This window comes from Flavobacterium sp. UBA2787, from assembly GCA_002352205.1.
GTDB lineage: Bacteria > Bacteroidota > Bacteroidia > Flavobacteriales > Flavobacteriaceae > Flavobacterium.
Window position 1 is genome coordinate 1 of sequence record DEHZ01000003.1, and the last position, 57,671, is coordinate 57,671.

Genomic DNA, 57,671 nt, shown 5'->3' on the forward strand with positions numbered 1-57,671 from the left:
ACTTATATGGTAAAAAAATAAAAAAGCAAAAGTATTCACAACTTCCAATCCGTTTAATCAGTAAAATCCGTGGCAAAAAAACCAAGGAGTGAAACGACTTAAAACTTACATTACTTATATGATAAAAAAATAAAAAAGCAAAAGTATTCATACCTTCCAATCCGTTTAATCAGTAAAATCCGTGGCAAAAAAACAAAGGTTTGAAACGACTTAAAACTTACATTACTTATATGGTAAAAAATAAAAAAGCAAAAGTATTCACACCTTCCAATCCGTTTAATCAGCTAAATCCTTGGCAAAAAACAAAGGAGTAAAACGACTTAAAATTATTATTCAAAATAAATTATCATCATTCAATATAATGAAAAAACACCTACTCTTATTTCTAAGTTCCCTTTTCCTTTTTTCTTGTGGCAAAGAAGTAATCAATTCCAATCGCACAAAAACCAACTTTGGTTCAGATTGGACATTTACAAAAGATTCCACCTCATTAAATTGGGAAAAAGTAACCATTCCACACACCGCACAAATTGAACCTTTGGTGGTCAACAACCAATGGCAAGGCAATTGTTGGTATCAAAAAAAGTTTGATGTAGAGAAAACAGAAAACGAAAAAGTATTCCTCTATTTCGAAGGTGTCATGCACGAAGCATGGGTGTGGATAAACGGAAAACTCATCACCCATCACCAAGGCGGCTACTTACCCTTTACAGTGGATGCAACCGATTTTGTTCAAGAAAAAAACAACACCATAATTGTCAAAGTCAACAACGAAGACAATCCACAAATCCCACCCGGAAAAACCTTAAAAACATTAGATTTCAATTATTATGGTGGAATCTACCGCAATGTCTATTTGCTAAAAACAAATTCGGTTTACATTACCGATGCGGTGCATGCCAATCAAATCAACGGCGGTGGAATTTTGGTTCATTTTGATAAAATCTCCAAAGAAAAAGCAAGCGGAATTGTCAAAGTACATATAAAAAACGAAACAGATGAACCTAAAAAAATTAAGTTAGGAATTACCTTTTCATCTAAAAATAAAAAAACAGAATTCACCACTAAAGAAGTAATGATTGCTTCCAAAACAGATGAATCCATCATCCAAAACATTGAAATTTCAAATCCATCGTTATGGGGAATTGAACAACCTGATTTGTATGAAGTGGTTGTCAATGTAATTTCTGAAAATAATACAGTCGACAGCCAAATCATCAAAACCGGAATCCGAAAAGCAGAATTAAAAGCAGATGGTTTCTATTTGAATCATAAAAAATTATTCATCAACGGAACCAATCGCCACCAGGAATATCCGTACATTGGTTATGCTCTTTCAGACGAAGCCAATTACCGTGATGCTGTTAAAATCAAAAATGCAGGATTCGATTTTGTTCGTTTGTCGCATTATCCGCAATCCGAAGCGTTCTTAAATGCGTGTGACGAAGTAGGACTACTAGTAATGAATTGCATCTCCGGTTGGCAATTTGTGGGTGATGAAAAATTCATTGAAAACTCCTATCAAGAAATCCGTGATTTTTCGAGAAGAGACCGAAATCATCCCAGTATCATTTTTTGGGAAGTTTCGCTGAACGAAAGCGACATCAAAGAACCGTACATGAAAAAAGCCAATGAAATTTTAAAAGCGGAATTGCCTTATGCTCATGTTTACACAGCTGGTTGGATAGACAATCCGAATTACGACATTTACATTCCGGCCCGCCAACACGGGAAAGCTCCCGACTATTGGAACAACTACGAAAAAGGAAACCGCAAAATATTTATTGCCGAATATGGTGATTGGGAATATTATGCTCAAAATGCCGGTTTCAACCAAACGGCCTATTCAAATTTAAAAGAAGACGAACGCACGAGTCGTCAATTGCGTGGTTTTGGCGAAAAACGATTGTTGCAACAAGCCTTCAATTACCAAGAAGCCTTCAATTCAAATTTAAAAGGAAAACACACCATTGGTCAAGCCAATTGGCTAATGTTTGATTATAACCGTGGTTATGCCGATGATATTGAAAGTTCAGGCATCAGCGATATTTTCAGAATACCAAAATTTGCTCATTATTTCTACCAAAGCCAACGTTCGCCAACGGTAAAATTAAACGAAGATTTAGTTTCGGGTCCGATGGTTTACATTGCTAATTATTGGAATGAAAAATCAAGTTTAGATGTCACTGTGTTTAGTAATTGCGATGAAGTGGCGTTGTATTTAAATGATGAATTAGTTGGGAAACAAAAACCATCATTAACAGCATTTTCAGAAGAATTACCACATCCACCTTTTGTGTTTAAAATTCCATTATTTCAAAAAGGAACGTTACGGGCAGAAGGATTTTTAGAGGGTAAAAAAGTTTCGGAACATGTTGTAAAATCTGCTGAAGAAGCAAGTTCAATTCAGTTGACTTTTGATGAATCGAATGTAAAAATCAATCCGGAATTTCCTGATGTTGTATTTATTTATGCTTCAATTATGGATGCAAACGGAACCATTGTTTCGGATGCAACTAATTCAGTAGAATTTTCAATTGAAGGAGAAAATGCCGAGTTAATCGGACAGAATCCAATTGCTGCCGAAGCGGGTATTGCTACGATTTTACTTCGCACAAAAAACTTAAAAAAATCAATTAAAATCAAAGCTAAATCAGCCAACCTGAAAGAAGCTACACTTGAACTGAAATAAGATGAAGAAGAAATTAATTTCCGCTACGACGGAACATTTTAAAACAATTTTCCAACACGAACCTCAAGCTGTTTTTCTTTCCCCGGGAAGAATCAATATTATCGGTGAACACGTTGATTATAATGATGGCTTTGTGTTACCGGCCGCCATCAACAAATACATTTGCTTTGCAGTTTCAGTTTCTAAAACAGATGAATGTACGTTGGTCGCCAAAGATTTGAATGAATCCTATCAATTCAACTGGAAAGAAGAAGTAAAACCCGTTGACAAAATGTGGGTCAACTACATGTTAGGTGTTTTGCATCAACTCAAAGAACGTAACTTTTCATTAAAAGGAATTAACATTGTGTTTAGCAGCACCATTCCCATGGGAGCAGGACTTTCATCCTCCGCAGCATTAGAATGCGGATTTGGCTATGCCTTGAATAAACTATTCAAATTAGATTTATCTCGAGAAGAAATTGCTTTGATGGGTCAAAAATCCGAACACACTTTTGTAGGTGTAAAATGTGGCATTATGGATCAATTTGCCAGTGTATTTGGTAAAAAAAACAAAGTAATCAAGTTAGATTGCACTTCATTAGAACATGAATACCATACTGCCGATTTTAAAAAATATTCCTTACTTTTAATCGACAGTAACGTAAAACACACTCACCTTACCTCCGGCTACAACACCAGAAGAGAAGAAGTGGAAAAAGGGTTAGCGATTATAAAAAATCGATTCCCACTCGTAAAAACATTCAGAGATTGCACAGAAACTCAATTGAATGAATTGAAAAATGAATTAAGCGAAACGATTTATAAGCGTTGCCATTTTGTGATAAATGAAATCCGAAGAGTCAATGAAGCGGTGTATACCTTAGACCGAAATAATTTTGAAGAACTGGGTAAATTGATGTTTGAAACCCACGAAGGTTTATCAAAAGAATACGAAGTAAGTTGCGAAGAAGTCGATTTTTTAGTTGATTTTGTTAAAAACGAAAAGCAAGTAATCGGTTCACGAATGATGGGAGGCGGTTTTGGCGGTTGTTCCATCAACTTAGTTGAAAAAGGTAGCGAAGAAACACTATTTGAAAAAATTTCAGAAGCGTATCTGCAGAAATTCGGCATTCAGTTGAATCATTACAAAGTAAAAATTGCCAAAGGAACGTCAAAAATTAAAAACAAAAACAAAGCCAACTAAACCTATGCAATCTTTTAATACCAACGAACATCCACACCGCCGTTATAACCCACTTTTGGATGAATGGATTTTGGTTTCCCCCCATCGTACCAAACGTCCGTGGCAAGGGCAAAAAGAAAGTAATTCAACCGAATCCCTTCCCGAATATGACCCAACGTGTTATTTATGTCCCGGAAACGAACGTTCAAATGGAACAAAAAATCCGGATTATACCGATTGCTATGTGTTTGAAAACGATTTTTCAGCTTTATTAAATGAGGAAGTCGAACAAAATACCGCATCTACTTCTCCCCTTTTTAAACTCAAACCGGAACGAGGCATCAACAGAGTGGTTTGTTTTTCACCAAAGCACCATTTAACCATTCCTGAAATGGAAATCAGTGAGATTGAAAAAGTCATTCAAACGTGGAAAGAACAATACATCGAGTTAGGCAATTACGATTTCATCAACCATGTGCAAATTTTTGAAAACAAAGGAGCGGTGATGGGTTGCAGTAATCCGCATCCGCACGGACAAATTTGGGCACAATCGTCCTTACCAACCCAAGTGGAAAAAACACAAAAAAATCTTGAGAAATATTACGAGCAACATAAAGTCAGCCTTTTAAAAGAGTATTTGGACGAAGAATTAAAATCAAAAGAACGTTTGGTTTGGGAAAATAATCATTTTGCTGTCGTTGTTCCGTTTTGGGCAACATGGCCGTATGAAACAATGATTATCAGCAAAAGACATTTCGGAACCATCATCGCCATGACAAAAGAAGAAACAGTGGCATTTGCTGAAATTTTAAAAACGATAACCGTTAAATATGACAATCTTTTTGAAACCTCTTTCCCCTACTCATCCGGTATTCATCAAGCACCAACTGACCGCTTAGCTCATCCGGAATGGCATTTTCACATGCATTTTTATCCGCCTTTATTACGAAGTGCGACTGTAAAAAAATTTATGGTGGGCTATGAAATGTTAGGCGAAGCTCAACGAGACATTTCACCCGAAAAAAGTGCCGCTGTTTTAAGAGAATTACCTACATTGCATTATAAATTAAAATAATAAACTAACCCTTTTCCTATGAATACAGGTTTTGAAACTTTAGATTACGTTGTTTTTATTTGCTATGCTATCTTAATATTAGGTGTCGGACTTTGGATGTCTCGTGATAAAAAAGGGCATCAAAAAAATGCAGAAGATTATTTCTTAGCCAGTAAATCATTACCGTGGTGGGCAATTGGTACTTCGCTAATAGCAGCTAATATTTCTGCTGAACAATTCATTGGAATGTCGGGTTCCGGATTTGCAGTGGGTTTAGCGATTTCGTCGTATGAATGGATGGCGGCCATTACGTTAATTATTGTTGGGAAATATTTTCTTCCCATTTTTATAGAAAAAGGAATTTATACCATTCCTGAATTTGTTGAAAAAAGATTTTCTACCAATTTAAAAACAATTTTAGCTGTATTTTGGGTGGCGTTGTATGTGTTTGTCAACATCACTTCTGTACTGTATTTAGGTGCTTTGGCGATGAATACCGTGATGGGTGTTGATATGATGTGGGCGATTATCGGATTATCATTATTTGCTGCCGCTTATTCATTGTATGGTGGATTAGCTTCGATTGCTTGGACCGATTCCATTCAAGTTGTTTTCTTAGTTTTTGGTGGATTAGCCACAACTTATTTAGCTTTAAACACGGTATCAAACGGAGAAGGAATGGTGGAAGGATTAGGAATTATTTATGATAAAGCACCGTCAAAATTTTCTATGATTTTAGATGAATCCAATCCGGAATATTTGAATTTACCCGGAATTGGCGTTTTGATTGGCGGACTTTGGGTGGCGAATTTATATTATTGGGGATTCAATCAATATATAATTCAACGTGCATTAGCAGCAAAATCACTAAAAGAAGCTCAAAAAGGAATTTTATTAGCAGCTTTTCTAAAATTATTAATCCCTTTTATCGTTGTAATTCCGGGAATTGCTGCATACGTAATTGTAAATGATCCTGAAATGTTAGCTCGTTTAGGTGCTAATGGTTTAATCAATATTCCGAGTGATGGTGCTGCGGACAAAGCCTATCCTTGGCTAATTCAGTTTTTACCAACAGGACTAAAAGGATTAGCTTTTGTTGCTTTAACAGCGGCAATTGTTTCGTCATTAGCTTCAATGCTGAATTCTACTTCGACCATTTTTACGATGGATATTTACAAACAATACATCAATAAAAATTCAGATGATAAAAATACGGTAAAAGTAGGCAGAATTACGGCTGCTGTTGCTTTGACGATAGGTGCAATTGTTGCTCCTTTATTAGGAGGAATTAACCAAGCTTTTCAATTCATACAAGAATATACCGGTGTGGTGAGTCCGGGTATTTTAGCCATTTTTGTACTAGGACTTTTCTGGAAAAAAACCACAAACAAAGCAGCGATTTGGGGAGCATTATTGTCTATTCCGATCGCTATGTTCTTTAAAATCGGTCCGAAAGGATGGGCAGCCGGAACTTCACTGGAAGGTATTTTCCCAAGCGTTCCGTTCTTAGATCAAATGGGCTATACAACCTTACTAACAATGGCCATTATCGCCTTAATCAGCTGGTTTCAAAACAAAGGTGTTGATGACAGCAAAGGATTTGAATTACGAAGAGAAACATTCAAAACAACTTCAACTTTCAACATTAGTGCTTTCGCGGTCATGATTGTGTTGGTATTTTTGTATGCGTTCTTTTGGAAATAAAATCGAATTTATTTATCTTTTTTATCTATGAAAAATAAAATTATTCACCAAGGCAAATCTGAATTTGAAAAGATTATAGATTATATAAGAGTAAGATATACTGTTAGAAAAAATACTGCTGAAAAATATGCTGATTTAATTAAAAGTGAAAAAAATTATTTCAAAAAATGTAAACTCATAGTCAAAAAGTATCTTGAAATAAGAAAGGAACTAAGAAAAATTGACACAGAGTATTCTCTTTTTTAACGTCAATAGTAAAACTCGCTATACCTGAAGTATAGATAGTATATGAAAAGAGTATAAAAAGTAGCGTATTTTATTCAAATACTGTTTTGCATTTCTCCATTTTCCCATATTGACAAATTGCCACATCAACTAATTGACAAATTGCCACATTATCTCATTATCACATAATAAAAAAACTTGCTATTTGGGGATAGCAAGTTTTTTAGTGGGGTTGGTATTTGTATTTTGGAAAATTAATCCGGAGTACCTACTACTCCAGTATTGTCAGTAAGCAACGGTAAACGTACCGCAACTCCTTTATCGTTTAACATAGTCATTTGGAAAGTATCTTTCTTCGCCAAAGCATACGAAATCAATCCATTGAACTTATTGTATGATATATTCATTTCTTTTAAGTTGTCTAATTTCTCTATTTCAAAAGGAACTTGTCCAACAAAGTTGTTTTCAAATAAACTTAAGTTTTCAAGAGATTTTAAATTCTCAATTTCATAACTCAATTTACCTGAAAAATTATTACTGTTTAACATCAAAACTTTTAAGTTTTTTAAGCTGTATAATGAACTTGGTAATTCTCCTTGCAATGAATTATTAAATAGAGAAAGGTTTTCTAATTGTGTTAATTGTCCTATTTCTTGAGGCAATGAACCGGTTAGCGAATTCATGTATAATTCAATCACTTTCAATGAAGTTGCTTTTCCTATTGAAGCAGGAATAGAACCTGTTAATTTATTGAACGAAACATTCAGTGTTTGAAGGCTTTTTAAATCACCTATCGAAGCAGGCAAATTACCAGAAAGATTATTTTTAAATAAATTGATAGTTTCCAAATACTGCAATTTAGAAATTTCAGTTGGAATTTGACCATCTAGGTTGTTGTTTGGTAAAGCTAAACCAACCACTTTATTGTCTTTAATCTTAACACCATACCAAGTTGAAGTAGCTGCAGTTAAATCCCATTTGATTTTCCATTGGCTTCCATTGGTGGATTGATTAAGTTTGATTAAAGCTTCTCTTTCAGAAGTAGATACCTCTGCAAAAGCTGATAAAGTAAAAAAGAAAACGAATAATATAGATGTAATAGTTTTCATGTATCAATTAAATTTGGGGTTTGATGAAGTAAATATAATAACTTATTTCGATTAAATGCAAATATTATCGATGAAATACATCTTTTTCGACATATATTTATACTTTTCTTACAATAAAGCTATTAAATTTTAAGAATTGAACTCATCAAATTAACTTATCCAAACATTTGTTAATTATCAATAAAATATGTTAAATAAAGATTAACCACAAAAACATTTTATTTTATATAAAGTAAATTTGTCCGATACCATAATTAACCCAGTACCTATTTGACTTCACTATGAAAATAAAAAATATTGTGTTAATTCTACTTGTTGTAGGATTACTTTCGTTGATTGTTTACAGGATTTTTAGTAACAAAGAAAAAGACAATTCAAACAATAAAAGTGGAGCTACAAAAGCAATAGTTACTACAAATGGTTTAATTATTGAACCAAAAAAATTTTCCAATCAACTTACCCTTTCCGGAAGTATCGATGCTAATGAGCAAATTGAATTGCGAAGTGAAGTTTCTGGCGTTGTTCAAGGAATTTACTTTAAAGAAGGAAGCATTGTTAATAAAGGTCAACAATTAATTAAAGTTAACGATATCGAATTAAGAGCTCAATTATCGCAAGCCAAAACAATGCAATCATTAGCTTCAGAAAATGAAAGAAGAGCTAAATTACTTCTGGAAAAAGAAGCAATAAGTCAAGAAGAATATGAAATTTCCTCTGCAGAATTTCAATCAGCCAAAGCACAGTCACAATTAATTCAGGCACAAATTGCTCGAACATCTATTGTTGCTCCTTTTTCAGGTCGAATAGGTTTACGTTCAATTTCTCCAGGAACATATGTTACACCAACTACATTAATTGCCAAATTGGTCAATACTACACAAGTAAAAATCACCTTTTCAATTCCTGAAAAATATGCTTCTTTAATGAAGATAAATTCCGAATTAACCTTCACAACTGCAGGCGGAAAAGAATCGTATGCTGCAACCATTTATGCTATTGAACCGGCTGTTGATCAATCAACAAGAACACTTCAAATTAGAGCAATTGCCGAAAACAAAGACGGTAAATTAATTCCCGGAACATTTGCCAATATATCGCTTCCGTTAGAAAATTTGGATGATGCCATTTTAATACCAAATGAAGCAATCATACCAATTCAAAACGGGAAAAAAGTTTTCGTTGTTGAAAAAGGTAAAGCAAAAGAAGTAATCATTGAAACCGGAAATCGTAACGAAAAGGAAATATTAGTCACATCCGGACTAAAAATTGGCGACACACTTATTACATCAGGAATTATGGCCGTAAAACCAGGTGCAGATGTCAAAGTTAACATCATAAAAAAATAAATCGCATGAGTTTATCAACCTTAAGCATCAAGCGACCCGTTTTAGCCATTGTCATGAATTTGATGATTGTGCTTTTTGGAATTATCGGTTACACCTATTTGGGCGTTCGCGAATTTCCGTCGATTGATCCGGCTCAAATAACTGTACAAACCAGTTATACCGGAGCAAATGCCGATATTATTGAATCGCAAATTACAGAACCGCTTGAAAAAGCCATTAACTCCATTGATGGTATTCGAAATATTTCATCCACAAGTGCTCAAGGCACCAGCGTTATTTCTATCGAATTTAATTTAGGTAAAAATCTGGAAGAAGCCGCGAATGATGTGCGTGATAAGGTGTCTCAAGCCATCCGAAATTTACCGGATGATATTACTTCGCCACCTGTAGTTTCTAAAGCAGATGCCGATTCCGATCCGATTCTAACAATGACGATGAAAAGTGACAACAAAAACGTGTTGGAACTTACCGATTATGCCGAAAATGTAATTTTACAACGTCTTCAAACTATACCCGGAGTAAGTAGTGTGCGAATTTGGGGCGAACGAAAATATGCCATGCGTTTGTGGATTGATCCAGTCAAATTATCAGCCTATGGTTGCACAGCTTCCGATGTTCTAAATGCTTTAAACAGTCAAAATGTTGAACTTCCATCAGGAAAATTAACGGGAGATAATACTGAATTAACGGTTAAAACATTAGGAAATTTATCCACCGAAGAAGATTTTAACAACATAATCGTAAAATCGGATGGCGATAAAATTGTTCGCTTGAGCGATGTTGCCAAAGCAAGTTTAGAAGCCGAAAACTTAGAAACCCGTTTGAGTGATGCCGGTCAAACCATGATTGGATTAGCAGTAACGCCTCAACCGGGAACAAATTATCTCGATATTTCTGAAGAATTTTACAAACAATACGAAGAATTAAAGAGAGATTTACCCAAAGATTTTGAGTTGAATGTCGCCATTGATACAACTCAATTCATCAAAAAAGCAATTTTAGAAGTTGCCGAAACGTTGTTAATTGCCTTATTGTTAGTAACATTAGTAATCTACTTATTTTTTAGAGATTGGGCAATTGCATTTCGTCCGTTGATTGATATTCCGGTTTCTTTGATTGCTACGTTTTTCATTATGTACATATGTGGGTTTTCAATTAATGTACTGACGTTGTTGGCAATTGTTTTAGCTACCGGACTTGTAGTGGATGATGGAATTGTGGTAACCGAAAACATTTTCAAAAAAGTAGAAGAAGGTATGTCGCCGATAGAAGCAGCTATCAAAGGATCCAATGAAATCTTTTTTGCTGTAATTTCCATCTCGATTACATTGGCAGCGGTTTTTCTTCCCATCATATTTTTAGAAGGATTTGTAGGCCGATTATTCCGAGAATTCGGTATTGTCATTGGAGCGGCCGTACTTATTTCCGCCTTTGTGTCACTGAGTTTAACACCGATGTTGAATGCTTATTTAATGAAAGGCGGAAAACAAAAACGTTCGAAATTTTATGAAATGACAGAACCTTTTTATCAAAACTTAAATAAAGGATATGCTTCGTCATTAGAAAAATTTATAAAAAAGAAGTGGCTAAGTTTTCCCATTTTGATTGCTTGTTTAGGATTGTCTGTATTATTTTATAACATTCTTCAAAAAGAAACAGCTCCTTATGATGACAGAAGTATGATTTTATTGAATGTTACAGGACCGGAAGGAGCAACCTATGATTATATGGATCGATTTATGCAAGATGTATCCCAATTAATCACCGATTCTATTCCGGAAAAAAACGTGAGTTTAATTGTTACTTCCCCCGGATTTAGTGCCGGTTCTGTTAATCGCGGATTTGCTCGTGTTTCATTAGTAGATCCGGGTGATAGAGAGCGTTCGCAAAAGGAAATTGCACAACAACTTACCGGTTTAACCAAAGGTTATAATGATGCCAAAACATCTGTTTCAGAACAACCGACTATTTCTGTAAACCGTCGTGGCGGATTACCTGTTCAGTTTATAATTCAAGCGAAAAACTTTCAAATGTTGGAAGAAAAAATTCCGGAATTTATGGAAGAAGCTTCAAAAGATCCAACATTTTCGATTACTGATGTAAATTTAAAATTTAACAAACCTGAAATTTATATCACCATTAATCGTGAAAAAGCAGAATCACTAGGTGTATCTGTTTTAGATGTGGCACAAACTATTCAACTTTCGTTGAGCGGACAGCGATTTGGATATTTTTTAATGAATGGAAAACAATACCAAGTTATTGGTCAATTTGATAAAAAAGACCGCGATCAACCGCTCGATCTGGCAGCTATTTTTGTTCGAAGCAGCATGGGACAATTAATTCAGTTGGATAATGTTGTAACGATTGAAGAACAAAGCAGTCCTCCTCAATTGTTTCACAATAATCGATATATGTCGGCCACAGTTTCTGCGGGGTTAGCTCCCGGAAAAAGTATCGGCGACGGAATTGAAGCAATGGAACGAATTAAAGAAAAAGTGTTAGACGAAACATTTACAACCGACCTAGGCGGAGAATCACGCGATTTTGCTGAAAGCAGCTCGAATACGATGTTTGCTTTTGGATTAGCTTTATTATTGATTTTCCTCATCTTAGCCGGACAGTTTGAAAGTTTTATTGATCCGTTTATCATCATCTTAACTGTTCCAATGGCTGTTGCCGGAGCTTTATTTTCACTATGGTTATTCGGTCAAACTTGGAATATATTTAGTCAAATTGGTACCGTCATGCTGATTGGCTTGGTAACTAAGAACGGAATTCTGATTGTAGAATTTGCCAACCAATTACGCGAACAGGGAAAATCCAAATACGATGCCGTAATGGAGGCTTCCGAGTCACGATTGCGACCAATTTTAATGACAAGTTTAACACTAGCGTTAGGTGCGATGCCAATTGCAGTTTCCATTGGAGCAGCTTCTCAAAGTAGAATGGGAATGGGAATTGTAATTGTAGGCGGAACAATTTTCTCGTTAATTTTGACTCTCTATGTAATTCCGGCCGTTTATTTAATGTGGTCAAGAGAGAAAAAACATCGTCCAGAGTTTGATAATTTAGACCAATACGATAAAGAATCTGTTTAAATTAGTTATGAAAAAAATACTTCTATCCTATATAATTTTCTTGATTGGATTTCCGGTGTGGAGTCAAATTCAACCTGTTTTAACACTTGAAGAAGCGGTTTCCCTAACACTTGAAAACAATTTTGATATTCGCATCGCTAAAAATGAATTGAGAATTGATCAAGAAAATGTGACTATTGGAAATGCCGGAATGCTTCCTAATATTAATGGAACCGTTACTAACAATAACACTATTTTAAACCAGACTCAAACACAAGCAAGTGGTAACGAAATTGAAATTGACGGTGCTCAAAACGTAAATATTAATTATGGTGTTGGAATAGAATGGACCATTTTTGATGGTTTTCGAATGTTTGCTCGTCATAATCAGCTAAAAGAATTGCAAAATTTAGGAGCCACTGAATTAAAACTTTCGGTTTTGAGTAGAGTAAGTGCTGTTTATCAAACGTATTTCACATTATCCACTCAACAGCAACAACTTAAAATGATTGACAGCATTATTTCTGTTTCTGAATTTCGTTTGAAAACAGCTAAAAATCGTCTTACAATCGGAAAAGCTTCTAAATTAGAAGTGTTGAATGCAGAAGTTGATTTGAATGCGGATTTATCTGCCAAAATTCAATTAAATGAACAATATAGCATTTCAAAAGTAACGTTAAATGAGCTTTTGGTTCGTCCTTTAGATACCGATTTTAAAGTTTCAGATGTTATTTCGATAGATAGTTCACTATTATTACCGGATCTTCTTTCATCTGCAGAAAAGCAAAATCCACAACTTCAAATTCAATACATAAACAAAAAAATTCAGGAATATGAATTAAAGCAAGTCAAAGCCAATCGTTTTCCCACAATTAGTCTTTTAGGTGGTTATAATTTAATTCGTTCGCAAACACCTTTTGGCTTCGTGACCGAGTCGACCGGAAGAAATTTTGTGTATGGTTTTTCGGCAACTCTAAATATATTTGACGGTTTCAATCAGAACCGAAACGAAAAAGTAGCCAAAATTCAATTAGAAAATACACAATTGCAAATTGAAAGACAATCACAACTAATTCAATCACAAGTTGCTTCATTATATCAATCCTATCTTTCTAATCTTTCATTACTTGAATTGGAAAGAAAAAATGAAGGAATTGCCAAACAAAATTTAGAAATCACTTTAGAAAAATTCAAAATTGGGTCAGTTGCTCCAATTGAATTTAGAACTGCTCAAGAAAATTATGGCAATGCTGTAATTCGTCTAACATCGGCAGAATTGCAGGCTAAACAATCCGAAATCAGTTTGAGAGAATTAGCAGGAAGTTTATCTTTTTAATAATTTGTAACACTTTTTTTTATCATTTCTATAACAAGTTATTTAATAAAATTCTACATTTGAGTTACTAATCAAAAACTCTTATTGTATGGAAATAAACTTTTACCCTGTTTTTGTGGCCGCATTAACCACATTGCTTGTTGGATTTATTTGGTATGGTCCTTTGTTTGGAAAGGCTTGGATGAAAGAAACCGGCTTAACCGAAGAAGATTTGAAAAAAGGCAGTATGGTTAAAATTTTCGGATTAACTTACATTTTTTCTGTTATGATTGCAATGATTATGCAAATCTTGACTATTCATCAATTTGGAGCATTAGGAATGGTTGGCGGACCAGAATTAGAAGCTGCTGCTCAACCTTCTTATGCAGCATTTATGGCAGACTACGGTACGGCGTTCCGAACTTTCAAACATGGAGCTTTACATGGATTTATGTCCGGATTATTTCTTGCATTTCCGCTAATTGCTATCAATGGATTGTTTGAAAGAAGATCGTGGAAATATATTTTTATCCACAGCGGTTATTGGATTGTAGTGATGACAATCATGGGAGCAATTGTTTGCGGTTGGGTTTAAATTTTATCAATCGCTAATGCCAATTTAATATCTTTTTCGGTTACACCATCATTATCGTGCGTAGTTAATCGCAGCGAAACTTTGTTGTACACATTTTTAATTTCCGGATGGTGATTTTGCTTTTCCGCCAAAATACCTATTTGGACAATAAATGCTAAAGCTTTAGAAAAATTTTTGAATTCAAAGTCTTTTTGGATGGAATTATTTTTGAATTTCCAATCGTTTAATTGTTCAAGTTCATCTTGAATTGTTTTTTCAGTATATATTTTCATATTTTTTTATTTATATAAAGTTAAATAACATTTATTATTCTTTTTCAAACTTTAACTTTATCGCTTAAAATAACATTCTTCATTTGGAATCTTCCTGTTTTTTCAAAATAGTTACTTCAACTAATGATTTGCCAAGTGATTGGAATGCATTAGCCACATCCAACATCTTTTTGTCGAAAGAATATTTAGCTGTTTTAGAACAGTCTAAACCCACAAATATGGATTGCTTTTTTATCAGTTTATATAAATCTGATAAATTGGTTGGAATTGCTCTTGCTCAATTTTTAGATTTGAACAAATTGGAATCATTTGGAGAAAGAGATAAATGTGTTAAAACAGCAGTTCGAAATTTTATTTTCAAAAACTTCTGTTCACACGTTTTGTTTATTGGAAACAATATGCTAACTGGTCAAAATGCTTTTTCTTTTTCGAATGAAATTGATATTGAGAAAGGAGTTGAATTAGTTCGTCAAGCTGAATTGGAAATTAAGTTGATTTTGAAAAAAAGAGGCAAAAAAGTTCATTTGACAACTTATAAAGATTTTGATAAAACTGAAATCAATCATTTTCCTGAGAAAGAATTTGAACCGTTTTATCAATTTTCTACACAACCGAATATGGTTTTCAAGGTTTCTGAAAATTGGTTATCCTTTGATGATTACATTGCTTCATTGTCTAAAAAATACCGTGATCAATACAAACGTTGCCGTAAAAAAGCCGAAGGAATTGAAAAGCGAAAAATGAATTTGGAAGAAATTATTGCTCAGGAAGAAACGATTTATGAATTGTATTTTCACGTGGCAAAAAACGCTCCTTTTAATACGTTCTTTTTGGCTAAGAATCATTTTAGCGTAATGAAATTACAACTGAAAGATAAATTCTTGTTTTACGGCTATTTTGAAAACGAAAAACTCATCGGTTTTAATACGTTGATAAAAAACGGAAGTCAGATGGACACCTACTTTTTAGGTTATGATGAAACCATTCAGCGGGAAAAAATGTTGTATTTGAATATGTTGTATGATATGATTGCCTATTCGATTAATAAAGGTTTTAAGGAAATTATTTTTGCCAGAACTGCTTTGGAAATCAAAAGTTCGGTGGGTGCAAAACCGGAGGAAATGGTGGGTTACATTCAGCATTCGAATGGGTTGATTAACCGAAAAATGGAGCAGTTGTTTTGTTATTTGGAACCGGAGACGGAGTGGAAGGAGAGGAATCCGTTTAAATAGTTGCGGGTTTGAAGGTTGCGGGTTACGGGTTTTGCCAGCCTAGGCGGGAGATTCCTATCTCGACTTTGTCATCTTTCAGAATGACAAAACTTAGAAAACACGGAATATAATGAATGAGATTGCTACGCAATGGTTATTTTTTGCCACGAAGAAAGAAAGTCACTAAGTTTATGAAAACTTGTATTGCTTTATGTGACTAGAAACTCCTAACTCGAAACCCGCAACCCGTAACTTTCAAACCCGCAACCCCTAGCCCAGATTGCAGTGGAAAGCTTTTTGTGTTTTTTGCCTTAAAATTTACAGGGTTACAAAGCGACCAACGGAAGCTCTTGTAACCCTGATAAATTTTTGGCAAAAAACATAAAAACTTGGAACGGACCGTGCCTGCCGGCAGGCAGGAAGCTGGATTGGCTACATATTATCAATTTCGCCTTGAACCACTTCCCAGTCTTCTAATAATTTGTCTAATTCTTGTTTTTTCTTATTATAGGCAACAAAGAAATTGGCATCTTCAATGTGTTTGTCGTAATTAGAAGCCAACGCTTTGTCGTCGTTCTGAATGTCGATTTCGAGTTGTTTAATTTGACTTTCAATCTTACTCAAACGGTTTTGAAGCGATTTGCTTTTCTTTTGATCTTCGTAGGATATCGATTTTGAATCTTTGTTGGAATTTGCAGTAGCAACCACATCCTTTTTCTCAATTTCACGCATATTCATTGCGTTGCGTTGTTCCAAGAAAAAGTTGATATCGCCCAAATATTCACGGATTTTTTGGTCTTTGAATTCATAGACCGTGTTAGCCATTCCTTGCAAAAAATCCCTGTCGTGAGAAACCAATAATAAGGTTCCTTCAAATTTATTTAGAGCTGCTTTTAGAACATTTTTTGATTTAATATCTAAGTGATTGGTTGGCTCATCCATCAGTAAAACGTTGATGGGCTGAAGCAATAATTTACACAAAGCCAAACGGTTTCGTTCGCCTCCGGAAAGTACTTTCACCTTTTTTTCTACGTCATCGCCACGAAACAAAAATGAACCTAACATATCGCGAACTTTCGAACGATTGCTGTCTGTTGCAGCGTTTACCATGGTTTCTAACAATGTGATTTCGCCGTCTAAATATTCAGCTTGATTTTGGGCAAAATAACCCAATTGCACGTTATGTCCGAGTTTTATTGAGCCTTGGTAGTTGAATTCGTTGACGATGGCTTTGATAAACGTTGATTTTCCTTGACCATTTTGACCGACGAAAGCGATTTTACTTCCACGTTCAACTAATAATGATATGTCTTTTAGAATGGTTTTGTCGCCATAGGCTTTGGTAACATTTTCAGCTTCGATGACTACTCGACCTGGCGTTTGTGAAACGGGAAATGAGATATTCATCACGGAATTATCGTCTTCATCCACTTCAATTCGCTCTACTTTATCGAGTTTTTTAATTAACGATTGAGCCATCGATGCTTTGGAAGCTTTGGCTCGGAATTTTTCGATTAATTTTTCGGTTTCTTCAATCTTTTTGGCTTGATTTTTTTGGGTAGCCAATTGCTTTTCGCGAATTTCTTCTCTTAAAACTAAATATTGTGAATAGGGTTTGTTGAAATCGTACGCTTTTCCGAGTGAAATTTCGATGGTTCGATTGGTTACATTATCCAAAAACATTTTATCGTGTGAAACAATTACGACTACACCCGGAAAATTGCGTAAGAAACTTTCTAACCAAATGATACTTTCGATATCGAGGTGGTTGGTTGGCTCATCGAGTAGCAGAATATCGTTGGATTGCAAAAGTAATTTGGCTAATTCAATTCGCATTCGCCATCCACCGGAAAAAGTTTCGGTTTGATTTTCAAAATCTTCACGTTTAAAACCTAAACCTAGGAGAATTTTTTCGGTATCGCCCACATAATTATAACCGCCTAAAACTTCGTAGTGATGATTTACATCGCTTAATTCGTCGATTAATTCGGAGTAGGTTTGGCTTTCATAATCGGTTCTGGTGGCTAATTGATGGTTAATTTCATCAATTCGTCTTTCGGTTTTCTTGATTTCTTCAAAGGCTTGATAGGCTTCTTCTAAAACGGTTCTTCCTTGTTCAAAATCAATATCTTGACGAAGGAAACCCATTTTTACTTCTTTTTCGGTGGCGATGCTTCCGGAATCGGGTTTGAAATCTCCTGCCAAAATTTTGAGCATCGTTGATTTACCGGCACCATTTTTTCCCACCAATCCAACTCTGTCACCTGATCCGAGACGGAAAGTGACTTCTTCAAATAAAAATGTTCCTCCAAAGGAGACCGATAAATTGTGTATATTTAGCATAATATTGTTACAAATGTTACAAAGGTTAATGTGTTTAATTGATACCTTTGTGTAAAATTTTTGCAAATGTTAAAAAAAGGATCCAAACTGAATAGCATTTTAACAGGAAGTTGTCCAAAATGCCAAGAAGAAAGTATGTATTTGGAAAAAAATCCATTTAAAATGGGTAAAATTTTTGAAATGCATGAAACTTGTAGCCATTGTGGTACACGATATAAAATGGAACCTTCCTTTTTTTATGGTGCAATGTATGTTAGCTACGGATTAAGTATTGCTTTTGGCGTTGCCGCTTTTATCATTTCAAATGTTTTTATCGGATTAGGTTTAATTCATTCTTTTATTGCTATTGTAGCGACATTGATTATTACTTTTCCGATCATTTTGCGATTAGCGAGAAATATTTGGATTAATATGTTTGTTCATTATGACAAAAATTGGAAAGAAGCCAAGCATTAGTCCCAACTAATTTTTTTGAAACGTTTGATATCGATTTCTTTATCCAAAGGAAATTGGTATTCTATATTTTCAAACAACATTTTTGCCATGTCGGGAGCAAGCATTACTCCGCGTGTCCCAAGACCATTTAGAACGTGTAATTTTGGATGTTTTGGATGTGTTCCTAACATTGGTCGTCTGTCTTTAACGGTTGGTCTTACGCCGGCAAAATGATCTATTACTTCAAAATCGGTTGTTAAGAGCGATTTTAGGTCGGACAAAAGTTCGTTTTTACCTTCTTCAGTTGGTGTTGCGGTTTTATCTTCCCAATTGTAGGTGGCTCCTACTTTGAATAAATCATTTCCTAATGGAATTATAAAGACGGATGATTTTAGAATTACATCTAGTTTTAATTCTTTTGATTTAATGATTAACAGTTCACCTTTTGTTCCGTCTAGCGGCAAATTTGAAAAATACGGATTTGAATGAATTCCGAATCCTTCTGCAAAGATGATGTTTTTGTATTGGTTGTTTTTATATTCGATGAAATCATCGTTTATATTTAAATTATCATATTGAAATGAATCGAATTGTAATAGATTTGATTCGATTAAATAAGCGTGATAATTTTTTAATAAGGCGGCTGTGTCAACATATCCTGATTGAAGCACTTCTCCGAAACCAAACGGGGAATTGATACCGTTATATTTATTATAACTTATTTTGGGAGAAATAAAAGGAGTTAAGTTAGGTTTGTCAGATGCAATAAACCAATTGTTTTGTTCTTCAACGGAATACAATTTTCGATAAATCGGAATTTTATTATCTAATTTTATTTTCAATTTTTCTTCCAAATGAGCATAAAATTGATTTCCTAAATCAACTTGTTCTTGCGATCGCCATACTTCACTAAATCGTTTTAGGATAACAGGATTATACAAACCACCTGCAATTGTGGACGAATTTTGAGATTTATTGTCGAAAATGTGAATTGATTTGTTGTGCCGCAGTGCTATTTCTGCAAACGCAATTCCGGCTAATCCGGCTCCAACTAGTAAATAATCTGTCATAGTGCAAAAATAAAAAACTCTTACCGTGAAGTAAGAGTTTTTTGTTATTTAATTTATGGAATTAATAATTCCACATATCTTGTTCGAAGTTTCTGATTTTCTCTTTCACTCTTTCAGATTCTAAAAGTTGATTCAGAGCGTTATCTTTCATGTATTCCTGAATTTGTCTATCTCCATACACATTTTCTTCTTTGTAAATCACACCACTAAAACGACGTGAATTTAACAAGTGGTCAAACGTAATTGGCATAGCCGAGTTCTTATCATTGAAAGCTTTCCATTCATGTAACACATCTCTTGTTGATGGGAAATATACCCAAAACAATTCGATTACATCCGGATTATCTGTGCCAACCTCACGAGCCTCAGGAGAAACAGGACAAATACCTAATAAACGGTACTTCATTTCACCTTGACGTTTGTCAAAATACCAATATCCTTTGATTTTATAACCAGATACGTCTATAGATCCTAATTCTCTTTTATCGATATACTGAGGATCTAAAACTTTACGACCGGATTTGTAATCATCATAAAACGTATTAATCTCTTCCCTACCAGCATTTGTAGTATCTATATAAGTGAAAGATGAAGACATGTCTGATAATGTTTTTTTAGAATTAAAATAATCATCATAATATACTTCAGTAATTCTTCCTGCCTTTATTTCTTTTATCAATACATCGAATAAAGATCTTCTATCTCTACCAATATTAGCTGTATCTACAGGAAAATATAATGGAAAGTTGATTCTTTCATCTAAATCGATGATTTCCCAAACCATTTTACCCATCAATACATCTCTGTCGTGTACGTAACCATACTGAAGTGGTTTATCATTATCTGCTTCCATTTGGGCAGCAGTTTTTTTTCCAATTTCGTCAGGCGTTTTAGCATTTAACAGATTAGACTGTGCATGACTCATTTGTGATACAAACAAGATTGACAAACATGCTACTATTGTATTTAACTTCATCTTTATTCTTTTGTAGGTTATTATAAGATAACGTGGCAGTATTATAATTATTGTATTTCGTAAACTATAGGTGCAGTTCTAGGCAACATGATGTCAGAACCTTCAAGTCTTACTTTAATGTCTGTAATAGTAACAGCATCTCCTCTTGATGCTCTAGCCATAGCAGCCTCACATTGAGAGTTTACTCTGTTTCCATTTACAATTACTGCAGCTTGACCTGGAGCTTTAAATGTAAAGCCAGTAACCGTTAAATTAACATCGAAATCAAAATCAGGTAGTTTCGCACCAATTTGAGAAACAGCTAATCTAGACTTTTGTCCTTTAGCACCGTACATTTCACCACCGATAGTTCCTACTGGTGCAGGAATACCTTTGATTCTAAATACTTTTTTAGAACTTGCCGTTTTCCCTCCCGGAAGTTTAGCAGTTACATTAATAACAGCTTCAGTCCCTTGACCTGGACTCATGTTGTATTTTCCTGTTCCAGAAGCTCTACTTAAACCTGGACCTGAAGCAGTTACATCAGTATCAGATACTCCTGCGAATGAAATAGTCATTGGGTTTACAACACCTCTATAAACTACGTTCATTTTATCAGCAGAAATTGTAGCTTCTTTTGGTTGAGGAACAACTACATATTTACCTTCAAATTTTAATGGGATTTCTTTTCCATCTTCTACGAAAACGAATTGACCATTAATATTTTGTTCACCAACTGCACCAGCCGTTAAAGAGATAACAGCCTGACCGTTTTCAATTTTACCCGGACCAACAAATTTGGTAGGCGTTGTGTTAGCATCATAACGACCTAATACAACTTTTCCAGTAACTGTCTCACCTTGGAAATATGCATTTTTGTCTAGTACTACAATCGCTTGATAATTGCTATATGAAGCTGTAGATTGATACGTGTTACCAATCAAAGCATTCAATAAACTTGATTCAATTGATTTAGCATCGCTTTGCATAGCAGATAATTTTGTTAATGAAGCTATCCCTGGAAAACCTCTGTAATGATAATCAAGATAAGGTACCGTGATCCCTTCCTTATTTTTTACATCATCAGTATTAAATTTAGAATTTAAGTCATCAACTATTGCCTTATATTTTTTATCAGTACCAACAGCAGCTTTAACGTCTTCTCTATATTTGTTTATGGTGGCTAATACTTCATTACCTTTCTCGGTATATCCATCTCCTTTAAACCAAGTATAGTCAATTGCATCTGCTTTATCCATTGCTTCGTAAGGCAACTTTCCTGTTTCCTCATCAACTTCCACACCTTCAGTTATACCAGCTTTTAATTCACCAATATAACTGTAAAAAGCTTTAGTCAAATTAGTAACTTTATCAGCAATTTGTTTTGGTCCTTGGAAGTTTTTTGGATCTTCCGAAGCCTTCTGAGCTAAAGTTTGTAAAATTGCTTCATTAGTTTGTACCGCAGCAACGTTAGATTTTTCAAATTTCTCATTAAATAATCCAAATGCTGATAATACTTCTTTTGACATGTTAAGTGCCAACATCGCGATGAAAACCAAGTACATCAGGTTAATCATCTTCTGTCTAGGGGTTAATTTTCCTCCTGCCATTTCTAATTAGTTTTTTAAATTGTTTGTTAAATTGATAAAACTAATTATCCTTTATTTCCCATTGCAGACAACATTCCACCATAAACATTGTTTAAGGAAGCAATATTAGCTGTCATAGCTTGCATTTGATCTTTTAATTTTGAAGCATTGTCAGCAATTTCTTTATTAGCTTCTGCATTTCTAGAAGCACTTTCTAACTGAACTTTATATAAACTATTTAAAGATTCCATTTGAGCAGCAGCCATAGATAATTCTTCGCTATATTTTTTCTGACCTGCTATTGAATCTACAGTTGGAGCAATTCCTTTAGCAGCAGATTCGAAGTTTTTGATGCTGTTTCCTAAGCTTGTCATTAACTCACCGTCAACTTTAGCTTCTTTCAACATTGCATCTAATTTTTGTGACAATAAACCTTGAGCATCTTTAGCTTCTTCTTTTTTACCTTTTTCTTTTGCTTCTCCACCTGCTAATTCAGGGTATACTAAAGACCAATCCAATTCGTTGTCAACTGGTTCGAAGGCAGATAATGCGAAAATGATAGCTTCAGTAACAAGACCGATGGTTAACATCACGTTTCCTGTTAAAGGTCCGATTTCAAAGTGGATAATTTTGAATAATGCTCCTACGATAACAACCGCAGCTCCCATTCCATAAGCAAAGTTCATTGTTTTTTTACTTAAAAGTGCCATAATAATAAATTTTAGTTAGTTAAGTTAATTAATATAATAAAGTTGGTTAAAAATTTAAATTTGTTGGTTTATTTTGATCTACCTGTCATTCTGTTTCCAGTAGTTTGTGTTCCCATATAATCTTGAACTGTTCTGAATCCGATGTAGCTCCTTGCAGAATCAGCATATTCATAATCTCTTGTACTTACCTGAAGGAAGTAAGCAACATCTTTCCAAGAACCACCACGGATAACTTTACGTTTGTTTTTCAAATCACCTACTGTTGGGTTCATTGTTGAAACATATTCATAAGCAGCAGCATCATATGATGAATCTGTCCACTCTGAAACGTTTCCGGACATGTTGTATAAGTTATAGTTATTTGGTTCGTATGATTTTGCTTCTACAGTGTATAAAGCCTCATCAGCTGCATAATCCCCTCTATTTGGTTTGAAATTAGCCAAATAACAACCTCTGTCGTTTTTAGCATATAAACTTCCCCATGGATAAGTTGCAGATTCTAGACCTCCTCTAGCAGCATATTCCCACTCTGCTTCGGTTGGTAAACGGAAAGAGTTAACAAATTCTTGTTTCTTTTTCTTTCTGTAAGTATTTTTATTTAATGTTCTCCATGCACAAAATGCTTTGGCTTGCGTCCATTTAACTCCAACTACAGGGTAATCACTGTAAGCTTGATGCCAAAAATAATCGTTGTGCATTGGTTCATTATATGAATAAGCAAAATCTTTAATCCAAGAAGTCGTATCAGGATATACTTTAACTTTTTCTTTTCTGATAAAGTCTGATCTTTTTCCTGTTTTAGCTTTAGCTGCCGCTTGAATATCCATCCAAGTGTAACTGAATTCTAATTTATTTACATCAATTGTTCTCAAACCATTATATGATTCGGCAGCAGGTAAATACATTGAATCCATTACCTCAACATAATATTCATCCGGATATTTTGAAGTTTCTTTAATCAATTTTACTTTTCTGTTCAATTTTCTACCGGCAAATTGATCATCATCCGTTCCAACACTATAGTAGTTTTCATACATATATTTATCGTAAGGAGTCATTTTTTCAGGATCTGCATCAGCAAAAGCATAATCGCCTATGCTTCCACCACCTTTTTTTCCGGCGTTACCAGTTGAAGTTTGACCCATTTCATCTGCAAGAATAGCTAATTTCATTCTAATAGTAGAATCTTTTACCCATTCAACAAACTGACGGTATTCACTATTTGTGATTTCAGTTTCATCCATGTAGAACGAACGAACTGTTACCGTTTTGGTTGGTGCATCTTGAATATTAGCTAAATCATCGTCTGATTTACCCATAATAAACGCTCCGCCAGGAATCAATGTCATACCATAAGGTTTCTCAGGATGCCATTTTTTACCTTGAACTCCTACAAGTTCTCCCTTGTCACTGGAACCGCAGCTAACCAGTGTTACTAAAATCGTTGATAATGCGATGAACTTCTTCATATAAATTTGGGTTATCATGTACTCGAATTTTTAAGGCCGTAAACCTATTTATAATTTTTTAAAAATGCAATTATTTATGGTAAAATTTATTTTCTGTGTCAAAACTAAATATATTCTTCAAATCTAAAAAGAAAAAAATCGATAAAATACATATTTTGTCGATGAAATACATCTTTTTATTATTTTTGTAAGATTATATCTTTAATTATATTAGATTCTTTCGTTGTGCTTTCCACCATCTTTCCGGTATTTCTTGGTCGCAAGCTCGCAAATAATCGTCATGTGTACACGGCAATAACGTATTTTTTTTTAATTTATTATTAACATTTGAAATAAATGGTATTTCTATCCACCATCTTTCTGTTTTTGGACTCTTAAAAAATATGAGCTCGATGTCGTCAACAGGAACGATGTATTTTAAAAATATATTTTGATTCAAATTTGGGTATTCTAAGGATCTAAAATTATATCCTTCTAGAAAATACCATATAATTTGAGCTATCAAAACGCTTTCATTCTTCAAATTATTGTGATTAAATATTCCAAATGAAGAAACTTTATCACTTAGTCCGGCATACCTTGATAAAGCACAAATTTCTTTACCATTAAAACCATTTGGTGTAAAAGTAACAAAATTTCCTGAATCTGCTGATTTTATGGATGTTAAATCTACTGAAACGATATCGCTATCTCTAAAAACGGGCTCTGCCAACGAAAGATTTGTGCTGACTTCGCCTAAACGATAGGCATCAAAGTATAATTTTTCAATTAAATCAATTTCTTCTTGGGAATTATAATAGGTTTGAAATCCCAAATTACTATAATTAAAAAGGTTGGTTGGCTCTTTAATAATTATCTTAGAAAGATAGGAATCTGAAGTATTTCTGGATTCATCTTTACCAAAATCAAATTTATTATCAATTGCAACCAAATTAACCATTTGATCCAACTTGTCATAACTGCGGTAGATTGCATAAGTCAAATCCTGAGAACCACCAATAACAATAGGAACAATCTGTTTCTTTATTAGTTCTGAAACAATCTTGGAAACAGCATAATATGTATCTTCTTGTGTATTTCCTTGCGGAATATCACCCAAATCAGCAATGGTTGAATGCCAATTGCCCGGATAAAGTGCATAAAATTCTTTTCTAATCAAACTTAGATCTACACTTTCATTAGAATTACTTCCTCTATTATCTAAAACACCAATTATTGCAATTTTAATTTTGTTTAAATCCGGAAAATCTTCGTGCGTATGGAATACACACTTTTTTCCAAGCGTTTGCGAATTTAGATTTTTTACAAAGTCTAAAACCGCCTCTTCAACAGGTTCTAAAAAATCAAATGCCATAAATTATTTCTTTTTTACCGGTGCTTTTTTGGTAGCTGTCTTTTTTGCTGCAGGTTTTTTGGCCGGTGCTTTCTTAGCCGGTGCTTTCTTTTCAATCAATTCTTGCACTTGAGCTAACGTTAATTTTTCTGCATCAACATCTTTGTTCAATTCAATTTTAACCTTTCCTTTGGTGATAACCGAACGACCCCAGCGGGCTTTTTCAACCTTAATTCCTTCAGCCTTCCAATCATGGATAACTTTGTCAATTTCTTTTTGCTGCTTATCTTCAATCAATTCAACTAAATCGGATTGCGATAATTTATCAAAATTGTATTTTTTACTTACATTAATAAACATTCCATTCCATTTGATAAATGGACCAAATCGACCAACACCTCTTTGAATCGGCAATCCTTCATATTCTCCAATTGGAGCATCAGCTTGATTTTTTTCATCAATTAGTTCTTGTGCTCTTTCTAAAGTAACATCCAAAGGATCTTCGCCTTTCGGCAACGAAACAAATGTCTTACCAAATCGAACATAAGGCCCAAAACGACCATTATTCACTTCAACTTCTTCTCCTTTATAGGTGCCTAAATTTTTTGGTAATAAAAACAAGTTTAAAGCATCTTCTAGCGTAATGGTTCCAATATTTTGATCGGTTCCTAAACTGGCAAATTGTTTATCTTCATCATCAATATCACCAATCTGAGCCATTGGTCCAAATTTTCCTAAACGAACCGAAACCGGCTTTCCTGTTTTTGGATCTTTTCCTAATATACGTTCGCCACTTTCTCTGTCGGCATTTTCTTCAACATTTTTAACAATTGGGTGAAAATGATTGTAGAAATCTCGCATCATTTTTGTCCAATCTTCATTTCCTTCAGCAATTTCATCGAAATCTTGTTCCACTTTTGCAGTGAAATTATAATCTAAGATGGTAGAAAAATTCTTTACTAAAAAGTCATTTACAATAATCCCAATATCTGTTGGCACCAATTTTCCTTTGTCAGAACCGGCATTTTCAGTTAAAACTACTGATTTAATGTCATTTCCTTTTAAAGTTAATTGGTTGTATTTTCTTTCTTGTCCTTCAAAGCTTCCTTTTTCAACGTAATTTCTGTTGATAATAGTTGAAATAGTTGGTGCATAGGTTGATGGTCTTCCAATTCCTAATTCTTCTAATTTCTTCACCAAAGAAGCTTCAGTATATCTACTTGCAGGTCTTGAAAAACGTTCTGTTGCAGTAATATAATTATTAGCCAAACGTTCGTTGATTTTCATCGCCGGTAACATTCCCTCTTGTTCTTCATCATCTTCATCATTTCCTTCTAAATATACTTTTAGGAAACCTTCAAATTTGATCACTTCTCCGGTTGCAGCAAAATGTTCGCTATGATTGTTCGCTTCAATTTTCACATTGGTACGTTCCAATTCGGCATCACTCATTTGCGAAGCCAACGTTCTTTTCCATATCAAATCATATAAACGTGCTTGATCTCTGTCTATATTTAAGGTGTGTTTTGACATATCCGTTGGACGAATTGCTTCGTGAGCTTCTTGAGCACCTTTTGATTTACTGGTGAAATTTCTTGGTTTGCTGAATTCCTTTCCATACGAATGAGTAATTTCAGCCTGAGCAGCTGCCATTGCTTCTTGCGAAAGATTGACGCTGTCTGTTCTCATATAAGTAATGTGCCCAGCTTCATACAAACGTTGTGCAATTTGCATGGTTATTCCAACAGGAAGATATAATTTTCGAGCTGCTTCCTGTTGCAACGTAGAAGTTGTAAACGGTGCGGCCGGAGATTTTTTGGTAGGTTTTGTTTCTAAATCCGATACCTTATATAAAGAACCAATATTTTTTTGAAGAAAATCTTCTGCTTCTTTTTTAGTTGAAAAATTCTTTGGCAATTTGGCTTTGAAGGTTTTTCCCGCTTCATTGGCGAATTCTGCCGTAACAGAATAAGAGGCTTGAGCAGTAAACTCTTGAATTTCTCGCTCTCTTTCCACAATCAAACGAACAGAAACTGATTGCACACGCCCGGCAGACAAACCGCCTTTTACTTTTTTCCACAAAACCGGTGATAATTCATAACCCACCAAACGGTCTAAAACTCTTCTGGCCTGTTGAGCATTTACTAAATTATAATCAATAGAACGTGGATTTTCAATTGCCTTTTGAATAGCCGATTTTGTAATTTCATGAAAAACAATTCGCTTAGTTTTTTTTGGATCTAATTTTAATTCTTCGGCTAAATGCCATGAAATTGCTTCTCCTTCTCGGTCTTCATCACTCGCCAACCAAACCATTTCAGCATTTTTAGATAACGTTTTGAGTTTACTCACTAAAGCTTTTTTATCTGCAGAAACTTCATATTTGGGTTTAAAATTATTCTCTACATCAACCCCGATTTCTTTAGAAGGAAGATCGGCAATGTGCCCGTAACTGGACTCTACCTGATAATCACTTCCTAAAAATTTTTCGATTGTTTTTGCTTTTGCCGGTGACTCAACGATAACTAAATTCTTTGCCATGTACATGTTTGTTTGGCAACAAAAGTATGGTTTTTTTTTAATTATTGTTTTTTGGAAAATAAAATGACACTTTAAATTATTTTTTTGAGGTAATATTTTGTTAAACAACATCTGCCATCTTGTCACATTTTCAATTTTAGTATTATCTTTGCTGACTGATTTCAGATAAAATCGATTATGGAGAAGACAATTGAAGAAAACAAGCAAGGAACCAGCTTAGTTTTAGAACAAAAAGAAGGTAATACAAAAAAACTTTTTATAGAAAGTTACGGCTGTCAGATGAATTTTTCTGATAGTGAAATCGTAGCTTCCATTTTGTATGAACAAGGTTATAACACTACCCAAAATTTGGAAGAAGCCGATTTGGTTTTAGTAAACACTTGTTCTATTCGTGATAAAGCTGAACAAACCGTTCGCAAACGTTTAGAAAAATACAACGCCGTTAAAAAAATCAATCCAACCATGAAAGTGGGTGTTTTGGGTTGTATGGCCGAGAGATTAAAAAGTCAATTTTTGGAAGAAGAAAAAATTGTAGATATGGTCGTTGGTCCCGATGCCTACAAAGACATTCCAAACCTATTAAAAGAAGTTGAAGAAGGTCGTGATGCCATCAATGTGATTTTATCTAAAGATGAAACCTATGGCGATATTTCTCCTGTTCGATTAAACAGTAATGGCGTGAATGCATTTGTGTCCATCACTCGCGGATGTGATAATATGTGTACTTTTTGCGTTGTTCCATTTACCCGTGGTCGTGAAAGAAGTCGTGAACCACAAAGTATTTTAGAAGAAATCAAAGATTTATCAGACAGAGGTTTTAAAGAAGTAACGCTTTTAGGTCAAAATGTAGATAGTTATTTATGGTATGGTGGTGGATTAAAGAAAGATTTCGATAAAGCTACCGAAATGCAACGAGCTACAGCAGTTGATTTTACACAATTACTTGAAATGTGTGCCGTTCAATTTCCGAAGATGCGTTTTCGTTTTTCTACTTCCAACCCGCAAGATATGCATGTGGAAGTAATTGAAATCATGGCTAAATACCACAACATTTGCAACTATATTCATTTACCGGTTCAAAGCGGAAGCACTAGAATTTTGAAAGAAATGAACCGTCAACACACCCGTGAAGAATACATGGCGTTGGTGGACAAAATATATGAAATTATTCCTGATATTTCGCTTTCGCAGGATATCATTACCGGCTTCCCAACAGAAACAGAAGAAGATCATCAAGACACCTTAAGTTTGATGGAATATGTGAAATATGATTTCGGATTTATGTTTGCTTATTCGGAACGACCGGGAACATTAGCCGCCAGAAAAATGGAAGACGACGTGCCGGAAGAAATAAAGAAAAGACGATTAAACGAAATCATCGACTTACAACAAAAATTAGGATTAGAAAGAACCAAACGTTTTATAGGTCAAGAAGTAGAAGTTTTAATTGAAAAAGAATCCAAACGATCTACCGAGCATTGGAGCGGAAGAAATTCTCAAAACACAGTGGTTGTTTTTCCAAAAGAAAATTACAAAGTTGGTGATTTTGTGATGGTAAAAATCAACGATTGTACCGCTGCCACTTTAATTGGAGAAGCGGTTGGTTATTCTGAAGTGATGAATTAATTTTTGTTTCAGGTTTCAAGTTTCAGGTTAACTACCCTACTTGAAACCTGAAACTTGAAACCTGAAACTTGAAACCTGAAACTTGAAACAAAACATGGAATCCGTACAAGCAATAAAACAACGATTTGAAATTATCGGAAATGATCCGAAACTCAATCGTGCGATAGAAAAAGCCATTCAGGTTGCTCCAACCGATATTTCGGTTTTGGTGACTGGTGAAAGTGGTGTTGGAAAAGAAAGTATTCCAAAAATTATTCATTCTCTTTCGCATAGAAAGCATGGAAAATATATAGCTGTAAACTGCGGTGCCATTCCGGAAGGAACAATTGACAGTGAACTCTTTGGTCACGAAAAAGGTTCCTTTACCGGAGCAACAGGTGCTCGTGATGGTTATTTTGAAGTGGCCGATGGCGGAACCATTTTTTTGGATGAAGTAGGCGAATTACCATTAACAACCCAAGTCCGTTTGCTTCGTGTGTTAGAAAATGGTGAATTTATTAAAGTAGGTTCCTCGCAAGTACAAAAAACAAATGTTCGGATCGTTGCAGCCACAAACGTCAATATGTTTGATGCAATTGAAAAAGGTAAATTCCGTGAAGATTTATATTATCGTTTGAGTACAGTTGACATAAACTTACCTCCGTTACGTGAACGAAAAGACGATATCCATTTATTATTTAGAAAATTTGCCGCCGATTTTAGTCAGAAATACAAAATGCCGCCCATCAAGTTAGATGACAATGCGGTTGATTTATTGTTGAAATATCGCTGGAGCGGAAATATCCGTCAGTTGCGGAATATTGCCGAACAAATTTCTGTTTTAGAAACCAATCGGAACATTTCTTATCAAACATTATATGCTTATTTACCTCAAGAAGGTTCAAATCTTCCGGCTGTTATCAAAGACAAAAAGGCGGAAAGTGATTTTAGTAACGAACGTGAAATTTTATACAAAGTACTTTTTGACATGAAAAGTGATTTGAACGATTTGAAAAAGCTGACGTTAGAATTAATGCAAAATGGCAGTTCAAAAGTGCAGGAAGCCAATAAAAATTTAATTCAAAAAATCTACGGCCAAAAAGAAGATACCGAAATTGATTTTGAAGAGCCAAGAATGGGTGTGATTCCAACCCAAAATAATTCGCAACAAGAGGAATTCGAAGACGAAGATGATGATCAAAATTATCTTTTTGCCGAAGCTGTGGAAGAAGAAGAAACCTTGCGTCTGGATGCTAAGGAAATTGAGCTCATCAAAAAAGCATTAGACAGAAACAAAGGCAAACGAAAAGCTGCTGCAGATGAATTAGGCATTTCGGAACGAACTTTATATCGAAAAATTAAACAATTTGATTTGTAGAATCATGAAAAAAATCATCAAATACTGTCTATTTCTAACAACAATAATCGCTGTAAACAGCTGCAAATACTACAACTTCACCGGAACCGGAAAGATAGATGCAGATACCTTTCAAGTCAATTATTTCCAAAATAATGCCGAATTAATTGAGCCGGGTCTTGAACGTGATTTTACAATTGCACTTCAAGAATTAATTGTCAATCAAACCAACTTGAATTTAACCACAAGTAGTGCAGATTTAATTTATGAAGGAGAAATTACTGGGTTCAGAATTTCGCCAATGACTGCCACTGCCGATCAACGAACAGCTCAAAACAGAGTAACAATGACGGTAAATGTTCGGTTTACCAATACCAAAAAAGAAGCTGATGATTTTGAAAAATCGTTTTCATTTTTCTATGATTATCCGGCAGAACAACAATTAATTGGACCAACGTTAGCAGCAGCAAAATTGGAACTTTTCGAACGAATCACTCAAGATATTTTTAATGCGTCGTTAGCAAAATGGTAGATTATAAAATTTAGTAAGTTTACCTTGTTAATTTTTTATAAATTTGTCAGACAACCAACAACCAACAACTGAATTGAACCTGTCCGAATATACATACTTACTCAACAACCCCAACGCGGTGAACGAAAAGCAAGCAAAAGCTTTGGAAACCGTAGTGGATAGTTTCCCCTTTTTTCAAAGTGCTCGTGCATTATATCTCAAAGGCTTGTATAATCAAGATAGTTACAAATATAATTTTGCGTTAAAACAAACAGCTGCTCATACTACAGATCGTAGTATTTTGTTTGATTTTATTACTTCAGATGAATTTACAATTATTGAAAAAGATATTTATGAACAAAAATTAGCTTTGTTGATGGATATTGAAGTGGTAGAAAGTGAAGTTCATCAAAATCCTACACAAGTTGAAAATGTACTGGAAATTATTGATTCCAAAGAAGAAATTACTAATGATGAAATTGAAATAGATAATTTAAACGTTTTACCAACCGTTGAATTTGAATCATCCGACATTGATTTTGTAAAGTTGGATAATTATCCAATTATTGAAGAAGTTTCAGAAGAAATCACTCTAACTGAAATCGTTCCTACAGAAATTGATGAAATTGTGACTATTTCAACAGAAGAAGAAACAATTTCTGAAACAATAGTTGAAGACGTTAACGTCGAAGAAGAACCTAATTCATTAGAAATTTTAGAAGAAACTGTTGAAGAAACAATTTCAAACGAAGCTGTATTGATAGACCAAAACAGTTTTGAATCTTCATCCGAAGAAGTAATTCCGGAAATTGAAGAAAAACTGGAAATTGGAAAACCAATTACATTTTTACAAAACGAAAAACACTCCTTTCAAGAATGGTTACAATTGGCAAGTTTTAAACCAATTGAACGAATTGAGGAGAAAAAAGAAACTTTTTCAATTGAAAATTCAGTTCAAAAAGAGGAAAAAAAGCAGGAAAACACTACTGATAAACTAAAAAAATTAGAAATAATTGACAAGTTTATCGAAACTAATCCAAAAATAACGCCTGCCAGAGAGTTAGTAGAAACGCCTTCAAAACCAATAGAAACAAGCGATACAACACACTTGATGACAGAAACATTAGCTCGCGTTTACTTGGAACAAAAAAAATATAGCAAAGCAATTCAAGCTTATGAAATATTAATTTTGAAATATCCGGAAAAAAGTATTTTCTTTGCAGACCGAATTAAAGACATTAAAATTTTACAACAAAATAATCAATAGCATGGGATTTTCAGTTTTTTTAGTATTAATAACAATTGTTTGTTTTTTATTAATCATCGTTATCATGGTTCAAAACCCTAAAGGTGGTGGTTTATCATCAACTTTTGGAAACTCTCAACAAATTGGTGGAGTTCAAAAAACTACTGACTTTTTAGATAAAAGTACATGGACATTAGGCATCATTTTGATTGCTTTGATTATGTTTTCAAGTTTAGCTTTTAATGATGGTAACGGAACAGTTACAATTGATAAGGATGTAACTCCTGCAAGAACCGAAACTCCTGCAGCAACTCCTACTCCTGCAACAACGCCAGCTCCAACTGAAGCTGCACCTGTAACAGAATAATTAATTTTGAATTTATATATTAAAGTCCCGAATTTTTTCGGGATTTTTTTTTGAATAGAATTATGCTGAAAAAATGTCAGTTTACTTCAATTGGCATAATTTCTGACTACTAGGAAATCGTCAAACTTAATTTAATTAAAATATAAAATAATTATGTCAGTAAACATTAAACCCCTTTCAGACCGCGTTTTAGTGGAGCCGGCTGCAGCCGAAACAACTACAGCCTCAGGAATTATTATTCCGGACACTGCCAAAGAAAAACCACAAAAAGGAATTGTTGTGGCAGTTGGAAATGGTAAAAAAGACCACACCATGACCGTAAAAGTTGGCGATACCGTTTTATATGGGAAATATGCCGGAACCGAATTAAAATTGGATGGCAAAGATTACCTCATCATGAGAGAGGATGATATTCTAGCAATTGTATAAAAAATTCAATTAAAAACAACAAACAAATTTAAATAGTTATAAAAATGGCAAAAGATATAAAATTCGACATTGAAGCACGCGACGGTTTAAAACGTGGTGTTGATGCATTGGCAAACGCAGTAAAAGTTACTTTAGGACCAAAAGGTCGCAATGTAACAATCAGCAAATCATTTGGTGGACCAACAGTAACCAAAGATGGTGTAACGGTTGCCAAAGAAGTTGAATTGAAAGATCCGTTGGAAAATATGGGTGCTCAAATGGTGAAAGAAGTTGCTTCTAAAACCAATGATTTAGCCGGAGACGGAACAACCACTGCAACGGTTTTAGCTCAAGCCATCGTGAAGGAAGGTTTAAAGAACGTAGCAGCCGGAGCAAATCCAATGGATTTAAAAAGAGGAATTGACAAAGCAGTAGAAGCCATTGTTGCTGACTTAGGCAAACAAGCCAAAGAAGTAGGAAGTTCTACTGAAAAAATAAAACAAGTAGCTTCGATTTCTGCTAATAATGATGAAGTAATTGGCGAATTAATCGCTACTGCTTTCGGAAAAGTAGGTAAAGAAGGTGTTATCACTGTTGAAGAAGCAAAAGGAACGGATACCTACGTTGATGTAGTAGAAGGAATGCAATTTGACAGAGGATATTTATCGCCTTACTTTGTAACCAATCCTGAAAAAATGAATGTGGAATTAGAAAATCCATATATTTTATTATATGATAAAAAAGTTTCTTCTTTAAAAGAGTTATTACCAGTTTTAGAACCGGTAGCTCAATCAGGAAAACCATTATTAATTATTGCAGAAGATGTTGATGGAGAAGCTCTTTCAACGTTAGTAGTAAACAAATTACGAGGAGCTTTAAAAATTGCTGCTGTAAAAGCACCAGGTTTTGGTGACAGAAGAAAAGCGATGTTAGAAGATATTGCCATCTTAACCGGAGGAACTGTAATTGCTGAAGAAAGTGGTTACACATTAGAAAACGCAACGTTAGAAATGTTAGGAACTGCTGAAAAAGTCTCTATTGATAAAGACAATACAACTATTGTAAACGGAGCAGGAAATGGTGATTTGATTAAAAATCGTGTTAACCAAATTAAAGCTCAAATGGAAACAACAACTTCTGATTATGACCGTGAAAAATTGCAAGAACGTTTGGCTAAATTAGCTGGAGGTGTTGCCGTTCTTTATGTTGGTGCTGCTTCTGAAGTAGAAATGAAAGAGAAAAAAGACAGAGTTGATGATGCTTTACACGCAACAAGAGCAGCTGTTGAAGAAGGAATTGTTGCCGGTGGTGGAGTTGCTTTATTGAGAGCTAAAAACGTTTTAGCTTCTTTAAAAGCAGATAATGCTGATGAAGCAACCGGAATTCAAATTGTTTCTCGTGCGGTTGAATCGCCATTGCGAACAATTGTTGAAAATGCAGGTTTAGAAGGTTCAGTTGTTGTAGCAAAAGTAGCCGAAGGAAAAGGTGATTTTGGATACAATGCCAAAACCGATGAATATGTTGATATGCTAAAAGCCGGAATCATCGATCCGAAAAAAGTAACGCGTGTTGCTTTGGAAAATGCTGCTTCTGTTGCCGGAATGATTTTAACAACTGAATGTGCTTTGGTTGATATTAAAGAAGAAAATGCCGGCGGAGGAATGCCAATGGGTGGAGGAATGCCGGGGATGATGTAAAATCTAGTTATTAGTCATTCTAAATAAAAAAATCCGTCTTGAAGAAATTCTTGACGGATTTTGTTTTTTATTAAATACTTAGGTTTTGCAAAATTGAAAATGAAAGCGTATGATTCATTAAATCGGAACCACTACTTAAATTTAAATAATGATTCATATAACCCAATTCAATTCGGGTTTGTTCTTTGAAATGAATTCCTAAACCGGTGAAAAATCGGTTTTGATCAAAGAATTTGGAATTAATCTTATTTCTACCAATATTCAAAAATACTTCTGATTGGATTATTCCATACAACGTATTATTAGAATTTTTAAAATTAGATAAATGAATCAAATTTCTGTTTAAATACCTGAATCGATTTTGATAATGAGTAGCTACGACCTCTGTATTTTGATTAACTACTCCCAATCTGTCCACAAATCGCTGTTCAACTCGAATTCGATGATTCATTAGATTTTTATCTTCCTTCCATTTATGATTATAAACCAATTGCTGCCAAATTCTGTTTTCACCAAAATAATCATCAAAAGTTGGACTGTATGTGTTTATTAAACCATATCCTAAAGCCAAATTCAACTTTGAATTGACATGATAGATTCCGCCCAATCTAAATAAATTTTGACGAGAATAGTTTAAATTATCATCTAGCCTAAACTGAGCTTCGACATGAATTCCAATTTTTTCAGCAATTTTAATTTGACCAACATAAGCAAACCAGTTTGCTTGATCTTCGTTTTTATTCTGAGCATAACCATTACTAATCATAGCAAAAAGTGCTACTAGAACGTAACTTTTTTTAATCCAATTCATTTTCATATTACTGTCTTTTTTACAATTTAATTCCTTTTTCTCATACAGGCAACAACTATGAAATTGAGTACAAACCAACTATTCTGCTTTTAATTTATGAGTATGATTCCCGTCTTAGCAAATGCTGTTTATTTCGATGTCAAGGTTCTGCGTTTTACTTTTTTTTAAATGTGGCTTAAATTACTCTATTTTCACAAAAGTAAAAGTAGATAAATACTTAAATTAATTCATCTTGTTTAAACTTATAGTCATTTTTCTTGATGCTTTCGGATGATTTGACAATGGTTTATGGTTTTCCAATCCAAGAATAGTTACTGTTCCTCCATCATCATGAGCTTCATAATCATGTTTAAAATGTTCTAAGTTTTCCATAACCGAATGATCAACTAATTTAGTCTTTTTCAAATTAATAATTACTTGATAGCCTGGCGGAATTTCCTCCAACTTTCTTTTAATTCCTAAATAATTTGAAAAAATGGCCGATTTATCAATTTCCACATAATACGTATTTCCTTCAAAAGAAACAATTGTTTGGGCTTTAAAAAAGGAAGAAATTGGTATGCCATTCATAACATGAATAATCATTTTTAACAACATTCCGAACGCAATTCCCACCAATAAATCTTCAAAAAGTGTCACAATAACTGTGCCTGAAAAGATAATTAATTGCTCTTTTCCTATGTGAAGCATGTGAAGAAATTCTCTTGGATGAGCCAATTTTATTCCCACTGTAATTAACATCGCGGCTAATGCTGCGTTTGGAATCATCTCTAACAGTGGAGCCGCTAACAATACAAAAAGAAGAATAAAAACGCCGTGAAAAAAGTTTGCCCATCGTGTTTTGGCTCCATTAGTAACGTTGGATGAACTTCTGGCTACTTCTGAAATCATAGGTAATCCTCCCAAAAAAGCAGCAAAGGTATTCCCTATTCCAATCGCTATTAAATCCTTATTTGCGTTTGATTTTCTTCTAAAAGGATCTGCCAAATCAATCGCTTTTACGGTTAACAATGATTCCAATGAACCAACTAAAGCGAACATAATAACATATTTTATAAAAATTCCGGTTTGACTAATTCCTGAAAAATCAACGTTCCAATGAATGCTCTCTGTTAAGCTTCCAATTTTAACCAAAGCATAAGGCGGTTCTGTGTGAGCAAAATCCATTACTAATTCGGCCGGAATAGCAAAAAGTAAAACCACTAGTGGAGCCGGAATCATCTTAATAGTTTTATTTTTAATAAATGGCCAACCTAACATTATTATTAGACTGACTACGCCAATAAATGTTGCCTTTGTATCCAAATTAACTATGAATTTAGGGATGTTCAATAACAATTCAATCGGATTCATTCCTTTGGCTAACATCGGATTATCATTCAACAAAACCGGAATTTGTTTGGCAATAATAATGATTCCGATAGCCGCCAACATTCCGTGAATGGTTGAGAGTGGAAAAAAATCGGCTAATTTTCCCAATTTAAAAATTCCAAAAAGAATTTGTATTAATCCTGCAATAACCATTGCTCCTAATGCTAATTTCCAACCTAAATCAGAATTTCCTTGACCAAATTCGGAAACAGCTCCGGCAACAATTACAATTAATCCCGCTGCCGGACCTTTGATGGTTAATCGCGAGCCCATGAAAAAACTCACGAGAATTCCACCGATAATTGCTGTGATTAATCCCATAATGGGAGGGAAATCTGATGCTTTTGCAATTCCTAAACTCAAAGGTAATGCCAATAAAAAGACGATAAAACCTGAAATAGCATCGGTTTTAAAATTTTCTTTTAATCCTGCTAAACCATCAGCAGGAATATATTTTTTTGTTTTCATATGATTTTATATTAAGATGATTGATAAGGTAACTCATGATATGTTTTTACATGAGGTCCCAAAAATAAACGAGCATAAATTCGGATTCCGGCAATTCCGGAAACTACAAAACTAGAAGCTACAAAAAAGGCTAATACAACTTGATTACTCGCAATATGACTAAAAAGTAAATCTTCACCAATAAAGGTTGAAGTGATTGGAAAACCCGTGATACCTAATGTTGCCAACAAAAAGAAAAAAGCGAATTTTGGGTGTTCATAAACGTGTCCTAAATATTGACTGATTACGATTCGTTTTTCCATTTTCTTTAATTTCAGCAATGCCAAATAGCCAATTGCACCTGAAACAATAATTCCGGCTAGATAAAAAGCAATTTCGTTTACGGTTACATGTTCATTAAAAACGATGGCTAAAGCAATCCAAAAATGATTCATGACAATTAAAATCCAACCCAAAAACGGACTTTTACGTTCTGAGAAAGATTTAAAAACAAATACCAAACCTATTCCGGCAAAAATTTCGGGTAAAACGGATGTTAACTCAGTTGGCAATATCTCTTTGAATTGATAAGAAATTGTTCCCAAAGCAAAAAGCGGTATAAAAAAGAAATAAACTCTTTTGATATTCAAAAAATCCAAAGACTTACCTATTATTTTTAAAGGTCGCCACAGAACAAAATTCAAAAATGATTCTAAATTAAATTCTTTCAAAGCAAGAACATACAGTGTATTTTTAATCTTTCTTGGAAGGAAAAAATTATCTTTTTCAGATTTAGGTTGAAAAGTGTAAAACTGCTCTCTTATCAAATAACTTACTACCGAAGGAGAAACTAACAACTGATACGTTCGCAAAAAAGCATTCCCGGCAAAATGAATAAGTGCCAACACTTCTAAGCCAAGAGCAATTTCAATAAAAATTATACCAATTTGCGAAATGGAACTATAGGCAATTTGACTTTTTACAGATGACTGTACTCTAGCCATTAAAGAACTCATAATACTAGTGGTTAATCCCATCAATCCAATTGCAAATCGCATCGACGTTTGATGTTCCCAAAAAGGAAACGTTCGCAACATTAAAAACACTCCCAAATGAACTGAAAGTGAGCCATAAAAAATTGCACTAGATGGTGTTGGTCCTTCCATTGCTCTGGGTAACCATGATGAAAAAGGAATTTGAGCCGATTTTGCGGCTGCTGCACAAGCAAGACATAACGCAATAAAAACACCAATTAAAGAGTGATTTTGCAAATGTTCATTCACCAATTCATAATTGTTTAGCTTCATAAAAGTGATATTTTCATGAAACAAATGGTGACTTGCCCACATCGTTAACAATAATCCAACATCGCCAATTCTGTATATCGAAAAAACTTTGAAGGCATTTTTAACCGGTAAATAGCGTTCTCTGTAAAACGCAATTAATAGAAAAGATGAAATTCCGATAATTTCCCAACCAATGAACAACGTTTCAAAATTACCGGACAGAATAGCTAAATTATATCCAAAAAAGAAGAATAAAACGGTGGTAAAAAAACGTTTATATCCTTTTTCACGATGGAGATAATAGCGACTGTAAGTGGTTATCATCGATGTGAGCAGAGCACCAACAAACAAATAAACGGCTGTAATTCTATCAAAATAGAAATCGATGAAAAACTCGTAATGTGATGTTCTGAAAATCGTCGTTTCCTTGAGATTCAAATCCGGTGAATCATTCCAAATCCAAATTACACTAAATAAAACAATGCCTAAAAACTGAATAAAAACAGTACTAAAAGCAATTCCTGAAATTAATTTCTCTTTTTTCTCAGGTAAAAACACACTGATTAAGAAACCTAAAATCGGGAACAATAAAAAAAACTGAAGTATATTTTCCATAATCTTACGCTGTTTTTAGAATTGAAATGGGTAAATTCTCCTTTGTTTTAACATCAACTTCCAACTCGTTTTGAATGTGATTTGTTTTTTGAATGGCTTGATAAATAACAAAATCTTCATTTTCAAATACAAAAAGTTGTTTCGTTTCCGGATGAACTACGACAAGTTTTACCCATTCATTTTTGAACCATTCAAAAGTTGATGGATTTTTGGTAATTGCATTTTTTACAATTTCCGGAAAATGCTCTGCTACTACTAGCAATCGGATAGGATCATGAACTTCAATCATCTGACTGGGTAATCCGGGACGAAGATCACCATCAATTCCATTGGCCACACCAATTAAACCCATGACATTATGTGGCAATTTTGAACCGGCACCTAACTTTTGATTGTCAACCCTGGAAAAATAATATTCCAAATTTATTCCGCCGGCAACTGGAGCTACTTGTCCTAAAATAACCGCAAGAAAATCACCTGAAGGATCAATTTGATAATTATAAGAATTCAAAAACGACCGTCTGTCTAAAAACAATTGTTTAGACAAACTTCTTCTTCCAACAACACTCATCGCGTTCGTAGCATGATTCAATTCCGGTCGAGGTTCAAACAATGATAGAGATCTTCTTTTTACATTTTTGTGCACCTTTTCAAGTGAATCAAAAGAATTAATAGTATCAAATCTTCTTGAACGTTCTTTCGCATTATTCTGAAGTGCTTTTGAAAAGATTTCTTGATTTTGAAGATGTAACTTTAGATTCAATTCACTTAAACTATCTTCATCATAAAATTGAATTTCATCTCTGGTTGTATCGTGTAGAGCGGGCAGAAATTGAGTTTCCAAAGGAATTTCTATTCCTCGTTCTTTCAACATTTCCCTAACTTTTAGATGATTGGCGGCAAAACAAGCAACTTTAGCATTCACAGAACTTGGCCTTCCGCAACAAGCACCGCAATCATATCCGGCATAATGTGTGTTATTCACACTGGTAGCACCGTGTCCGACAACGTAAACAAGTGACGAAAAATTCTTGATGAGACCAATACTTTTTAATAAACCTTCTACCCTATTCGTCATTTCTTCAATGGTAAAACCGACTTGTAAATCACTTTCTCTATCATTAAGATTTTGATTTTCGATATGCAGTTTCGCTTTTTTATGCAAATGTTTAAATGAAGAAGTTGTAGCCGGAGACATAGATGGCCTAAAAATGTTTAAGAACAATTTAAAAGCCGAAGTAAATCCGAGCGTCTGACTAATTACCCAACCAAAAAGCAACGAATGAGAATGCTTGTGATAATGAAAATCTTTCACATGCTTTTTCTTTCTCTGTTCTTCTTTAATAAGGAATTTTGGTGCAACCGGAGCAGGACATAATTTGGTATGAAATTTTCCATTTACCGGTTGGTAATAAAATTCAAAGTTGAAAAAAGCTGCTGTTCCGAATGTTTCTGCTTTAGCATCTTGGTGTTCAATATGTCTTCTAAAAGAACATTCACGATCATCCATACAAAACAATCCTTGAAAACTCGGAGCAGAATTGACAGAAACTTGTTCTGTTTCTTTCACGCTTGCTAACACCTGATCATAAAAGCTCCACTCAAACGCTTTTTGCCAAAGTGAAAGAACCTCAAACAATTCGTTGTATTTTATAGGTTCAAAAAGTTTATATTCATGAGAACGAACTTTTAAACCGAGTGGCGACCAATTACTATTGAATTTTTTGTCTAAAACATCAATTTCGAGCAATAATTCAAACTTAACCAACTCTTCAAAAGTGATTGGTCTTGTATCTAAAAGCGAACTGGGATTTGTTTCGATAGTGGCAATCATCCCACTCCATCCGGGATGAGCGAATTGTTGATCAAATAAATAGTATTCATAAAGTTCTTGCTTTCCAACCACAATTTCGAGTAATTCTGTAATGGATGCATTTTTAAAAAGCAATTCCTTTACTCTTGTTGAAGAAAACAAACTTTGAGAAGTATTTTGTTCCAAAGCTTTAATTGCAGCTAAAAAACCAGTAGCCTTTTCAGGAAAAGTCCATAGTGCAATGCCTTGATCTAAATAGCTACACAACACCCGAAATAGCAAACTATGAGTTGATTTTTCTAGATTGATAGCGTATTCTTTCTTCCAATTGGCACGTAAATTTCCTATTCTGGCTTTAACCGATTCATCATAGTTTTGATTGAGTAATTTATCTTTCCAAACAGAAATATTCTCCTTTCCTTTTTCTTTTTCAATCACCCAATTGAGTACGGATTCATTAATTTCAGTTTTTTTGAATCGGTTCCTGAAATCTTCTAAAGGTAAATAGGTTTTATAGCCAAAAATGGTGGTTGCTTTGGCTAATGCTTCATGAAATTTTTTATGTTGAAAAGCATGTAAAGTATTGTGATGAACAAAGTCTTTCAACGGATTTTGTGCCGGTAAATAATGAGTTAGACGATGAAGAACAGCATGTTCATCAAAGCCATCGATAGTTGTTTTCACTAATTAATGAAGTTGAATTAATACATAAGTTATTGATTTTCAATAAAAAATTGAAATCTTAAAAACTAATATTGTATTAAGACAAATGTATTTTCCAATTGCAGTATAAGTCGTAAAGAGGTAATTTATCTACATTTATTTTAGTGAGAAATTGACAGAAAAACTGTCTTTCAATAAAAACAAACGTAAATAAATTGGATTTTGGAAATGTAAAATCTAAATGAACTTCATCAATTTCAGATTCCGCAGTTTTTGCTTGGTTAACAACAGTAAATACTGTTGTTTGAGCCGCATGAATATCACATTCGGAATGATTGTTTGAAGAATGTTTTTGAGAGGTTACGTGATTCTGAGCTAAATCAGCCAATAGTAATCCTCTGATAGATCCTGTATATAGCACAACAAAGACCAGAAGGAAAGAAAATAATCCTTTGTTTTTTTCTAAAACTGATTTTATTGTTCTCACATTATTTACCTAAAACGATGTAAAATTAGATTAATTTTCGATTTAAAATGAATTTAAATAAAAAAGTTCCGATATCGTTATCGGAACTTTTAATTTATTGCTTTCTTTCAAACTTACAACAGCCGTGCAAATTATTGTAAGCTTCATCTGTTGCTTTTATTTTTTCTGTATCGTGACCAACTTTTGCAACTGCTTCATGAACTTGATCTATCGTTGTTTTATTTTCATCCAAAACTAAATGCAAATCTTGATGATCAATGTGCCAAACGGCAGACTTTACACCTTTTACAGACAAGGCAGCTTTTTCGATACGTTTTTTACACATATCACAATTACCATTTACTTCGATGTCATATTTCGCATTTTTGTTCTTCTTTTCTTGAGCTTGAACTGAAATTCCCATTAAAGAAATCATCAGTACTAAAATTAACTTTTTCATTTTATTATTGTTTTTTGTTATTGATTTTGATTTTTTTAATTGTATTTGTTACTGAATTTTAAAACGTAAACCTGTGTAAAACATTGCTCCAAAAACCGGAGCATACACCATTGAACTATCAAAATATGAGCCAAAAGGATCATTACTTCCTAAAATCGCATTTTCTTGTTGATAATTTCCAAGGTTTTCTGCACCAAGATAAATTTCAAATGTTTTCGAAAATGTTCTGGTAATTTGAGCATTCATCACCGAAAACGGATTAGTAAACTCCTGCAAACGATATTCTTCAGGATTAGATTGTGTTCTTGGCAAACGTTGCTTCCCTAACCAATTGTAAGTGAAATCAAATTTCCATTGTTGTCCTTTTTCCTTGACGTGCGTTTCATAAGCGATGTTTGTAAAAAAACGATGTTTAGCTTGCAAAGGTCTTTCTACTAAACCAATTGTATAATCAGTTTGCACATCATAATATTTGTAGGCTGTTCTTACATTGAAATGAGTTGAAATTTCATAACTCAAATCCACTTGTAAACTATTAGCAAATGATTTTCCGTCAAGGTTATAAAAAAGTACTTCTTGCGGACTAAAATCAACATCTACAATGGCTTGATTTTGAAAATCGGTTCGGTAAAAATCAACCGAAAATTCGGCTTCTTTTCCAAATACTTTGAATCCTTGTAAATAACTCACACCATAATTCCAAGCAATTTCAGCATCCAAACCATAAATTTCTCCGCCTGTATCTAAAATTTGAAATTGACGTGATGAAGCAAAAAGTTGTTGATTTTCTGCAAAAATATTTGCACTTCTTTTTCCTCTTCCGGCAGAAATTCTGAAAGTGGTTTTTTCAAAAGGTTTGTATCGTAAATGTGCTCTTGGCGTCACAAAAACTCCTAAACGATTGTGGTAATCAATTCGACCGCCCAAAACATAACTCAAATCGTCATCATTGCAATACGTATATTCAAAAAACGCACCAACCGAATTGTCAATTCTACTGAAATCGGAGACATTCACCACTTCATCAAACTGATCGTAAGTAAAATTTAAACCGGTTGCAATTTTGTGTAACGTATTGCTTATAATCGAATTATAAATCAAATTAGAATAAAAACTTCGTTGCGTAATATCATATTGATTTAAACCGAAATATGAATTTTGTTTATGGTAATTAAACGCATTTTGAAACCCAAAACTTCGCCACGGAACTTCGGTTGAAACCCGACCTATTTTTGATGAAATATCTAATTTTTCTGTATTGATTTCTGAACCCCAGAAATTAGTTGTTCCTCTATCTCTATCCGGATCAAAATCAACTTGACCTGTTTGTTTTTCATCATTCATATATCGAAAGTTGATGAAACTCACCCAGCCATTCTCGGCATCGGTATATTGCCAACGGTTTATCATATTAATTTGTTGACCGATTGGGTTATCTAAAAAACTATCGTCGTTCATATCGTTTTTAGAAACTCTCGCATTTCCGTGAAGGAACAAACTGGTTGCCCATTTATCGTTCAGTTTTTTATTAAAATGTGTATTCAATTCAAATCGCGAATCGGTTGAACCATATGCATTCAAAAAGAACGGAATATCATCTTGCGGTTTAATCATTTCGTAATTAATCTGACCCGAAATACTTTCAAATCCATTAACCACGGAACCTGCTCCTTTGGTAATTTGAATGCTTTCCACCCAAGTACCGGGCACAAAGGAGAGTCCATACGCTTGAGAAGCACCCCGAATAGCCGGAATATTTTCTTCTGTCATCAAAATGTATGGACTTGTTAATCCCAACATTCTAATTTGACGACTTCCGGAAACTGCATCCGAAAAATTGACATCTATTGATGGATTGGTTTCAAAACTTTCGGATAAATTACAACAAGCAGCTTTGAGCAATTCTTTACTTGTCATCGTTTGAACATTGGCAGCAGCCATATAATTCTTTTGAAGAGACTTTCTGACTTTTGTCAACGTAACTTCGTCAAGGGTGTTATCAAATTCTAAGTTTTGAGTAATTGATTTGGGTTCTGTAATCGTTAAAGTAACAGTTTGAAAACCTACGTAACTAATTACCAAAAACGTGTTTTCGGCAGTAAAAGGAATCGAAAAGTTTCCTTTATCGTCTGAAACAGCACCAATTTGTGTGTTTTGCCAATAAATATTTGCTCCCGGAAGAGGCTGATTATCATCAAAAGTAATTTTCCCGGTTACATTTTCTTGCGAAAAAAGTAAAGTGGAAAACAATAAAAATAATGAAATTATAAGTTGTTTTTTCATTAAAAATGATTTTAAATTAAACGTAATTTTTTCACAAAAGTGAAATCTAGTTTAAATTAAAATCAGGCGTAAAAAACAAATTGGGAATACAATTGATAGAGTGGCGGAGCATTCGCATCACAATAATAATCAAACAATTGCTCGTTGATTAACTCTACTTTATTGGTATAAAAAGAAAATTCAACAGTTGGTAAAACCGAAACATAATCGAAGTCAAACTGCAGCTGCTTAATCACAACCTCATCAAAATCGGCTTGAATTGTTTCATCAGAACAACAACCGTCGTGATTTTCTAACGAAGTTGCACAACACGATTTTTCTTCCGGATGAACATCCATTACACATGGTTCGTCTGTAGTAAAAACGGAGGAAACGGAGGCAATCGTATCACCACAATAATGCACATTAAAAGCCAATCCGCTGGAAGAAATCAGCAGATAAAAAGCCATAATAATACTCGTGCACTTTTTGAAGTTCATACTGCAAAGGTACTTTTTTTTGATTACTAGCTTCCAAAAAATCTGTTAATTGAATTAAATCTCAACAACTTGACCCAAAAGCGGAACAGTTGCTTCAAATCCATACTTGTCAAAAATCTTTGTTCGTAAGGTGTCCGCCGCTTCATTTTCACCGTGAACTAAAAATATTTTTTGAGGTTTTTGTTTTAATTCGCTCAACCAATTAAGTAAGTCTTGTTGGTCGCCGTGTGCGGATAGTCCTTCTACCAACACTACTTCAGCTTCAACCGGATAATATTTTCCGAAAAATTTGATTTCTTTTGCTCCTTCTAATAATTTTCTTCCGCGAGTTCCTTCGGCTTGATAACCCACTAACATTACCGTGTTTTCAGGCTTTATAATGTATCGTTCTAAATAGGACAAAACCCTTCCACCGGTAATCATTCCGCTTGCAGCAATAACCACTTTGGGTCTTTTGTCATAAATGGCATTGATAGTGTCTTCAAAATCGGAAATCATCGAAAACATACTGCACATTTCTTCACATTGATTTGGATTTAATTTGTGCCATTTCGGATTATCATTAAATATATCCAATACTTTAATTCCCATCGGCGTATCAATAATATAAGGAATATCCGGAATTCGATTTTGCAAACGCAATTGCCAAAGAAGATACATAACTGTTTGTGCACGTTCGACTGCAAAACTCGGAATCACCACATTTCCTCCTCGGTTAATGGTTGTATTAATAATCATTTCCAAATCCAAAAGCACATCATTTTGTGGATGAAGACGATTACCGTAAGTGCTTTCTAAAAAAACATAATCGGCCTTCTGTGTTTTTTTGGGCGGATACATCAACACATCATCATCTTGACCCACATCGCCGGAGAATACGAGTACTTTCCCGTCAACATTTAATTCAATGGAACAAGCACCGAGAATATGTCCGGATTGAAAAAATTTAAAATAACTATTCTCGGTTAATTTCACTTCAATTTCCTGATCTACGGCTCTAAAATAAGACGTTACTCTTTCGGCATCATCTACGGTGTATAAAGGTTCTGCAGGATTGTGTTTGGAAAAATGTTCTTGATTTGCTTTGGATGCTTCTTCTTCCTGAATTTTTGCACTATCGGCAAGGATAAGTTTAGCGATTTGTTTGGTTGGAGCAGTACAAAATATTTTACCTTTAAAACCATTTTTTACTAATATTGGCAACCAACCGCAATGATCGAGATGGCCGTGCGTGAGTAGCACAAAATCAATCGTAGCAGGTTCGATTGCTAACGGTTGCCAATTTAAATCACGCAATGATTTGATTCCCTGAAACAGACCACAATCGATTAAAATGCGGGTTTCATTAAGTTCAACTACTGTTTTTGAACCTGTCACAGTTCCTGTTCCTCCTAAAAAATGAATTTTCATGATTTTAATGAATTACATTACACAATTGATTTGCTTCTTTTAGAATGTTTTTGATTCGATTTTTACTCAACCCGATTTTTGAAAGCCATTCCGATTTATTAATCAAATCTTTCACGGTGATGAGTTCTTGCATTAATAATTTATCTTTTTCAAGCTGCGTTAAAGTTGTCAAGCAAGTCACAGGATAAATTTGAGCGGAATCTATTTTATTTCTCAAGCTGTTGCCTTTTGGATAATCCCAACTTAATAGATTCAAGTTTGAACAAATTGCAAATTTTATAGCATCATCTGTAAATCGATTATTGGTTACAATCCAACAATGATTTATTTGATAATTTGATCCGAAAACCGAAAAATCTTTCTCTTTTAAATCATTAAATCGAGACAAAATGTAGAGTGGTACTTTCACATCGGATTTGGCGTCTTGGTTTCCATGAAATTTGCATTCAATCATTGAAACTACATTTTCTTTTTTGAGCAAAACATCAACTTCATGCGAAATGCATTTTCCGTCTAAAATCAAATTGGTTTGTGTTTGAAATCCTTCTATCTCAAATAATCTTGCGATAAATTTTTCAAAGTAAAAACCTGCGGGACCAAGAGCTTGGACAGCCGATCTCAAATTATAACGAGCCGCATGAGCATTTGAAAAATTTTTAAGTAATTGAAAAGCGAGTTTATAAATTTTTTTGGTTGGAATTCCTTCGTATAATTGCTTATCAATTTCATGCATCACTTGAAATACAGCATCTTCATCCGCTCCTGATTTCCGCAAAGAATGTTGAAGTTTTTCTTTATCGAATAAAACTAGCTCGCCTGAAAATTTGGTTACTTTCATAACGCTAAAATTTATACTATAAAGTTACGAAAAAACGATTTAAGAATGCTTTTTTTGAATATAAAAAGCTGGCACAAAAAGTACTAAAAATAAAGGTTGAACGATGAATCTTCGAACATAGAAAAGTATGAAATTGCTTTTTTCATCAAAAAACAAAACAATTCCAAAAAACATCAGAATAAGAATTAAAAATAATACCAGATAAAGTACCGAAGCAAATTTGGTAAGCGATACATCTTTAAACAAAAAATAAATCACCGCAATAGATAAAGAAGCATTTAAAACATATCGAAAAAGCAAACTAAAAAAAAGTCCAATACCATTAAAATCAGGAAAAGGTAAATTGAGGTAATCATTTTTAAAATACTTTAAAAAAGGATCATAAAATAAAGCTTCTTCAAAAAATCGAATAAATGCTAAAGCAAGCACGCACAATCCAATCAAAAGAAAATCAACTATTTTAGGCTTTTTTTTGTATTGCATACACTGAAAATTTATTTACCCAAATAACCCATAATAAAAAAACTACGCCATAAATAAACAACGGAAAAACTACGCCATGCAAAAGGTGTTCATGTTGAGGATAATGATACAAAGCAATAGCTATCAAGGCAATCCTAACAATATTAAGCAAATAAATAAGAATTGAACCCGCCAAAATGAACAATACTGTTTTTTTCCAATTTCCTTTAAAGGCAATTACAAAAGCGATAAAAAGAATAATTACACTAATCGCATTGCAGCCTTCTACTACTCTGGCGACATTTTTTTCTTCTACAAAAAGCAGGTTAGAATTTTGTTTAGAATGAGGCTCTAAATGCGAGTTATAGTTAAAAAGTTCAATAGTTTGTTGCGTTTGAACACTTACAATTTCAGTAATTGAATCCACTTCAAATGAAGAACTATCAAAGGAATTCAAATAAAATTGGTACAAAACCGTTAAAATAAGGTAGCTAAGGAAGAATTTTAATAAAAAAATTAAAAATGGCTTATATTGAAGAATGTGCTTTTTCAAAACGTAATTTTTAACAAAAATATGTAAATTAATGCAGTTTTGAAGTTTTAACTTTGTAAAAAATTTAAGCTATGAATTTGGACGTCTTAAAACCAAAAATAAGTGAGATTTCAACCTTATTTGATCTTTCACGAGAAGAAAAATTGCAAAAAATTTGTCAGTTACTTCACGACGAAGTGGATTATTACAATTGGGTCGGATTTTATTTTGCCAATCACGAGGCCCAAACTTTACATTTAGGACCTTATGTTGGTGCAGAAACCGATCATACTATCATTCCGTTTGGAAAAGGAATTTGCGGACAAGTTGCAGTATCTAACAAAAATTTTGTAGTGCCGGATGTTTCTGCTCAAGACAATTATATCGCTTGTAGTTTTACTGTAAAATCTGAAATTGTTGTGCCACTTTTTGTGAATGGCGTAAACATTGGTCAAATAGACATCGACAGTCATGTGTTGGATCCTTTCACCAAAAAAGATGAAAAATTTCTAGAATTTGTAAACGAAGAAGTTGCAAAGTTGTTTTAGAAAAACTTGTCCATTAAAAAAATAAAATTACCTTTGCAACCGAATTAGGAAAATCCTAAATTCATACATAAAAATCATTTAATATAATATTGGAATGTATTTAACGAAAGAAACTAAAGCTGAAATCTTCGCAAAACACGGAGGAAAAGCTGAAAACACTGGTTCTACAGAAGGACAAGTTGCCCTTTTTACTTTTAGAATCGCTCACTTAACTGAGCATTTGAAAAAAAACCGTCACGATTACAACACTGAACGTTCATTAGTACTTTTGGTAGGTAAAAGAAGAAGTCTTCTTGACTACTTAAAGAAAAAAGATGTTGTGAAATATCGTGAGTTAATTAAAGAATTAGGAATTAGAAAATAATCAACTAAGGGGCTTTGTGCCCCTTTTTGTTTTATATATTTTAAAGTAAAGTACCCGATTGCATTTTTGGGTAAGGAATAAAAAAGTTTGGTTTTTCATTGGGTTACACAACAACTACACACAACAACACAACTAAACCTAATAATTAATACCAAATTAGAATTTTTATGATTCCAAACGTAACAAAAGAGGTTATCGATTTAGGAGATGGAAGAACCATTTCGATCGAAACCGGAAAACTAGCGAAACAAGCAGACGGTTCTGTAGTGGTTCGCTTAGGCGATTGTATGCTTTTAGCTACAGCTGTTTCTGCCAGAACAGCAAATCCAAATGTTGATTTTTTACCTTTAACAGTAGATTATCGCGAGAAATTTGCCGCTGCAGGAAGATTTCCGGGTGGTTTTTTCAAAAGAGAAGCCCGTCCAAGCGACAGTGAAGTATTAACCATGCGATTAGTAGACCGTGTTTTACGTCCACTTTTCCCGGATGATTATCACGCAGAAACACAAGTTATGATTCAATTAATGAGTCATGACGAAAATGTTATGCCAGATGCTCTTGCCGGTTTAGCTGCTTCTGCTGCTTTAGCTGTTTCCGATATCCCTTTTTACAATTTAATTTCTGAAGTTCGAGTTGCTCGAGTGGATGGAAAATTCATCATTAACCCAAGCAGAACTCAATTAGAACAATCAGACATCGACATGATGATTGGAGCTTCTTTGGATTCTGTTGCAATGGTTGAAGGTGAGATGAAAGAAATTTCAGAAAAAGAAATGGTGGAAGCCATTAAATTTGCTCACGAAGCAATTAAAGTTCAAATTCATGCTCAATTGCGTTTACAAGAAGCGTTTGGCAAAAAAGAAATTAGAACTTACGAAGGAGAACCTGAAGACGAAGCTGTTTATGCCAAAGTAAAAGCAGCAGCGTATGACAAATGTTATGCGATTGCTCAAGAAGCTTCAGGAAAAAGCGAAAGAAGCGAAAAATTTGCTTTAGTAAAAGAAGAGTGTAAAGCTTTATTTACTGAAGAAGAATATGCAGAAAATGCAGATTTAGCCGGTTTAGTTGGAAAATATTACTACAAAACAAATAAAGAAGCGGTTCGTAATGTTATCCTTGAAAAAGGAATTCGTTTAGACGGAAGAAAAACAACTGAAATCAGACCAATATGGTGTGAAATTGATTATTTGCCATCGGTTCATGGTTCATCTTTATTTACACGTGGCGAAACACAAGCGTTGGCTACAGTAACTTTAGGAACTTCAAGAGAAGCGAATCAAATTGACTCGCCATCAGAACAAGGTGAAGAAAAATTTTATTTGCATTATAACTTCCCTCCTTTCTCAACCGGTGAAGCAAAACCGTTAAGAGGAACATCAAGAAGAGAAGTTGGTCACGGAAACTTGGCTCAACGTGCTTTAAAAAATATGATTCCTGCAGAATGTCCTTACACAATCAGAATTGTTTCTGAAGTTTTAGAATCAAACGGTTCTTCTTCTATGGCAACAGTTTGTGCAGGAACAATGGCCTTGATGGATGCCGGAGTTCAAATGGTAAAACCTGTTTCAGGTATTGCGATGGGATTGATTACAGATGGACAAAAATTTGCAGTTTTATCTGATATCTTAGGTGATGAAGATCATTTAGGAGATATGGACTTTAAAGTAACCGGAACAGCAGACGGAATCACCGCTTGTCAAATGGATATAAAAATCGACGGATTGCGTTATGACATCATGGAGCAAGCGTTAGATCAAGCTCGTGAAGGTCGTTTACACATTTTAGGTAAATTGGTTGAAACGATTGCTACTCCAAGACCTGACGTTAAGAAACACGCTCCAAAAATCATCATGCGTACAATTCCTGGTGCTTTCATTGGTGCATTAATCGGACCTGGTGGAAAAGTAATTCAAGAATTACAAAAAGCTACAGGAACAACTATTGTTATCAACGAAGTTGATGAGCAAGGTGTTGTTGAAATCTTAGGAACAGATCCTGATGGAATTGCAGCAGTTTTAGCTAAAATTGATTCGTTACTTTTCAAACCACAAATGGGTGAAGCTTACGAAGTAAAAGTAATCAAAATGTTAGATTTTGGTGCTGTTGTAGAATATACTGCCGCTCCAGGAAACGAAGTTTTATTACACGTTTCAGAATTAGCATGGGAAAGAACTGAAAACGTAACCGATGTAGTAAACATGGGCGATGTTTTCCAAGTGAAATACTTAGGAGTGGATCCAAAAACAAGAAAAGAGAAAGTTTCCAGAAAAGCTCTTTTACCAAGACCTCCAAGATCAGAAGAAAATAAAATTACTCCGAAGAAAGATTAATTTTAATTTACTACTATATCTAAAACCCGATTCAAAATTGAATCGGGTTTTTTATTGATTTTTTTTGTAATTCAACTACTACATTTGTGAATATATTAACAATTATTATATATTTGCAATAACGAGCCACAAAAAAAACTATGACTTCCACAATACAAAGATTTCTACTTCTTATTCATTTACTATGTTTAACAACTGTTTTTGGTCAGGAATTTTCTATTACTGGAAAAATTATCGACGAGAACAAAATAGGTATTGAAGGAACAGAAATTATATTATTGAGTGAGGGAAATATTGTTAATTCAGCTATAACTGATGTAGATGGAAATTTTACAATAAAAAATAAACCGGGTTTATATTCACTTCGTTTTTACTTTGTTGGAACAGTTATTTATCAAACTGATTTTAGTCTGGATAAAAATATTGATCTAGGTACGCTGGAGTCATTTGACAATTCAACGCAACTTCGTGAAGTGGAAGTGACATCTAAAAAACGAATTATTGAAAATAAAGTTGACAGAACTGTTTTTAACGTAGAAAGTAGCATCCGTTCTACCGGTAGCGATGGTTTTGAATTGTTAAAAGCTACACCAGGTGTTTTTGTGTCTGGAAGTCAAATTGGTATTGTAGGGAAAAGTACTGTAAGTGTAATGATTGATGACAAAATCGTTAATTTATCCGGCAATGAATTAATCAATTATTTGCGAGGAATTAGTTCCGAAAGCATCAAAAATATTGAAGTGATTACTACTCCTCCTGCAAAATATGATGCAGAAGGAAACAGCGGTTTGATTAATATCAAATTGAAAAAAATACAGGAAGATTCTTGGGCAGTTAATCTTCGTAATTATTACATGCAAAATTCATATCCTTCCTATTTGGGCGGAGTCAGTTTTACCTTTAACAAAAATAAATTAAGTCTTTTTACAGATTACATTAGACAAAGTGGTCATGACAAATATTGGGAAAACTTATCAAACCAATTTGAAACAGAAAGTTGGGATGGAAGTACTAAAAGAAAAGATACACGTGACATTAACCGTCTTGCCTTTACTTTAGATTACAAAATATCCGAAAAGGCAAGTATCGGAACAAAATACATCGGTTTGCTAGACAATCCCGACACTGCAGACAGAAATATTACTGCTGTTTCAGATAATTCTACAAATGCTATTACATCAACTTTTTTTACTAAAGGTTTTAATAAAAACGAAAGTTCTAATCACTCATTAAACGTTTATTACATTCAAAAACTGGACACTTTGGGCAAACAAATTTCGGTTGATTTTGATTATTTTAATTACGCAGAAGATCAAAACAGAACCTTTACCACTAATGAACTTTCTCCTGAAAATACTCAAATTGGTTCTAGTTTTATCGCTAATAATACCAGCTTGCAAGAAATCTTAAACTACAGTGGAAAAGTAGATTTTGATTTGCCAACCAAATGGGCAACCTATGGTTTTGGAGGAAAAGTAAGCTTTGTTGAAAACAAAAGTAATATTGCTTTTTTTGATCTTTCCAGCGGAGTGCCCGTTTTAGACATCAATCAAACCAACAATTTTGATTATTCTGAAAACACGCAATCTGCCTACGTGAATTTCAAAAAATCACTTAGTGAAAAATGGCAAACCCAAGTAGGCTTCCGCTATGAAAACACAATCGTAGAAGGCACAACTACTTCTTTGGATGTTTCACAAAATCAAGTAAATGATTTCAGCTACAATAAACTATTTCCCTCGATATATTTGACGTATACTCACAATGAAAACCACAATTTTTCAGTCAATTACAGTAAACGAATTGGTCGACCTGTTTTTTGGCATTTGAATCCATTTAGAGTATATGTGAATTCATTTACCTACGCAGAAGGCAATCCCTTCCTACAACCTTCTTTCACCGATAATTATGAAATAAATTACAACTTCAAAGAAAATTTAAGTTTCAAGATTTATTATTCCAATACAATTGACGGAAGTATGCAACTACCAGTAGTTGAAACAAACGATGATGAAACAACATTACGCTATTTTAGAGATAATTATGTAGATAGATATCAATTTGGAGGCACTATCACTTACTATTTTGATAAAATTTCTTGGTGGGAAAGTTCAAACACAATCAATGGTTACAACAATGTAACTGCATTTATCAAAGATGTTCCCACCGAAGCAAGAAATGGATTTCAATATCATTTTTACAATTACAATACATTCAACTTAAACAAAAACAAATCGCTAAAAGCAGAGTTAAACTATGAATTTCATAGTGCTCGAAGAGATTATTATTTTTCTGCCACACAATACAACAAACTCGATCTTGGACTTCGTTATTCTTTAAAAGAAAAAGGATTAAACTTTATATTGATGGCCTCCGATGTTTTCCGAAGTTATCAAGCCGATTTTACTAGTGTTGTAAATAATGTTGGACAGCTGAACAACAGCTATTATGATGATAGAAAAATTTTACTTGGTGTAACCTATAAATTTGGAAATAAAAAACTTACAGCTAGCCAACGAGAAACAGGCAACGAAGAAATAAAAGATCGTTTAAAATAATTTTTTTTAGTTTTTGTAACTTTTATTTATCTCTTTACGTATAACTACATGAAACTATTATTCAAGTAGAAAATAAATGAGACAGCTTAAAATCACCAAGCAGGTTACTAATCGTGAAACTGCTTCCCTAGACAAATACCTACAAGAGATTGGAAAGGTTGATTTAATTACAGCCGATGAAGAGGTAGAATTAGCTCAACGCATCAAAGCCGGCGATCAACGTGCTTTGGAAAAGTTAACTAAAGCTAATTTACGTTTCGTGGTATCTGTTGCTAAACAATATCAAAATCAAGGACTTACACTTCCCGATTTAATTAACGAAGGAAACTTAGGTTTAATTAAAGCCGCACAACGTTTTGACGAAACCCGTGGATTCAAATTCATTTCATACGCAGTATGGTGGATTCGTCAATCTATTCTTCAAGCCTTGGCAGAACAATCTCGTATCGTTCGCTTGCCATTGAACAAAATTGGTTCTATCAACAAAATCAACAAAATGTATGCTTTGTTAGAGCAATCTAACGAAAGACCACCTTCTGCTGAAGAAATTGCAAAAGAACTTGATATGACTGTAAATGATGTAAAAGAGTCAATGAAAAACTCCGGTCGTCATTTATCCATGGATGCTCCTTTAGTTGAAGGTGAAGATTCAAATTTATATGACGTTTTGCGTTCAGGTGAGTCACCAAATCCTGACAGAGAATTAATTCATGAATCACTTCGCACAGAAATCGAACGTTCATTAGAAACCCTAACCCCAAGAGAAGCAGACGTAGTTCGTTTGTACTTTGGTTTAGGCGATCAACACCCAATGACCCTAGAAGAAATCGGAGAAACCTTCGATTTAACTCGCGAACGTGTTCGTCAAATTAAAGAAAAAGCAATTCGTAGATTAAAACACACCTCAAGAAGTAAAATATTAAAAACTTATTTAGGATAAATTTTTTCTATACCAATTGCCTTTGATTTATAAAAGTAATTCGTATTTTGCGAGTCTAAAATTGACACGTATATACTAAAAATAGTAAAATTACAAACAGTTTAAACTGTTCGTTTTTTGATTGATGATTGAAACTCCGGCTGATTACCGGAGTTTTGCTTTTTTGGGAAGCAAAACTCCAGTCTGTTCGCTACGCTCGGGTTCCCGGAGTTTTGCTTTTTATGGGCGTGACCACAAGGGTCAGGCTTTCCGTTACAAGTCCTCACAAAAAACACCATTTTCTAAAACCCAAAAAGAGCTTCCGTTGGTCGCTTTTTTGACTCAAGAAAATTGGCGTTTTTTGTTCCGGGCTTTTCACTTCAATCCTTCACGCAAATCCGTGCCAAAAAGAAAATTCAGGTTTTACACAAAACACTTCCCCATTTGCCTTTAAAATTTTACTTTTGCACAAACAACAACTACAACAACACAATGAAAAAAACGTTAATTGCTCCTTCAGTCTTAGCAGCCGATTTTGCCAACCTTCAACGCGATATTGAAATGATTAATGCCAGCGATGCCGATTGGTTTCACATCGACATTATGGACGGCGTTTTTGTTCCCAACATTTCTTTCGGAATGCCGGTTCTAGAAGCCATTTCAAAACATGCAAAAAAAACAATCGATGTTCATTTAATGATTATCGACCCTGATTGCTATATCAAAACATTTGCTCAATTGGGCTCTACCAACCTAACAGTTCATTACGAAGCTTGTACTCATCTACACAGAACACTTCAGGCCATCAAAGCCGAAGGAATGAAAGCTGGAGTTGCTTTGAATCCGCATACGCCGGTTAGTTTATTAGAAGACATTATTAACGATATTGACTTAGTTTGTTTAATGAGTGTAAACCCAGGTTTTGGAGGACAATCATTCATTGAAAAAACATATAAAAAAGTAAAAGAATTAAAAGAAATCATCACTCGCAACAACGCTTCAACTTTAATTGAAATTGATGGTGGAGTAACCAACAAAAACGCTAAACAATTAGCCGAAGCCGGAGCAAATATTTTAGTAGCAGGAAATTTTGTTTTTAAAGCAGAAAATCCGACTCAGACGATATCGGATTTAAAGAAGTTATTGGATAATTAAAAACTAATACTGTTTCAACAAATACTTTATTATATCTGTTGTTGTAACAATTCCAACCAACAAATCACCTTCTACAACAGGAAGTGCATGAAATTCTCTTGAAGATAAAATTTCAGCCACTTCTTTGATGGTGGTTTCTGGCGAAACGGTAACAAGTTTTTTGGCCATGACTTGTTCAACAGTAAACATATTGTAAACTGTAACATCTACCACTTCATCTTCGTCATCAACAGCATCGACAAAAGAAATACGCAACAAATCGGTGTAACTCAACATTCCTATAATTTTATTACTGTTTACAACCGGAATGTGCCGAATATGGTGCTTTTTAAAAAGCATTTCTGCTTTAGTCAAATCATCCGTTAAATTGAGTTTAATAACATTTTTTGTCATGATGGTCGAAACCGGAACCTGCTTTTTCATCTTAATCTGCTTTAATTCTAAACAAATTTCAGCA

Annotated in this window: 47 protein-coding genes; 24 read left to right on the forward strand and 23 right to left on the reverse strand. The window is 34.1% G+C overall.

From position 1 onward, the window contains the following. Positions 1-361 precede the first annotated feature (361 nt). From B4N66_RS01860 to B4N66_RS01880, 5 genes are read left to right on the forward strand one after another with little or no spacing between them, the layout of a single operon-like run. Positions 362-2,692, forward strand: a complete 2,331-nt coding sequence (locus B4N66_RS01860) for a glycoside hydrolase family 2 TIM barrel-domain containing protein (RefSeq protein ID WP_291092045.1) — start codon at positions 362-364, stop codon at positions 2,690-2,692. Position 2,693: 1 nt separating this feature from the next. After that, positions 2,694-3,878: a galactokinase gene (gene galK, locus B4N66_RS01865; RefSeq protein WP_291092046.1), complete on the forward strand. Its 1,185-nt coding sequence runs from the start codon at positions 2,694-2,696 to the stop codon at positions 3,876-3,878. A 4-nt stretch (positions 3,879-3,882) separates the two neighbouring features. Beyond that, complete coding sequence (locus B4N66_RS01870; RefSeq protein WP_291092047.1) at positions 3,883-4,932, forward strand: UDP-glucose--hexose-1-phosphate uridylyltransferase; 1,050 nt, start codon at positions 3,883-3,885, stop codon at positions 4,930-4,932. 18 nt (positions 4,933-4,950) lie between these two features. Then, positions 4,951-6,615 carry a sodium/sugar symporter gene (locus B4N66_RS01875; protein ID WP_291092048.1) on the forward strand — a complete coding sequence of 555 codons (1,665 nt, stop codon included), beginning with the start codon at positions 4,951-4,953 and terminating at the stop codon, positions 6,613-6,615. Between the two features lie 27 nt (positions 6,616-6,642). Then, positions 6,643-6,861: a hypothetical protein gene (locus B4N66_RS01880; RefSeq protein WP_291092049.1), complete on the forward strand. Its 219-nt coding sequence runs from the start codon at positions 6,643-6,645 to the stop codon at positions 6,859-6,861. A gap of 233 nt (positions 6,862-7,094) precedes the next feature. Here B4N66_RS01880 and B4N66_RS01885 read toward each other — a convergent pair whose 3' ends face one another. Next, a complete protein-coding gene (locus B4N66_RS01885) occupies positions 7,095-7,949 on the reverse strand; it encodes a leucine-rich repeat domain-containing protein (RefSeq protein ID WP_291092050.1) in 855 nt (284 codons plus the stop codon). Between the two features lie 281 nt (positions 7,950-8,230). Here B4N66_RS01885 and B4N66_RS01890 point away from each other — a divergent pair, with 281 nt between their 5' ends. The 4 genes from B4N66_RS01890 to B4N66_RS01905 all read left to right on the forward strand — a co-directional run bounded on the left by B4N66_RS01890 (position 8,231) and on the right by B4N66_RS01905 (position 14,285). After that, positions 8,231-9,295, forward strand: a complete 1,065-nt coding sequence (locus B4N66_RS01890) for an efflux RND transporter periplasmic adaptor subunit (RefSeq protein ID WP_291092051.1) — start codon at positions 8,231-8,233, stop codon at positions 9,293-9,295. 5 nt (positions 9,296-9,300) lie between these two features. Next, entirely contained in the window at positions 9,301-12,396 is a 3,096-nt protein-coding gene (locus B4N66_RS01895; RefSeq protein ID WP_291092052.1) for an efflux RND transporter permease subunit, read from the forward strand. A gap of 7 nt (positions 12,397-12,403) precedes the next feature. Beyond that, entirely contained in the window at positions 12,404-13,711 is a 1,308-nt protein-coding gene (locus B4N66_RS01900; protein ID WP_291092053.1) for a TolC family protein, read from the forward strand. Positions 13,712-13,799: 88 nt separating this feature from the next. Then, positions 13,800-14,285 (forward strand): DUF1761 domain-containing protein, encoded by a 486-nt coding sequence (locus B4N66_RS01905; RefSeq protein ID WP_291092054.1) that lies wholly within the window; start codon positions 13,800-13,802, stop codon positions 14,283-14,285. On the opposite strand, the gene B4N66_RS01910 is transcribed toward B4N66_RS01905, so the two are convergent. After that, entirely contained in the window at positions 14,282-14,557 is a 276-nt protein-coding gene (locus B4N66_RS01910; RefSeq protein ID WP_291092055.1) for a 4a-hydroxytetrahydrobiopterin dehydratase, read from the reverse strand. The genes B4N66_RS01905 and B4N66_RS01910 overlap by 4 nt on opposite strands. Positions 14,558-14,640: 83 nt before the next feature. On the opposite strand from B4N66_RS01910, the gene B4N66_RS01915 reads away from it, so the two are divergent. Beyond that, the gene (locus tag B4N66_RS01915) at positions 14,641-15,789 is read left to right on the forward strand and encodes a peptidogalycan biosysnthesis protein (RefSeq protein WP_291092056.1); all 1,149 of its coding nucleotides are present in this window, start codon (positions 14,641-14,643) and stop codon (positions 15,787-15,789) included. Positions 15,790-16,200: 411 nt separating this feature from the next. Here B4N66_RS01915 and B4N66_RS01920 read toward each other — a convergent pair whose 3' ends face one another. After that, a complete protein-coding gene (locus B4N66_RS01920; RefSeq protein ID WP_291092057.1) occupies positions 16,201-18,111 on the reverse strand; it encodes an ABC-F family ATP-binding cassette domain-containing protein in 1,911 nt (636 codons plus the stop codon). A gap of 66 nt (positions 18,112-18,177) precedes the next feature. On the opposite strand from B4N66_RS01920, the gene B4N66_RS01925 reads away from it, so the two are divergent. Then, a complete protein-coding gene (locus B4N66_RS01925; RefSeq protein WP_291092058.1) occupies positions 18,178-18,567 on the forward strand; it encodes a DUF983 domain-containing protein in 390 nt (129 codons plus the stop codon). On the opposite strand, the gene B4N66_RS01930 is transcribed toward B4N66_RS01925, so the two are convergent. The 7 genes from B4N66_RS01930 to topA all read right to left on the reverse strand — a co-directional run bounded on the left by B4N66_RS01930 (position 18,564) and on the right by topA (position 28,213). Then, the gene (locus B4N66_RS01930; RefSeq protein WP_291092059.1) at positions 18,564-19,616 is read right to left on the reverse strand and encodes an NAD(P)/FAD-dependent oxidoreductase; all 1,053 of its coding nucleotides are present in this window, start codon (positions 19,614-19,616) and stop codon (positions 18,564-18,566) included. The two genes, B4N66_RS01925 and B4N66_RS01930, sit on opposite strands and share 4 nt — an antisense overlap. A 61-nt stretch (positions 19,617-19,677) precedes the next feature. After that, a complete protein-coding gene (gene gldN / locus B4N66_RS01935; protein WP_291092060.1) occupies positions 19,678-20,592 on the reverse strand; it encodes a gliding motility protein GldN in 915 nt (304 codons plus the stop codon). A 47-nt stretch (positions 20,593-20,639) separates the two neighbouring features. Continuing rightward, complete coding sequence (gldM, locus tag B4N66_RS01940) at positions 20,640-22,181, reverse strand: gliding motility protein GldM (RefSeq protein WP_291092061.1); 1,542 nt, start codon at positions 22,179-22,181, stop codon at positions 20,640-20,642. Positions 22,182-22,225: 44 nt separating this feature from the next. Then, positions 22,226-22,870 carry a gliding motility protein GldL gene (gene gldL, locus B4N66_RS01945; protein ID WP_291092062.1) on the reverse strand — a complete coding sequence of 215 codons (645 nt, stop codon included), beginning with the start codon at positions 22,868-22,870 and terminating at the stop codon, positions 22,226-22,228. Positions 22,871-22,938: 68 nt separating this feature from the next. Then, positions 22,939-24,339: a gliding motility lipoprotein GldK gene (gene gldK / locus B4N66_RS01950; protein ID WP_291092063.1), complete on the reverse strand. Its 1,401-nt coding sequence runs from the start codon at positions 24,337-24,339 to the stop codon at positions 22,939-22,941. A gap of 205 nt (positions 24,340-24,544) precedes the next feature. Beyond that, a complete protein-coding gene (locus tag B4N66_RS01955; protein ID WP_291092064.1) occupies positions 24,545-25,693 on the reverse strand; it encodes a formimidoylglutamase in 1,149 nt (382 codons plus the stop codon). Positions 25,694-25,696: 3 nt separating this feature from the next. Next, the gene (gene topA, locus B4N66_RS01960) at positions 25,697-28,213 is read right to left on the reverse strand and encodes a type I DNA topoisomerase (protein WP_291092065.1); all 2,517 of its coding nucleotides are present in this window, start codon (positions 28,211-28,213) and stop codon (positions 25,697-25,699) included. Between the two features lie 177 nt (positions 28,214-28,390). Between topA and miaB the strand changes: the two genes are divergently transcribed. From miaB to groL, 7 genes are all read left to right on the forward strand, one after another. Then, the gene (gene miaB, locus B4N66_RS01965; RefSeq protein WP_291092066.1) at positions 28,391-29,839 is read left to right on the forward strand and encodes a tRNA (N6-isopentenyl adenosine(37)-C2)-methylthiotransferase MiaB; all 1,449 of its coding nucleotides are present in this window, start codon (positions 28,391-28,393) and stop codon (positions 29,837-29,839) included. Between the two features lie 94 nt (positions 29,840-29,933). Then, positions 29,934-31,196 carry a sigma-54 interaction domain-containing protein gene (locus B4N66_RS01970; protein WP_291092067.1) on the forward strand — a complete coding sequence of 421 codons (1,263 nt, stop codon included), beginning with the start codon at positions 29,934-29,936 and terminating at the stop codon, positions 31,194-31,196. A gap of 4 nt (positions 31,197-31,200) precedes the next feature. Beyond that, positions 31,201-31,707: an LptE family protein gene (locus tag B4N66_RS01975; protein WP_291092068.1), complete on the forward strand. Its 507-nt coding sequence runs from the start codon at positions 31,201-31,203 to the stop codon at positions 31,705-31,707. 43 nt (positions 31,708-31,750) lie between these two features. After that, positions 31,751-32,953, forward strand: a complete 1,203-nt coding sequence (locus tag B4N66_RS01980) for a tetratricopeptide repeat protein (RefSeq protein WP_291092069.1) — start codon at positions 31,751-31,753, stop codon at positions 32,951-32,953. Position 32,954: 1 nt separating this feature from the next. Continuing rightward, complete coding sequence (gene secG, locus B4N66_RS01985) at positions 32,955-33,299, forward strand: preprotein translocase subunit SecG (RefSeq protein ID WP_291092070.1); 345 nt, start codon at positions 32,955-32,957, stop codon at positions 33,297-33,299. A 153-nt stretch (positions 33,300-33,452) separates the two neighbouring features. Next, positions 33,453-33,728, forward strand: a complete 276-nt coding sequence (locus B4N66_RS01990; RefSeq protein ID WP_291092071.1) for a co-chaperone GroES — start codon at positions 33,453-33,455, stop codon at positions 33,726-33,728. Positions 33,729-33,772: 44 nt separating this feature from the next. Next, positions 33,773-35,404 (forward strand): chaperonin GroEL, encoded by a 1,632-nt coding sequence (gene groL, locus B4N66_RS01995; protein WP_188360560.1) that lies wholly within the window; start codon positions 33,773-33,775, stop codon positions 35,402-35,404. Between the two features lie 70 nt (positions 35,405-35,474). On the opposite strand, the gene B4N66_RS02000 is transcribed toward groL, so the two are convergent. The 12 genes from B4N66_RS02000 to xrtF all read right to left on the reverse strand — a co-directional run bounded on the left by B4N66_RS02000 (position 35,475) and on the right by xrtF (position 49,361). Beyond that, positions 35,475-36,221, reverse strand: a complete 747-nt coding sequence (locus B4N66_RS02000) for a DUF2490 domain-containing protein (protein WP_291092072.1) — start codon at positions 36,219-36,221, stop codon at positions 35,475-35,477. 216 nt (positions 36,222-36,437) lie between these two features. Continuing rightward, positions 36,438-38,054 carry a SulP family inorganic anion transporter gene (locus B4N66_RS02005; RefSeq protein WP_291092073.1) on the reverse strand — a complete coding sequence of 539 codons (1,617 nt, stop codon included), beginning with the start codon at positions 38,052-38,054 and terminating at the stop codon, positions 36,438-36,440. An 11-nt stretch (positions 38,055-38,065) separates the two neighbouring features. Beyond that, entirely contained in the window at positions 38,066-39,934 is a 1,869-nt protein-coding gene (locus B4N66_RS02010) for a proton-conducting transporter membrane subunit (RefSeq protein WP_291092074.1), read from the reverse strand. 4 nt (positions 39,935-39,938) lie between these two features. Continuing rightward, complete coding sequence (locus tag B4N66_RS02015; RefSeq protein WP_291092075.1) at positions 39,939-42,431, reverse strand: YbcC family protein; 2,493 nt, start codon at positions 42,429-42,431, stop codon at positions 39,939-39,941. 76 nt (positions 42,432-42,507) lie between these two features. Further along, positions 42,508-42,897 carry a hypothetical protein gene (locus B4N66_RS02020; RefSeq protein WP_291092076.1) on the reverse strand — a complete coding sequence of 130 codons (390 nt, stop codon included), beginning with the start codon at positions 42,895-42,897 and terminating at the stop codon, positions 42,508-42,510. 94 nt (positions 42,898-42,991) lie between these two features. After that, a complete protein-coding gene (locus tag B4N66_RS02025; RefSeq protein WP_291092077.1) occupies positions 42,992-43,336 on the reverse strand; it encodes a heavy-metal-associated domain-containing protein in 345 nt (114 codons plus the stop codon). Between the two features lie 48 nt (positions 43,337-43,384). After that, a complete protein-coding gene (locus B4N66_RS02030) occupies positions 43,385-45,619 on the reverse strand; it encodes a TonB-dependent receptor (RefSeq protein ID WP_291092078.1) in 2,235 nt (744 codons plus the stop codon). 62 nt (positions 45,620-45,681) lie between these two features. Further along, positions 45,682-46,098, reverse strand: a complete 417-nt coding sequence (locus tag B4N66_RS02035; RefSeq protein WP_291092079.1) for an HYC_CC_PP family protein — start codon at positions 46,096-46,098, stop codon at positions 45,682-45,684. Between the two features lie 54 nt (positions 46,099-46,152). Then, positions 46,153-47,508, reverse strand: coding sequence for an MBL fold metallo-hydrolase RNA specificity domain-containing protein (locus B4N66_RS02040; RefSeq protein ID WP_291092080.1), 1,356 nt, complete (start codon positions 47,506-47,508; stop codon positions 46,153-46,155). A gap of 4 nt (positions 47,509-47,512) precedes the next feature. Further along, entirely contained in the window at positions 47,513-48,346 is an 834-nt protein-coding gene (locus tag B4N66_RS02045; protein ID WP_291092081.1) for a restriction endonuclease, read from the reverse strand. A gap of 39 nt (positions 48,347-48,385) precedes the next feature. Continuing rightward, entirely contained in the window at positions 48,386-48,829 is a 444-nt protein-coding gene (locus B4N66_RS02050; protein WP_291092082.1) for an exosortase F system-associated membrane protein, read from the reverse strand. Beyond that, the gene (xrtF, locus tag B4N66_RS02055; RefSeq protein WP_291092083.1) at positions 48,807-49,361 is read right to left on the reverse strand and encodes an exosortase family protein XrtF; all 555 of its coding nucleotides are present in this window, start codon (positions 49,359-49,361) and stop codon (positions 48,807-48,809) included. Before xrtF ends, B4N66_RS02050 begins: the two co-directional genes overlap by 23 nt. A 71-nt stretch (positions 49,362-49,432) precedes the next feature. Here xrtF and B4N66_RS02060 point away from each other — a divergent pair, with 71 nt between their 5' ends. From B4N66_RS02060 to rpe, 6 genes are all read left to right on the forward strand, one after another. Further along, positions 49,433-49,888, forward strand: a complete 456-nt coding sequence (locus tag B4N66_RS02060) for a GAF domain-containing protein (protein ID WP_291092084.1) — start codon at positions 49,433-49,435, stop codon at positions 49,886-49,888. A gap of 94 nt (positions 49,889-49,982) precedes the next feature. Beyond that, the gene (rpsO, locus tag B4N66_RS02065) at positions 49,983-50,252 is read left to right on the forward strand and encodes a 30S ribosomal protein S15 (RefSeq protein WP_112086130.1); all 270 of its coding nucleotides are present in this window, start codon (positions 49,983-49,985) and stop codon (positions 50,250-50,252) included. A 167-nt stretch (positions 50,253-50,419) separates the two neighbouring features. Further along, a complete protein-coding gene (locus B4N66_RS02070) occupies positions 50,420-52,582 on the forward strand; it encodes a polyribonucleotide nucleotidyltransferase (RefSeq protein ID WP_291092085.1) in 2,163 nt (720 codons plus the stop codon). Between the two features lie 140 nt (positions 52,583-52,722). Then, positions 52,723-55,140, forward strand: coding sequence for a TonB-dependent receptor domain-containing protein (locus B4N66_RS02075; RefSeq protein WP_291092086.1), 2,418 nt, complete (start codon positions 52,723-52,725; stop codon positions 55,138-55,140). A 76-nt stretch (positions 55,141-55,216) separates the two neighbouring features. Next, positions 55,217-56,080: a sigma-70 family RNA polymerase sigma factor gene (locus B4N66_RS02080; RefSeq protein WP_007804760.1), complete on the forward strand. Its 864-nt coding sequence runs from the start codon at positions 55,217-55,219 to the stop codon at positions 56,078-56,080. A gap of 471 nt (positions 56,081-56,551) precedes the next feature. Continuing rightward, positions 56,552-57,214, forward strand: a complete 663-nt coding sequence (rpe, locus tag B4N66_RS02085) for a ribulose-phosphate 3-epimerase (protein WP_291092087.1) — start codon at positions 56,552-56,554, stop codon at positions 57,212-57,214. A 3-nt stretch (positions 57,215-57,217) separates the two neighbouring features. Here the strand turns inward: rpe and B4N66_RS02090 are convergent, their stop codons facing one another. Further along, a complete protein-coding gene (locus B4N66_RS02090) occupies positions 57,218-57,637 on the reverse strand; it encodes a CBS domain-containing protein (protein WP_291092088.1) in 420 nt (139 codons plus the stop codon). Positions 57,638-57,671: the final 34 nt, after the last annotated feature.

Coding starts and splice junctions, on each gene's coding strand:
- B4N66_RS01860 (WP_291092045.1), top strand. CDS start 362: ATGAAAAAACACCTACTCTTATTTCTAAGTTCCCTTTTCCTTTTTTCT.
- galK (WP_291092046.1), top strand. CDS start 2,694: ATGAAGAAGAAATTAATTTCCGCTACGACGGAACATTTTAAAACAATT.
- B4N66_RS01870 (WP_291092047.1), top strand. CDS start 3,883: ATGCAATCTTTTAATACCAACGAACATCCACACCGCCGTTATAACCCA.
- B4N66_RS01875 (WP_291092048.1), top strand. CDS start 4,951: ATGAATACAGGTTTTGAAACTTTAGATTACGTTGTTTTTATTTGCTAT.
- B4N66_RS01880 (WP_291092049.1), top strand. CDS start 6,643: ATGAAAAATAAAATTATTCACCAAGGCAAATCTGAATTTGAAAAGATT.
- B4N66_RS01885 (WP_291092050.1), bottom strand. CDS start 7,949: ATGAAAACTATTACATCTATATTATTCGTTTTCTTTTTTACTTTATCA.
- B4N66_RS01890 (WP_291092051.1), top strand. CDS start 8,231: ATGAAAATAAAAAATATTGTGTTAATTCTACTTGTTGTAGGATTACTT.
- B4N66_RS01895 (WP_291092052.1), top strand. CDS start 9,301: ATGAGTTTATCAACCTTAAGCATCAAGCGACCCGTTTTAGCCATTGTC.
- B4N66_RS01900 (WP_291092053.1), top strand. CDS start 12,404: ATGAAAAAAATACTTCTATCCTATATAATTTTCTTGATTGGATTTCCG.
- B4N66_RS01905 (WP_291092054.1), top strand. CDS start 13,800: ATGGAAATAAACTTTTACCCTGTTTTTGTGGCCGCATTAACCACATTG.
- B4N66_RS01910 (WP_291092055.1), bottom strand. CDS start 14,557: ATGAAAATATATACTGAAAAAACAATTCAAGATGAACTTGAACAATTA.
- B4N66_RS01920 (WP_291092057.1), bottom strand. CDS start 18,111: ATGCTAAATATACACAATTTATCGGTCTCCTTTGGAGGAACATTTTTA.
- B4N66_RS01925 (WP_291092058.1), top strand. CDS start 18,178: ATGTTAAAAAAAGGATCCAAACTGAATAGCATTTTAACAGGAAGTTGT.
- B4N66_RS01930 (WP_291092059.1), bottom strand. CDS start 19,616: ATGACAGATTATTTACTAGTTGGAGCCGGATTAGCCGGAATTGCGTTT.
- gldN (WP_291092060.1), bottom strand. CDS start 20,592: ATGAAGTTAAATACAATAGTAGCATGTTTGTCAATCTTGTTTGTATCA.
- gldM (WP_291092061.1), bottom strand. CDS start 22,181: ATGGCAGGAGGAAAATTAACCCCTAGACAGAAGATGATTAACCTGATG.
- gldL (WP_291092062.1), bottom strand. CDS start 22,870: ATGGCACTTTTAAGTAAAAAAACAATGAACTTTGCTTATGGAATGGGA.
- gldK (WP_291092063.1), bottom strand. CDS start 24,339: ATGAAGAAGTTCATCGCATTATCAACGATTTTAGTAACACTGGTTAGC.
- B4N66_RS01955 (WP_291092064.1), bottom strand. CDS start 25,693: ATGGCATTTGATTTTTTAGAACCTGTTGAAGAGGCGGTTTTAGACTTT.
- topA (WP_291092065.1), bottom strand. CDS start 28,213: ATGGCAAAGAATTTAGTTATCGTTGAGTCACCGGCAAAAGCAAAAACA.
- miaB (WP_291092066.1), top strand. CDS start 28,391: ATGGAGAAGACAATTGAAGAAAACAAGCAAGGAACCAGCTTAGTTTTA.
- B4N66_RS01970 (WP_291092067.1), top strand. CDS start 29,934: ATGGAATCCGTACAAGCAATAAAACAACGATTTGAAATTATCGGAAAT.
- B4N66_RS01975 (WP_291092068.1), top strand. CDS start 31,201: ATGAAAAAAATCATCAAATACTGTCTATTTCTAACAACAATAATCGCT.
- secG (WP_291092070.1), top strand. CDS start 32,955: ATGGGATTTTCAGTTTTTTTAGTATTAATAACAATTGTTTGTTTTTTA.
- B4N66_RS01990 (WP_291092071.1), top strand. CDS start 33,453: ATGTCAGTAAACATTAAACCCCTTTCAGACCGCGTTTTAGTGGAGCCG.
- groL (WP_188360560.1), top strand. CDS start 33,773: ATGGCAAAAGATATAAAATTCGACATTGAAGCACGCGACGGTTTAAAA.
- B4N66_RS02000 (WP_291092072.1), bottom strand. CDS start 36,221: ATGAAAATGAATTGGATTAAAAAAAGTTACGTTCTAGTAGCACTTTTT.
- B4N66_RS02005 (WP_291092073.1), bottom strand. CDS start 38,054: ATGAAAACAAAAAAATATATTCCTGCTGATGGTTTAGCAGGATTAAAA.
- B4N66_RS02010 (WP_291092074.1), bottom strand. CDS start 39,934: ATGGAAAATATACTTCAGTTTTTTTTATTGTTCCCGATTTTAGGTTTC.
- B4N66_RS02025 (WP_291092077.1), bottom strand. CDS start 43,336: ATGAAAAAGTTAATTTTAGTACTGATGATTTCTTTAATGGGAATTTCA.
- B4N66_RS02030 (WP_291092078.1), bottom strand. CDS start 45,619: ATGAAAAAACAACTTATAATTTCATTATTTTTATTGTTTTCCACTTTA.
- B4N66_RS02035 (WP_291092079.1), bottom strand. CDS start 46,098: ATGAACTTCAAAAAGTGCACGAGTATTATTATGGCTTTTTATCTGCTG.
- B4N66_RS02040 (WP_291092080.1), bottom strand. CDS start 47,508: ATGAAAATTCATTTTTTAGGAGGAACAGGAACTGTGACAGGTTCAAAA.
- B4N66_RS02045 (WP_291092081.1), bottom strand. CDS start 48,346: ATGAAAGTAACCAAATTTTCAGGCGAGCTAGTTTTATTCGATAAAGAA.
- B4N66_RS02050 (WP_291092082.1), bottom strand. CDS start 48,829: ATGCAATACAAAAAAAAGCCTAAAATAGTTGATTTTCTTTTGATTGGA.
- B4N66_RS02060 (WP_291092084.1), top strand. CDS start 49,433: ATGAATTTGGACGTCTTAAAACCAAAAATAAGTGAGATTTCAACCTTA.
- rpsO (WP_112086130.1), top strand. CDS start 49,983: ATGTATTTAACGAAAGAAACTAAAGCTGAAATCTTCGCAAAACACGGA.
- B4N66_RS02070 (WP_291092085.1), top strand. CDS start 50,420: ATGATTCCAAACGTAACAAAAGAGGTTATCGATTTAGGAGATGGAAGA.
- B4N66_RS02075 (WP_291092086.1), top strand. CDS start 52,723: ATGACTTCCACAATACAAAGATTTCTACTTCTTATTCATTTACTATGT.
- B4N66_RS02080 (WP_007804760.1), top strand. CDS start 55,217: ATGAGACAGCTTAAAATCACCAAGCAGGTTACTAATCGTGAAACTGCT.
- rpe (WP_291092087.1), top strand. CDS start 56,552: ATGAAAAAAACGTTAATTGCTCCTTCAGTCTTAGCAGCCGATTTTGCC.
- B4N66_RS02090 (WP_291092088.1), bottom strand. CDS start 57,637: ATGAAAAAGCAGGTTCCGGTTTCGACCATCATGACAAAAAATGTTATT.